This window comes from Sphingobacterium haloxyli (assembly GCF_002980525.1).
GTDB classification, from domain to species: Bacteria; Bacteroidota; Bacteroidia; order Sphingobacteriales; family Sphingobacteriaceae; genus Sphingobacterium; species Sphingobacterium haloxyli.
In genome coordinates this window covers 173015-229732 of record NZ_PVBQ01000003.1, presented here as the reverse complement: position 1 = coordinate 229732, position 56718 = coordinate 173015, and the positions used below count along the sequence as shown (strand labels likewise).

The 56718-nt window shown below is 41.2% G+C and carries 66 protein-coding genes (2 of these 66 only partly in view); 30 read left to right on the top strand and 36 right to left on the bottom strand.

Features of this window, described 5'->3' with window-relative positions:
- Nucleotides 1-487, bottom strand: the 5' portion of a protein-coding gene (locus C5745_RS04775; RefSeq protein WP_105715838.1) for an alpha/beta fold hydrolase. It extends 464 nt beyond the left edge of the window; only the first 487 of its 951 coding nucleotides appear in the window; the start codon lies at nt 485-487; its stop codon lies beyond the left edge, outside the window.
- A gap of 46 nt (nt 488-533) precedes the next feature.
- The gene (locus tag C5745_RS04770; RefSeq protein ID WP_105715837.1) at nt 534-1439 is read right to left on the bottom strand and encodes an alpha/beta hydrolase family protein; all 906 of its coding nucleotides are present in this window, start codon (nt 1437-1439) and stop codon (nt 534-536) included.
- Nucleotides 1440-1703: 264 nt separating this feature from the next.
- On the opposite strand from C5745_RS04770, the gene C5745_RS04765 reads away from it, so the two are divergent.
- Nucleotides 1704-2504, top strand: coding sequence for a class I SAM-dependent methyltransferase (locus C5745_RS04765; RefSeq protein WP_105715836.1), 801 nt, complete (start codon nt 1704-1706; stop codon nt 2502-2504).
- An 87-nt stretch (nt 2505-2591) separates the two neighbouring features.
- On the opposite strand, the gene C5745_RS04760 is transcribed toward C5745_RS04765, so the two are convergent.
- Nucleotides 2592-3188, bottom strand: coding sequence for a Crp/Fnr family transcriptional regulator (locus C5745_RS04760; protein WP_165793019.1), 597 nt, complete (start codon nt 3186-3188; stop codon nt 2592-2594).
- Nucleotides 3189-3352: 164 nt separating this feature from the next.
- Between C5745_RS04760 and C5745_RS04755 the strand changes: the two genes are divergently transcribed.
- From C5745_RS04755 to C5745_RS04720, 8 genes are all read left to right on the top strand, one after another.
- Nucleotides 3353-3751: an SgcJ/EcaC family oxidoreductase gene (locus C5745_RS04755; RefSeq protein ID WP_105715834.1), complete on the top strand. Its 399-nt coding sequence runs from the start codon at nt 3353-3355 to the stop codon at nt 3749-3751.
- A gap of 13 nt (nt 3752-3764) precedes the next feature.
- Nucleotides 3765-4412, top strand: coding sequence for an SDR family NAD(P)-dependent oxidoreductase (locus tag C5745_RS04750; RefSeq protein WP_105715833.1), 648 nt, complete (start codon nt 3765-3767; stop codon nt 4410-4412).
- A 352-nt stretch (nt 4413-4764) separates the two neighbouring features.
- On the top strand, nt 4765-5319 hold the full coding sequence (locus C5745_RS04740) for a dihydrofolate reductase family protein (protein ID WP_105715832.1): 555 nt from the start codon (nt 4765-4767) through the stop codon (nt 5317-5319).
- A gap of 16 nt (nt 5320-5335) precedes the next feature.
- The gene (locus C5745_RS20160; protein WP_165793018.1) at nt 5336-5503 is read left to right on the top strand and encodes a hypothetical protein; all 168 of its coding nucleotides are present in this window, start codon (nt 5336-5338) and stop codon (nt 5501-5503) included.
- 3 nt (nt 5504-5506) lie between these two features.
- A complete protein-coding gene (locus C5745_RS04735; protein WP_105715831.1) occupies nt 5507-6634 on the top strand; it encodes a TlpA disulfide reductase family protein in 1128 nt (375 codons plus the stop codon).
- 549 nt (nt 6635-7183) lie between these two features.
- Nucleotides 7184-7777, top strand: coding sequence for an ORF6N domain-containing protein (locus tag C5745_RS04730; protein ID WP_105715830.1), 594 nt, complete (start codon nt 7184-7186; stop codon nt 7775-7777).
- A 32-nt stretch (nt 7778-7809) separates the two neighbouring features.
- Entirely contained in the window at nt 7810-8559 is a 750-nt protein-coding gene (locus C5745_RS04725; protein WP_105715829.1) for a class I SAM-dependent methyltransferase, read from the top strand.
- Nucleotides 8560-8748: 189 nt separating this feature from the next.
- Nucleotides 8749-9294, top strand: a complete 546-nt coding sequence (locus tag C5745_RS04720; RefSeq protein WP_105715828.1) for a hypothetical protein — start codon at nt 8749-8751, stop codon at nt 9292-9294.
- Between the two features lie 271 nt (nt 9295-9565).
- Here the strand turns inward: C5745_RS04720 and C5745_RS04715 are convergent, their stop codons facing one another.
- Nucleotides 9566-9793 carry a hypothetical protein gene (locus C5745_RS04715; RefSeq protein WP_105715827.1) on the bottom strand — a complete coding sequence of 76 codons (228 nt, stop codon included), beginning with the start codon at nt 9791-9793 and terminating at the stop codon, nt 9566-9568.
- 166 nt (nt 9794-9959) lie between these two features.
- On the opposite strand from C5745_RS04715, the gene C5745_RS04710 reads away from it, so the two are divergent.
- The 3 genes from C5745_RS04710 to C5745_RS04700 all read left to right on the top strand — a co-directional run bounded on the left by C5745_RS04710 (nt 9960) and on the right by C5745_RS04700 (nt 11504).
- Nucleotides 9960-10202 carry a hypothetical protein gene (locus tag C5745_RS04710; RefSeq protein ID WP_105715826.1) on the top strand — a complete coding sequence of 81 codons (243 nt, stop codon included), beginning with the start codon at nt 9960-9962 and terminating at the stop codon, nt 10200-10202.
- A 234-nt stretch (nt 10203-10436) separates the two neighbouring features.
- Nucleotides 10437-11165 carry a DUF6088 family protein gene (locus C5745_RS04705; RefSeq protein WP_105715825.1) on the top strand — a complete coding sequence of 243 codons (729 nt, stop codon included), beginning with the start codon at nt 10437-10439 and terminating at the stop codon, nt 11163-11165.
- Nucleotides 11166-11195: 30 nt separating this feature from the next.
- On the top strand, nt 11196-11504 hold the full coding sequence (locus C5745_RS04700) for a hypothetical protein (protein WP_105715824.1): 309 nt from the start codon (nt 11196-11198) through the stop codon (nt 11502-11504).
- Nucleotides 11505-11657: 153 nt separating this feature from the next.
- Here C5745_RS04700 and C5745_RS04695 read toward each other — a convergent pair whose 3' ends face one another.
- The 4 genes from C5745_RS04695 to pxpB are packed head-to-tail and all read right to left on the bottom strand — an operon-like array spanning nt 11658 to nt 15224.
- Nucleotides 11658-12833: an NRAMP family divalent metal transporter gene (locus C5745_RS04695; protein WP_105715823.1), complete on the bottom strand. Its 1176-nt coding sequence runs from the start codon at nt 12831-12833 to the stop codon at nt 11658-11660.
- A gap of 1 nt (nt 12834) precedes the next feature.
- Nucleotides 12835-13587: a LamB/YcsF family protein gene (locus C5745_RS04690; RefSeq protein WP_105715822.1), complete on the bottom strand. Its 753-nt coding sequence runs from the start codon at nt 13585-13587 to the stop codon at nt 12835-12837.
- Complete coding sequence (locus C5745_RS04685) at nt 13577-14536, bottom strand: 5-oxoprolinase subunit C family protein (RefSeq protein ID WP_105715821.1); 960 nt, start codon at nt 14534-14536, stop codon at nt 13577-13579. Before C5745_RS04685 ends, C5745_RS04690 begins: the two co-directional genes overlap by 11 nt.
- Nucleotides 14526-15224 (bottom strand): 5-oxoprolinase subunit PxpB, encoded by a 699-nt coding sequence (pxpB, locus tag C5745_RS04680; protein WP_207795716.1) that lies wholly within the window; start codon nt 15222-15224, stop codon nt 14526-14528. The genes C5745_RS04685 and pxpB overlap by 11 nt, the downstream gene beginning before the upstream one ends.
- 101 nt (nt 15225-15325) lie before the next feature.
- Between pxpB and C5745_RS04675 the strand changes: the two genes are divergently transcribed.
- A complete protein-coding gene (locus tag C5745_RS04675) occupies nt 15326-16126 on the top strand; it encodes an SDR family NAD(P)-dependent oxidoreductase (protein WP_105715820.1) in 801 nt (266 codons plus the stop codon).
- A gap of 31 nt (nt 16127-16157) precedes the next feature.
- A complete protein-coding gene (locus C5745_RS04670; RefSeq protein ID WP_105716029.1) occupies nt 16158-17069 on the top strand; it encodes a helix-turn-helix domain-containing protein in 912 nt (303 codons plus the stop codon).
- An 81-nt stretch (nt 17070-17150) separates the two neighbouring features.
- Here C5745_RS04670 and C5745_RS04665 read toward each other — a convergent pair whose 3' ends face one another.
- From C5745_RS04665 to C5745_RS04620, 10 genes are all read right to left on the bottom strand, one after another.
- Complete coding sequence (locus tag C5745_RS04665) at nt 17151-18788, bottom strand: ABC-F family ATP-binding cassette domain-containing protein (protein WP_105715819.1); 1638 nt, start codon at nt 18786-18788, stop codon at nt 17151-17153.
- A gap of 118 nt (nt 18789-18906) precedes the next feature.
- The gene (gene idi, locus C5745_RS04660) at nt 18907-19425 is read right to left on the bottom strand and encodes an isopentenyl-diphosphate Delta-isomerase (protein ID WP_105715818.1); all 519 of its coding nucleotides are present in this window, start codon (nt 19423-19425) and stop codon (nt 18907-18909) included.
- A gap of 2 nt (nt 19426-19427) precedes the next feature.
- Nucleotides 19428-20732, bottom strand: a complete 1305-nt coding sequence (locus C5745_RS04655; protein ID WP_105715817.1) for a cryptochrome/photolyase family protein — start codon at nt 20730-20732, stop codon at nt 19428-19430.
- Between the two features lie 34 nt (nt 20733-20766).
- Nucleotides 20767-21489: a lycopene cyclase domain-containing protein gene (locus tag C5745_RS04650; RefSeq protein WP_105715816.1), complete on the bottom strand. Its 723-nt coding sequence runs from the start codon at nt 21487-21489 to the stop codon at nt 20767-20769.
- Nucleotides 21486-21944: a sterol desaturase family protein gene (locus C5745_RS04645; protein WP_105715815.1), complete on the bottom strand. Its 459-nt coding sequence runs from the start codon at nt 21942-21944 to the stop codon at nt 21486-21488. Before C5745_RS04645 ends, C5745_RS04650 begins: the two co-directional genes overlap by 4 nt.
- 33 nt (nt 21945-21977) lie before the next feature.
- The gene (locus C5745_RS04640; protein ID WP_105715814.1) at nt 21978-22814 is read right to left on the bottom strand and encodes a phytoene/squalene synthase family protein; all 837 of its coding nucleotides are present in this window, start codon (nt 22812-22814) and stop codon (nt 21978-21980) included.
- 5 nt (nt 22815-22819) lie between these two features.
- Nucleotides 22820-24292, bottom strand: coding sequence for a phytoene desaturase family protein (locus C5745_RS04635; protein ID WP_105715813.1), 1473 nt, complete (start codon nt 24290-24292; stop codon nt 22820-22822).
- Nucleotides 24289-24951 carry a MarR family winged helix-turn-helix transcriptional regulator gene (locus C5745_RS04630; protein ID WP_105715812.1) on the bottom strand — a complete coding sequence of 221 codons (663 nt, stop codon included), beginning with the start codon at nt 24949-24951 and terminating at the stop codon, nt 24289-24291. Before C5745_RS04630 ends, C5745_RS04635 begins: the two co-directional genes overlap by 4 nt.
- A gap of 154 nt (nt 24952-25105) precedes the next feature.
- Nucleotides 25106-26743, bottom strand: coding sequence for an ABC-F family ATP-binding cassette domain-containing protein (locus C5745_RS04625; protein ID WP_105715811.1), 1638 nt, complete (start codon nt 26741-26743; stop codon nt 25106-25108).
- Between the two features lie 88 nt (nt 26744-26831).
- Entirely contained in the window at nt 26832-27788 is a 957-nt protein-coding gene (locus C5745_RS04620) for a TolB family protein (protein WP_105715810.1), read from the bottom strand.
- 659 nt (nt 27789-28447) lie between these two features.
- Here C5745_RS04620 and C5745_RS04615 point away from each other — a divergent pair.
- Nucleotides 28448-30007, top strand: a complete 1560-nt coding sequence (locus C5745_RS04615; protein ID WP_105715809.1) for a protein adenylyltransferase SelO — start codon at nt 28448-28450, stop codon at nt 30005-30007.
- A 70-nt stretch (nt 30008-30077) separates the two neighbouring features.
- Here C5745_RS04615 and C5745_RS04610 read toward each other — a convergent pair whose 3' ends face one another.
- Nucleotides 30078-30611: a dihydrofolate reductase family protein gene (locus C5745_RS04610; protein ID WP_105715808.1), complete on the bottom strand. Its 534-nt coding sequence runs from the start codon at nt 30609-30611 to the stop codon at nt 30078-30080.
- A gap of 72 nt (nt 30612-30683) precedes the next feature.
- On the bottom strand, nt 30684-31418 hold the full coding sequence (locus tag C5745_RS04605; RefSeq protein WP_105715807.1) for a helix-turn-helix domain-containing protein: 735 nt from the start codon (nt 31416-31418) through the stop codon (nt 30684-30686).
- A gap of 311 nt (nt 31419-31729) precedes the next feature.
- Between C5745_RS04605 and C5745_RS04600 the strand changes: the two genes are divergently transcribed.
- The 3 genes from C5745_RS04600 (at nt 31730) to C5745_RS04590 (ending at nt 34551) form a co-directional block, all read left to right on the top strand.
- Complete coding sequence (locus C5745_RS04600) at nt 31730-32455, top strand: class I SAM-dependent methyltransferase (protein ID WP_243403250.1); 726 nt, start codon at nt 31730-31732, stop codon at nt 32453-32455.
- Nucleotides 32456-32554: 99 nt separating this feature from the next.
- Nucleotides 32555-33421 carry an NmrA family NAD(P)-binding protein gene (locus tag C5745_RS04595; protein ID WP_105715805.1) on the top strand — a complete coding sequence of 289 codons (867 nt, stop codon included), beginning with the start codon at nt 32555-32557 and terminating at the stop codon, nt 33419-33421.
- Nucleotides 33422-33561: 140 nt separating this feature from the next.
- Nucleotides 33562-34551, top strand: a complete 990-nt coding sequence (locus C5745_RS04590; RefSeq protein ID WP_105715804.1) for an aldo/keto reductase — start codon at nt 33562-33564, stop codon at nt 34549-34551.
- A gap of 98 nt (nt 34552-34649) precedes the next feature.
- On the opposite strand, the gene C5745_RS04585 is transcribed toward C5745_RS04590, so the two are convergent.
- The 11 genes from C5745_RS04585 to C5745_RS04535 all read right to left on the bottom strand — a co-directional run bounded on the left by C5745_RS04585 (nt 34650) and on the right by C5745_RS04535 (nt 43600).
- On the bottom strand, nt 34650-35273 hold the full coding sequence (locus C5745_RS04585) for an NAD(P)-dependent oxidoreductase (protein WP_105715803.1): 624 nt from the start codon (nt 35271-35273) through the stop codon (nt 34650-34652).
- Between the two features lie 76 nt (nt 35274-35349).
- Nucleotides 35350-36108, bottom strand: a complete 759-nt coding sequence (locus C5745_RS04580; RefSeq protein WP_317046838.1) for a helix-turn-helix domain-containing protein — start codon at nt 36106-36108, stop codon at nt 35350-35352.
- A 246-nt stretch (nt 36109-36354) separates the two neighbouring features.
- Nucleotides 36355-36705, bottom strand: a complete 351-nt coding sequence (locus C5745_RS04575) for a VOC family protein (RefSeq protein ID WP_105715801.1) — start codon at nt 36703-36705, stop codon at nt 36355-36357.
- A gap of 35 nt (nt 36706-36740) precedes the next feature.
- Nucleotides 36741-37514 carry an aminoglycoside 6-adenylyltransferase gene (locus tag C5745_RS04570; protein WP_105715800.1) on the bottom strand — a complete coding sequence of 258 codons (774 nt, stop codon included), beginning with the start codon at nt 37512-37514 and terminating at the stop codon, nt 36741-36743.
- Nucleotides 37515-37596: 82 nt separating this feature from the next.
- On the bottom strand, nt 37597-38943 hold the full coding sequence (locus tag C5745_RS04565; RefSeq protein ID WP_105715799.1) for an amidohydrolase: 1347 nt from the start codon (nt 38941-38943) through the stop codon (nt 37597-37599).
- 127 nt (nt 38944-39070) lie between these two features.
- Nucleotides 39071-39643, bottom strand: a complete 573-nt coding sequence (locus tag C5745_RS04560; RefSeq protein WP_105715798.1) for a YdeI/OmpD-associated family protein — start codon at nt 39641-39643, stop codon at nt 39071-39073.
- Nucleotides 39644-39741: 98 nt separating this feature from the next.
- Nucleotides 39742-40431: a helix-turn-helix transcriptional regulator gene (locus C5745_RS04555; RefSeq protein ID WP_105715797.1), complete on the bottom strand. Its 690-nt coding sequence runs from the start codon at nt 40429-40431 to the stop codon at nt 39742-39744.
- Between the two features lie 46 nt (nt 40432-40477).
- Nucleotides 40478-41362, bottom strand: a complete 885-nt coding sequence (gene mph / locus C5745_RS04550) for an Mph(E)/Mph(G) family macrolide 2'-phosphotransferase (RefSeq protein WP_105715796.1) — start codon at nt 41360-41362, stop codon at nt 40478-40480.
- A gap of 310 nt (nt 41363-41672) precedes the next feature.
- A complete protein-coding gene (locus tag C5745_RS04545; protein ID WP_105715795.1) occupies nt 41673-42065 on the bottom strand; it encodes a RidA family protein in 393 nt (130 codons plus the stop codon).
- A gap of 97 nt (nt 42066-42162) precedes the next feature.
- Nucleotides 42163-42726, bottom strand: a complete 564-nt coding sequence (locus tag C5745_RS04540; protein ID WP_105715794.1) for a Crp/Fnr family transcriptional regulator — start codon at nt 42724-42726, stop codon at nt 42163-42165.
- A gap of 16 nt (nt 42727-42742) precedes the next feature.
- Nucleotides 42743-43600, bottom strand: a complete 858-nt coding sequence (locus C5745_RS04535; RefSeq protein ID WP_243403248.1) for an AraC family transcriptional regulator — start codon at nt 43598-43600, stop codon at nt 42743-42745.
- A gap of 63 nt (nt 43601-43663) precedes the next feature.
- Between C5745_RS04535 and C5745_RS04530 the strand changes: the two genes are divergently transcribed.
- From C5745_RS04530 to C5745_RS04510, 5 genes are all read left to right on the top strand, one after another.
- Nucleotides 43664-44623 carry an NADP-dependent oxidoreductase gene (locus C5745_RS04530; protein ID WP_105716027.1) on the top strand — a complete coding sequence of 320 codons (960 nt, stop codon included), beginning with the start codon at nt 43664-43666 and terminating at the stop codon, nt 44621-44623.
- 227 nt (nt 44624-44850) lie between these two features.
- Nucleotides 44851-45300: a GNAT family N-acetyltransferase gene (locus C5745_RS04525; protein WP_105715793.1), complete on the top strand. Its 450-nt coding sequence runs from the start codon at nt 44851-44853 to the stop codon at nt 45298-45300.
- Between the two features lie 69 nt (nt 45301-45369).
- On the top strand, nt 45370-45831 hold the full coding sequence (locus C5745_RS04520) for a hypothetical protein (protein WP_105715792.1): 462 nt from the start codon (nt 45370-45372) through the stop codon (nt 45829-45831).
- Nucleotides 45832-45962: 131 nt separating this feature from the next.
- The gene (locus C5745_RS04515; RefSeq protein ID WP_105715791.1) at nt 45963-46526 is read left to right on the top strand and encodes a Crp/Fnr family transcriptional regulator; all 564 of its coding nucleotides are present in this window, start codon (nt 45963-45965) and stop codon (nt 46524-46526) included.
- A 55-nt stretch (nt 46527-46581) separates the two neighbouring features.
- A complete protein-coding gene (locus C5745_RS04510; protein ID WP_105715790.1) occupies nt 46582-47031 on the top strand; it encodes a DoxX family protein in 450 nt (149 codons plus the stop codon).
- Between the two features lie 4 nt (nt 47032-47035).
- Here the strand turns inward: C5745_RS04510 and C5745_RS04505 are convergent, their stop codons facing one another.
- Nucleotides 47036-47401, bottom strand: coding sequence for a winged helix-turn-helix transcriptional regulator (locus C5745_RS04505; RefSeq protein ID WP_207795715.1), 366 nt, complete (start codon nt 47399-47401; stop codon nt 47036-47038).
- 147 nt (nt 47402-47548) lie between these two features.
- Between C5745_RS04505 and C5745_RS04500 the strand changes: the two genes are divergently transcribed.
- From C5745_RS04500 to C5745_RS04475, 6 genes are all read left to right on the top strand, one after another.
- Nucleotides 47549-48229 (top strand): YceI family protein, encoded by a 681-nt coding sequence (locus tag C5745_RS04500; RefSeq protein WP_105715789.1) that lies wholly within the window; start codon nt 47549-47551, stop codon nt 48227-48229.
- Nucleotides 48230-48542: 313 nt separating this feature from the next.
- Nucleotides 48543-49391, top strand: coding sequence for a sigma-70 family RNA polymerase sigma factor (locus C5745_RS04495; protein WP_165793017.1), 849 nt, complete (start codon nt 48543-48545; stop codon nt 49389-49391).
- Between the two features lie 121 nt (nt 49392-49512).
- The gene (locus C5745_RS04490; protein ID WP_105715787.1) at nt 49513-49869 is read left to right on the top strand and encodes a nuclear transport factor 2 family protein; all 357 of its coding nucleotides are present in this window, start codon (nt 49513-49515) and stop codon (nt 49867-49869) included.
- A 120-nt stretch (nt 49870-49989) separates the two neighbouring features.
- Nucleotides 49990-51042, top strand: a complete 1053-nt coding sequence (locus C5745_RS04485; protein WP_105715786.1) for a CNNM domain-containing protein — start codon at nt 49990-49992, stop codon at nt 51040-51042.
- A 131-nt stretch (nt 51043-51173) separates the two neighbouring features.
- Entirely contained in the window at nt 51174-52784 is a 1611-nt protein-coding gene (locus tag C5745_RS04480) for a family 43 glycosylhydrolase (protein ID WP_105715785.1), read from the top strand.
- 135 nt (nt 52785-52919) lie between these two features.
- On the top strand, nt 52920-53249 hold the full coding sequence (locus C5745_RS04475) for a hypothetical protein (protein WP_105715784.1): 330 nt from the start codon (nt 52920-52922) through the stop codon (nt 53247-53249).
- Nucleotides 53250-53277: 28 nt separating this feature from the next.
- Here the strand turns inward: C5745_RS04475 and C5745_RS04470 are convergent, their stop codons facing one another.
- Nucleotides 53278-54108, bottom strand: a complete 831-nt coding sequence (locus C5745_RS04470; protein ID WP_105715783.1) for an SDR family oxidoreductase — start codon at nt 54106-54108, stop codon at nt 53278-53280.
- A gap of 116 nt (nt 54109-54224) precedes the next feature.
- On the opposite strand from C5745_RS04470, the gene C5745_RS04465 reads away from it, so the two are divergent.
- Entirely contained in the window at nt 54225-54785 is a 561-nt protein-coding gene (locus tag C5745_RS04465) for a TetR/AcrR family transcriptional regulator (RefSeq protein WP_105715782.1), read from the top strand.
- A 66-nt stretch (nt 54786-54851) separates the two neighbouring features.
- Here C5745_RS04465 and C5745_RS04460 read toward each other — a convergent pair whose 3' ends face one another.
- The 3 genes in view from C5745_RS04460 to C5745_RS04450 are tightly spaced (at most 43 nt apart) and all read right to left on the bottom strand, a layout consistent with a single transcriptional unit that may run on beyond the window.
- Nucleotides 54852-55136 (bottom strand): GNAT family N-acetyltransferase, encoded by a 285-nt coding sequence (locus C5745_RS04460; protein WP_105715781.1) that lies wholly within the window; start codon nt 55134-55136, stop codon nt 54852-54854.
- A gap of 11 nt (nt 55137-55147) precedes the next feature.
- Entirely contained in the window at nt 55148-56194 is a 1047-nt protein-coding gene (locus tag C5745_RS04455; RefSeq protein WP_105715780.1) for an Atu2307/SP_0267 family LLM class monooxygenase, read from the bottom strand.
- 43 nt (nt 56195-56237) lie between these two features.
- On the bottom strand, nt 56238-56718 hold the 3' portion of the coding sequence (locus C5745_RS04450; protein WP_105715779.1) for a pirin family protein. 434 nt of this gene lie beyond the right edge of the window; 481 of the gene's 915 nt are visible here — the last part of the coding sequence; the start codon falls outside the window, past its right edge; it ends in the stop codon at nt 56238-56240.

The following is a 56718-nucleotide window of genomic DNA, read 5'->3' as shown; positions in this document are numbered from 1 at the left end:
GGGTAGGTCGGTTTTGGCCGCCGATTCGTCCCAGCAGAGGATCGAGCATGATTACCGCACGGGCTATATCCGGATAATCCGCCCCGAGTCGCATTACCGTGGCCGCTCCCATAGAATGTCCCATTAAAATAGGGTTATGAAATTCCATGGCGCCCACAAACGCGACCACATCCTTTATCAATGTTTCTCCGTCATCACCAGCCATAAAGGGATCAGACAAGCCGTGCCCACGTGCATCGAGCATATAAATATCGTACATGCCCTGAAGGTTCAGTGCAAGCGTTGTCCAACATAATCCATTGTCGGTCACCCCATGAACCATTACCAGTACAGGTTTATCTGGCTGGGGAGCAGCACGGTAATAGTGAATCCGGATACCATTAGCATACGCGTAGCCGTCCGACCAGCCTTCAGGAATACGTGGCTGTTGGGCAAATAACCATGTTGGCAATAATAAGACGATACCGATAATCGGGAAAAAATTCATAGTGGATGAGGTTTATTATTAAAGATAGTTGTGTATACCGTTAAAATTATGGCATATTTTTCTTCTCTATACGCCAGTGGGCATTCTTCGAAAGCAAAGGCATATCACCAGAAAACATTTTACCAGCTTCCGAATCTCCCTTCAGTTGCCATTTGTACCAGGCCGTGGCCACTTTAGCAAATTTCCCACCATGCGGCTGGCTAAACGTCCCTCCGTGTCCCACATCCATATTTGCCATAAAAATAGGAACATGATTAATACGTCGGTAATCGTCCATTCCATTCGCGTAAGCAATATCCTTTTCGCCCCCTAACATATAAAGTGTTGGCGTATGGATTTCGTTAAGATTTTCCTTTTTTAGATCTGGCATTGCGCTCCGGCCGTTGCCGGGAATATCTAAAATACCGCTATTGCATATCACTACCGTGCTTACTCTTGGATCGGAAGCCACTTCAAGCGCCTGTAGACCACCGCACGACATCCCACTCACCGCTATTTTTGAAACATCAAGTCTATTGTGATACGGACTTTTTGGATCCTTATTCTGCGCGATCGCCCAATCGATACCGTCTGTTAACTGCTTGGATGTGGATTTTCCGTCTCCTTTCTTTCCCTCTTGCGGCATTAAACCGATCGCCACAATTAAAAACCCGTGGGATGACACTTCAGATAAAAAATTAACATGTTCCCAAGGTGAGTTTGCACAGGCTCCATTGCCCCAAACGATAATAGGAAGCTTACGGTTTTGATTAAAAGTTGTGAGATCCTGAGGCCGGAAAACAGTATGCGTAGCTAAAGAGGGCTCTGCTAGCATTATCGCACTATACGCACCCGATCCACCGTCCTCCACTATCCTCGACACAAGCTTGTCTGCGGATGTCTCTTGGGCAAAAAGGATACCGCCAGTCCATTGCATAACAGCCAATGCACACATAAAAAGAAAAATTTTCATCGTATCATACGTTTAAGATTATCATCGTTGTCTATGCAAATCAACCGTTTATAGGTCTGCCCATCGACGTTTAATTATTATAATCGAATATACAAAAAAAACAAAATTATTCGAATGCAAGGTCAAGAAAACTCCAATACACTCCTGTGGTGTAGGCTTCCCTCCTTGAGGTCACAGATTGTGACCTCAAAAACAGATGGCCGTGGAGGTAGACGAATTATGAAAAAACCGAAATTAATTCTAACTTTAGTATAAACATAGTTCATGAATTCCGAAAACAATTATATTGAAATAAACCGACGCTCGTGGAACAACAGAGTGGATACCCATGTAAAATCTGATTTTTATAATCTTGATGGGTTTTTAAAGGGAGAAACATCTTTAAATACAATCGAATTGGAGATATTGGGAGATATCAAAGGAAAAAGCATTTTGCATTTACAATGTCATTTCGGGCAAGATTCCATTTCACTGAGTAGACTTGGCGCAGAAGTGACCGGCGTCGATCTCTCTGACAAAGCCATCGAAACAGCAAAAGACCTAGCCAACGAAACCGATTCCAGCGCTGAATTTATTTGCTGTGATGTATATGATCTGGACAAACATCTTGACAAAAAATTCGACATCGTTTTTACGAGTTATGGAACTATTGGTTGGCTTCCCGATCTAGAGAAATGGGGGAAACTGATCGCCACTTTCCTGAAGCCAAACGGTCGATTCATTTTCGTAGAATTCCATCCTGTTGTATGGATGTTTGACGAGAATTTTGACAGCATTGGATATCATTATTTTAATGTAGCACCGATCTTTGAAACAGAAAAGGGAACTTATGCAGATAAAGATGCTGACATTTCTCAATCTTACGTAAGCTGGAACCACAGCATGAGTGAGGTTGTAACTAGCCTTTTAAACAATTCGATGGAACTCGTACATTTTCAAGAGTACGATTATTCACCGTATAATTGTTTTAACCAAGCAGTTGAATTTGAACCGAAAAAATATCGGATAAAACATTTGGACAACAAAATTCCAATGGTGTATGCTATAGTTGCAAAAAAACATTAATTTAAAGGAGGAAGACGCTAAATGTCCATTTTTCCGTTGAATACTTAAACTGCCCTCACGCTTCCGGTGTATGCATAGAGGACACTATCACTTTAAGGAGACCTGATTTCTCGCCCGGCTTAACGCCTCTCTACTCACATGCAGAAATTTGGCTAGATTGGTTAATGAAATTTCCTGTAACCAGTTCTTTTTGGACGCTAACAAATGAAGATATCGTTCTTCTGGAGATCGAAGGGTGAGTATCTCGTAATGCTCCTGTTTTTTTCTGATCATTTCTTGAGAAAGGTCTACACATAACTGAAGTAGATCTGGCTCTTTGCTGAATATCTTCACCATCTTTTCAAGTGGGTACAATATAATGGTGCTTGAAGCTATTGCGCTTACAGAATACGGCAATGCCTGCTGTTGATGGATCGAGTTCCAGTTGTCGATATATTCAAGACCGCCGCAAAAGGCAGATATCCGTTCGTCCCCTTTTTCATCCAGATAGTAAAGTTTTAGCCATCCGGTAACGACGAATACTCCAAACTGCAAGCGTTCTCCATGCCTGAGAAAGATATCGTCCTTTTCAAGATATTTTACGATAGATATCTCCCGCAGCTTTTCCCAGCTCCCGGAGGTAACATACGGAAACTTCTCGGACAACTTTTGATAAAAATCATCTAACACTTTAGAATCATCCATATCCGTCATTGCTTGATTAAGGTGCTATTAAATTCTAATCTGATAAAGATAAGCTTTTTGCAAACCTTTTTATCGAATTGCTCGCAAAAGGATTGTGATTATAATCACATGTTACAGCATATAGGTCGGATATCTTTGCAGGAGATGAATAACATGATATCGTTATGGGACAGGAAAAATTGATTAAGGAATTATTTAGCAAATATGTCACTTATTGGAATAACCATGACATGGAAAATTGGGGAAAGCTATTTACGAAAGACACGAAGTTCATTACGTGGTCTGGTGTAATGTACGCCACGAATGCAGAAAATATAAAGCAACATGATAAAGCTCATCAAATTTTGTCGAAGCAAAATCAGAACATGAAATATCATCTCGACGTTCTGGATATTAGTTTAATCCGCGATGACATTGCTATCGTTTACGCCGCATGGAAGTGGGAGGATTTCAAAATCGACAATCTGCATACCGAGCTACGTACCGGGATATTGACAATGTTGCTGTTAAAAGAAGATGGCGTATGGCTGATTCGATCGACACAGAATACACGCACATCGTAAAACCTGGGATGACATGCACAAAAAAGTAATATTGATCATTGGAGCCGGTGAACGCCTGGGAAGAGCTATTGCTTCGAGATTCTTAACGGAAGGGTTTGACCTTTTATTAATGAGCCGCAATGTTAGCAAATTGGATGAATTAAAAACGAAATTATCTAACGGGATCAACAAAATAGAAATATACCCCACCGATATTGCTGACAATGAAGATTTTACCCATCAGCTGGAGATAATAAAAAGTCGTTACAAAAAAATCGATGTTATGCTATACAACGTGGCTAGTATCAATAATGGGAACATCCTTAAGGTGTGTGAAAATGATATGCTTTACGACTTTAAAGTAAACGTGCTCGGACTGTTAACAGCAGTCCGGTGTCTTAAGAATTGTATACCGAAATCAACCGGCACTATACTGACCACGGGAGGAAGCATCGCCATCCATCCTAAACCTGATTATGCATCGTTATCGATTACCAGTGCAGGGCTATTGTCTATGGTGCGCTGCCTGTCTTTTACTTTAAGGGATCGGGGTATTTATGTCGCAACAATATTGATTAACGGAAAAATAGACGAAAATTGCAAGTTGCGGAATCCCCAAAATATCGCGGATCAATTTTGGAAATTAAATAAAGTAAGACACACTACAGAAGTCCTTTTATAGAATTGATAACGAACTGCTTATTTAAAAAAACGGATATGCTAAAAATTGCTATAATAACGGGCAGCACCCGCCCGATGCGGATAAATCAAAAGGTGGCAGAATGGGTTTATAGTGTTGCAAATTGAGTCGATCGCTCCAAGGCCGTTTCAGATACGGTCTCTTAATGTGACGTTGGAACTGGTGTTATTGTGGGCACAAGCACTTAAGAGTATTCGCACTAAGCATTAAACGATTTGTATATATAAAGTCCTGCTCAGTTTTCGGTCGATTTGTTATACTTTTCTTGTCTTAGGCGAAGCGCGATTAAAAGCGATTCTCGTACTATTGCACTGATAACAGTTATGCGTATACGATGAGAACAGTAAGATTTTGTATCAACATGAGCCTTGACGGTTACTGTGACCACACCGCCTTCAGTCCTGATGAAGCGGTTTTAGATTACTTTTCTGCCATGATGGACGATGTTGACCTGCTTTTCTTTGGTCGCATCATGTACCAGCTTATGTTTCCGTACTGGCGCGAAGTTGCCAGGGATCAGTCTGGCAGCCCCGCAGAAAATCGATTTGCTAAAAAGCTTAGCACTATTAGTAGTGTTGTCATTTCCCGATCGTTGGACGTTGTCGACCAAAACGTGCGTATCGTCCGTAGCGATCCTGCGGGAGAACTTCTAAAATTGAAGCAGCAAGTCGGAAAAACCATTCTGATGGACAGTATCAGCCTGCTTCCCGAAATGATTGCCGTAGGCCTTATCGATGAATTTTTTCTTGTTATCCATCCTGTTATTGTGGGTAATGGCAGACATTTGTTAGATACTGGAAGCCTGCATGGGAAAGTTAATCTCGAACTGGTCGATACCATCAAATTTAAATCTGGATCTATAGCTCTCCATTACGTGAAGTCCGGTTAATGGAAGATTCTATTGCTTGACAATAAAAGTTTATGATTACCTTTATTGGTATAATGAATATAAACGAGACCAAAATATAGAACTGCTCTTTGAATACATTGACCGACTCAAGGAGAAGCAAGACACCTCTCCTATCGCGGCAAAAGCAAAAAGAGCAATAGGTTTTAGAATAGGAGACAACTAAAGCATGAAGAACAGGTTATATTTAGTATTTTTTTTATTATCTATTGGGCACGCGTTCGGACAGACTACCTTTACGATCTCCGGTTACGGAAAGAAATTACAAGAAGGGGATACATTATACCTGTCGTACGTAGAAAAGGGCAACCATATTTTAGAAAGTACAACAGCCGTAAACCAGCGTTTTTCTTTTACCGGTGAGGTTAAACGCCCGACAAAGGCGAACATCTACAGGAATGAGGACCCAGGATTGGCAGGGTTTACTACGGAATCGGCAAGTATATATTTAGAACCGGGTAGTATAAAAATTATTAGTCCCGACACGTTAACAGGGGCGGAAATAAGCGGAACGCCCTTAAATGACACATTACAGCTATTACACAGTCAGCTGGCCACCGTGCGGGAAAGGATGAGATCCATAAAGGACCCCGATTTATTCGATGAAACAGAAAAAAAGGATACAGCATTACTACATCATAATAGAAGAGAACTTGATAAAGCTTTTTACGAAAGAGCAGATATCGAATTAGCTTTTGCAAACCAATACCCTAACACGTATGTGAGCTTAGACATATTGCATCAGCTCTCACGAATTAACACCTATATTTTCAAGGTAGAAAAGGTATACAATAAACTTGCAGAGTCTCTAAAAAATACAGAAAAAGGAAAAACTATTAGAGAAAGAATCAAAAAGAAAAGCCAAGTAATGGCCGGCATGAAAGCAATAGATTTCAGCATGGAGGATACAGACGGTAAGATAATAAGTCTATCCGAATTTGAAGGCAAGTATGTCCTTTTAGATTTTTGGGCTTCTTGGTGCGGTCCGTGTCGGGAGGAACACGCGAACCTCATTAATGCCTATCAGAACTATCGAGATAGAGGTTTCACTATTTTGAGTGTATCTATAGATACAGACAAAAACAAATGGATGGAAGCCATAGAAAAAGACGGCATCACATGGGCACAGGTATCAGATTTACAAGGACATAAAGGTGAAGTGTATCTTAAATATGGTATAACGTCTATTCCGGCTAACTTTCTAATTGATCCGGACGGAGTAGTCATCGCGAAAGATCTAAAAGGAGAGTTTTTAAATAGGGAATTAGAAAAGTTATTTTTGACGCCGCAACAATAACTGAAAAGAGTGATTGCATTGCTCATACGAGGTATGCACCAATGGTATTTACCGAACATGGTGTATTGATGTTGTCGGGAGTACCTAATAGCAATCGTGTTATAGTTCTTAGCACTTGAATCTTAGTATACACACCTTCTCCATACGTAGACTATATTAAAACCTTGTTCGCACGTTGTTCGTATCTTGTTCGCATCTTGTTCGGAAGATTACCGGCATTCTACCGGTAAATTACCGTGTATTTACCGTGTTGCGCACGTTAAATACACGGTAAACACACGGTAAATCATCGTTCATTGGGCGAACAGAGTCCGAACAGTGTATAAACAAAGGCCGAATAGCGTTCGAAGAGACGTTAGAAAATTCACAGCTTTTCGTTGAGCTCCCCATTAACCCGAACGGAAGTGCGAAGACGGCATATGGAAAAACAGCGATGGCGTGTTTCTTCCTGTTTATGTGCATGCACAAAATGAGAGATTCATTGCTTTACAATAAGAGTTTATTATTACCTTTATTGGTATAATGAATTATGAACGATACCATTAAGTTATGAGTAAAACCAAAACAGAACTAAAAGCAGTAGCCATAGCGGACGATGTCCTTGCAAACAAAATATACGAGTTCAGAGGACAAAAGATAATGTTGGATAGTGATCTAGCGGAGTTGTATGGGGTGGAAACACGGAGACTTAAGGAGCAAGTAAGGAGAAATATTATTCGCTTTCCTGAACATTTTATGTTTGAGTTAAATAAAGAAGAATATGACTCCGTTCTAAGATCGCAAAATGCGACCTTAGAACAAGGACGCTATTCCAAATACCTACCCTTCGCGTTTACCGAACACGGCGTATTAATGCTTTCAAATGTCTTGAAAACTGAACGAGCTATCAGGATGAGCATCCGTATAATAGATGTATTCGTAAAGCTTAGAGACTTGTTATATGTCAATACAAAAATGCAACTGGAAATAGCCGAAATCAAACACACGGTAGAGAAAATCTCAAAAAAACAGAAAGGCCATGACCAGAATATTGAACTGCTTTTTGAATACATCGACCGCTTGCAGGAAAATGCACCTCATGTCTCTTCCAAAGGAGTAACGGTGGTAAAGGGGTTTGATATTGGGAGCAAGAAGAACAATTAGCGCAATTAGAATGTAAATATATACAAACCTATATGAGCAAAGCTAATAAGATAGAAAAGGTCGTGTCGCACCACGATAATATTTACGAGCCCGCATTTGTCAAAAAAATGTTCAACCGGATGTCAAGTTCGTATGAACGAATGAACTATATAACATCCTTCGGCTTTTCCATTCGTTGGCGCAGACAATTCTTAGAAAAACTTGGAAAGTCAAACCAGCACCTACATGTAATTGACCTGCTTTCAGGGCTAGGCGAAAATTGGACATTCCTAAAACGAAATTTTCCGAATTCAACCTTTTATGCTTTAGATTTTTCTGACAAAATGGTTTCGCGCTCGAGTAATAAAAGCAAAAAACTGTTTGCTGGCGGCCTTAATTTACTGTGTGAAAATATTCTTCAAAATAAATTAGAGTCTAACCATTTTGATATTATTTCTTGCGCATACGGCCTCAAAACGTTCAATGAGCAACAGCTGGAAGTTTTAGCTAGCGAAATACATAGAATTCTAAAACCCGGTGGAAAATTCAGTTTTGTTGAGGTCTCAAAACCGAGTAAAAAACTTCTATGTACCCTCTACGGGTTCTATTTAGGAAAAGTTATACCATTGCTCGGAAAAATATTTTTAGGAAACCCGCACGATTACAAAATGCTTTGGATCTATACGGAAAAATATGGCAACAGCGATTTGGTGAAGCGAATATTTGAGCAGAATAACTTGACAGTCACGCAGGAGAAATATTTCTTTGGTTGTGCGACGGGCATTAGTGGCCGGAAGCGATAGGGAATGCAGCGGCGGTGCACCGAAACTACAGCTACCCAATCTTCTAAGGGAATATATAATAAAAATTGGAGATAAAGTGGAAACTATTATCTTCGCGCTAAAAATCATATTAACATGAAATTTCCATCACTCCAATTACAACTACGAACCACATCCGTTCTATTTTTGCTATTATTTTGCAAAAATTTAATGAGTCAGGAACTCTTTAAAAAATATACTCCTGGACATTATTATACGATCGATGGGGAGAAAATAACTGGCCTTCTTAAATTTAACTATACTCCTACTCCGTATCAACCAAAACCCTATGGTACCTCCTCGATCACATTCAAGGAAAACAAAAAAGCAAAAAAAGTAAAATTAACAACCAAGGAAATCGTAAGTTTTGTAATAGGACAAGATACCTTCACAACCGCAAAAGACCTTCACTTTCATCATGTTTTCAACTTTAAAGTAACGCAAGATTTTGTTCAGGTAATCTCTTCCGGAAAAATCAATTTATATCATTATTATGCATCTGTAGGCACTGGTTCGCCTAACGAATCAGCAAAAGCAACCTATCCTTTCCTTTTCAAAGAAAACATGCCGGTTCACGTACGCTACAAGGAAAGAAAAGAAATTATTTTGAAGCTTATAGCGGACTTCCCCCAACTGTATGAAGAGCTAAAAAATTCTGAAAATAAGTCAATTGATCTAAAAGACGTCATAGATCGTTATAACCAGAATTGGCTCTAAGAATGCTAAGGATCTCTAATGCTAATGCAAGAAAAGCTCCGTAGCGCAGAATTCGAAACGGGCATTAGTGGCCGGAAGTGATAGGGAATGCGAGGATACTTCTGCGCCACGTCAAATAAACACGAAAAATGGCGGAAGAATTTTATCTTATGTAGCGACTATGTAGCCTTGACACTATTACATTTGAAATAGGATTTTTAGAAAAGTGTCAGCTAAGCGAGGATGAATTCCAAAACTTGATACTCCAAAATGGAACATCAAGTTGGACGGTTTACTTTGCCTTTGGCATATTTGCAAGCAGGTCTTTGGCTGGAACTTCTTTCACCTCTCCGTCTATCTTGACCACTAGACTTTCGCCTTTTAGGGCACTTTCTTCCGCGAGCTTACGTAAAGCTTTTTGTACGCCTAACCGCACACGCTCGGCAAAGGGAAGTGTGGTAATATCGTCTTTATCCGTTACCATAATAGTCTGCATATATTCTTGACCAAATTTCGTCATTTACCACGACTTCTCCAATTTAGTTACCAACTTAAAGAGGGCTGGTCCAGTGTCCAGATTGGTAAAATATTGTTTAAAAATGAAGGACTTTATAATATCTTCCAATCGCAAGGCGGCTGAGGTTGCAGTTCGCTTAGATATTTCTATTTTTAGTTATATTTAAACCATGGACGAAACAAAAGAAAAAAATCTAAAACTGGTTAACGAGTACTTCGATAACCTACGCGCGGATTTGTTAGAACTGCTTGAAAAGCACGACGACGTGAACTTAGATATGGAGCCGCTAGGTGCTGACGAAGCATGTATAACAGGAGAATACACACCTTCCGGAACCAAAATAACCATCAAACAGGGCGACGTAGTGCAGTTTGAGCTTATTGATTATAGGGAGGGTTCTGAGGGGAAGTAAAAGGTAGTTTACACTGTACCTTTCTAAGAAAGCTTGACCCTTTGGCACCTTCGGCATAGTCCATCAACCCATCTTGTTGTAGAGTTTTGATTATAGTATTCAGTTGTCTGGAAATGCTACACACTGCTTTAAAGCAATAGAAATTCTTTTCTGGAACGGCTTGTTTTAGCAATTACACGTCAAGTTTTTAACACCAAAAACTTGACATTAACAAAAAATGCGTATCTTTGCACAATGAGCTTATCGGCACAAATACGTAATATAATTAAACGGTTACCAAATGGAAAGACATTTGGATATGACGATTTGCGCATTCCTAAAGAGAGATATACCTCAGCGGCCAAAGCGTTGGAACGCCTGCAAAAGGAACACTTAATAAAAAAAGTTTCTAAAGGGGTGTTTTACAAACCTGAAAAAACTGTTTTCGGTGAGTTAGAGCCAGATTATAATGAACTACTACGCCCCTATCTGTTTGAAAATGGTAAACGTGTAGCTTATGAAACTGGCATAACATTATACAATCGTTTAGGGTTGACCACGCAAATGGCTTTCCGTACCAAAATAGCCAGCCGGAGTAAGCGCATCAATATTGATAGAAAAGCCCTGAAGGCCGATGCTGTAAAAAGCTATGCCGAAGTGAGCGATAGTAATTATGCCATTCTGGGGTTACTGGATGCGTTTAAAGATATCAAACGTATTCCGGATAGTTCTGTGTCCCAAACAATCTGGAGATTGAGCATTGTTTTGAAGGAACTAACCCCAAACCAAATCGAATCATTGATTAGATATGCTCTTCTGTATCCCTCAAGAGTGAGAGCATTGGTAGGGGCTGTGTTGCAAAACAACCGTTATCAAGGAAAAGGATTGGAGAAGTTAAAAGACAGCCTAAATCCACTTACTATCATAAAACTGGACTTGGAACAATCCGAGCTACCCACAAAAAACAACTGGTATATCGAATGAAGCTACATCAAAACATAAACCTTTACAGGGATGCTATTAGGTTTACTGCGCAACTCCGAGTTTCTCAAATCCCCTGCGTTTGATGAAATGCTACTGAAAGTTGCCAATGATGATATCCTAAGTTTCAAAAACAACAACAAATGGTTGTCTCATCACCCTAATAACGCAATAATTTTTAAGGACTTAGAGATCGTTTGGAAGGATCTTATTCCAACTTACTTAAGTGATTTTAGACCATTAGTCTATGGTGAATTTCCAAAAGAAGAAGATATATTAAAAACCTTAAAAATGGTGCAAAAACGATTGAAATCCGTTCCTTGGTCAATTAAACAATTCTGAAATCTTGAAATCTAGGGGAAGACATTTCAGCGACGACGAGGTTAAAAGTATCGAGTGGTTAACAGTCAACTTACAATATTATTTGAAACTTTGGTAACACAAGTTGTTTTAAAAATGATTGTTATTTCAAACAAAAGTATAACTTAAGCCGCATCATCCCCCCAATAGGATCCGTACGCTCATCCACGTCATGGCAACAACGATAACAACACCAATGCAAGTAAGTAAGAGGGGCTGCTTATAAGAACCGACAATCTCTTTCTTGTACGCAGCGATCAACATAACACTCAGTGATATCGGTAAAATGATGCCATTTACCGCGCCTGCCATGATCAAAAGATTGACAGGCTTGCCGACCACCGCGAAAACACATATGGAGATGATAATAAAAGCAATAATGACCCAATTCTCGTTCCGTTGAATGAATGGGCTGAACGATTTGACAAACGAAACAGACGTATAGGCGGAACCGATCACCGAGGTAACTGCTGCCGCAAACATGACCAAACCAAACAAGCGGTAACCAAACTCGCCGGCAGCTAATTGGAATATGGATCCCGTGGGATTACTATCGTCAATAGCCATACCCTGACTGATAATGCCCAGTGACGCCAAGAAAAGAAATATACGTATCACCGATGCAACCGATATCCCCATTACTGCACTTCTATTCACCTCGGGTAAGGACTCCTTCCCTACTACACCGGCATCGATAAGCCGGTGACCACCTGCAAAGGTGATGTAACCTCCCACAGTACCACCTACTAAGGTCACAATAGCCATAAAATCAATAGCAGATGGTGCTATCGTGCGGAGAGCAGCTTCAGCCATAGGTGGCTTACTGACAAAGGCAATGTAGATGATGGCGAGGATCATGATAAACCCCATTAATTGCGTGAAACGATCCATGACTTGCCCTGCTTGACGATTGGCAAAAACGGCAATAGCAATACCGGCTGCAAGCACCGAACCTGTGGTAACATCAACACCAACCAATGCCTCTAAACCGAGCCCCGCTCCAGCGACATTGCCAATGCTAAATGCTAAACCTCCAATAACAATGAGACAGGACAAAATCGTACCCAAGCCAGGAAGAACACGATTGGCTACATCTTGTGCGCGCTTGCCGGATACCGTTAATACTCGCCAGATATTGAGTTGAACGCCTATATCAACAAAGATAGATAGGAGGATAACGAATCCAAAGCTGGCTCCCAATGATTGGGTAAAGACGGTAGTCTGCGTCAAAAAACCTGGCCCGACGGCTGATATCGCCATGAGCATCGCTGCCGCGATCAAGGCAGAGGTGGTATATCTCTTTGTAGCCATGCTATGGTGTACGCGATAATATTAAGGCCCGATGCACTTTCCGGGCTATCGCAATAGCGGACGCATTGTCACCATGCATACAAATCGTATCTGCTTTAATGGGGATGTTTACGCCGTCCGCAGTGATCACTTTTCCTTCTGTGGCCATTAATAAGGCCTGTGCAAATGCCCGTTCATGATCCGTTATGACGGCATTAGCCATCGTTCGGGGTGTCAGCATACCATCGGCTTGATAGGTACGATCCGCGAATACCTCGCTATACACGGTTAGCCCACGCTGTTCGCCTTCCGTAATAAGTGCACTTCCTGATAGGCCGTACAGGATCAAATTCGGATCAAATGCATAGACCGCATCTGCAATCGCCTTGGCTAGTTTGTTATCTTGTGCCGCCATATTGTACAGTGCGCCATGTGGCTTGACATGGTGTAGCAATACGCCCTGTGCTTTGGTACAGGCGTAAAGCGCACCGATCTGGTAGAGCATCAGGTCATATACTTCCATGGGCGTCAGGGCCATTTGACGACGACCGAAACCTTCCATATCCTTAAATCCTGGATGTGCACCAATATGCACATCGTGGCTGGCCGCAAGTGCAACGGTTTTCATCATTGTAGACGGATCACCTGCATGAAAACCGCAGGCTATATTTGCCGAGGTTACAAAAGGTAATATCGTTTCATCATTGCCCATCCTCCATGGTCCAAAGCTCTCGCCAAGGTCACAATTGAGATCAATCATTTTACTACTCGTCATATTTTAATGCTAAAGATAATTTCAATTTATGAAGTTCATTTTCCTGGACTCTCCATAGGGATTGTGCCTCCTTGATCGTGATCAATGCAAACTGAATTTTTGCACCGGGGGGCAACTGTGCCATCAGCGGTAGGTCGACAGTCGCTACCTGAGCTATAATGGGATAACCGCCTGTTGTAGGATGATCAGCCATCAAGACTATAGGTCGCCCGTCAGGTGGCACCTGTATCGTCCCAAAGGTGGTGGCCGAAGAGAGAAGTTCTTTTTTTTCACGCAGGTACAAGTTCGCTGATTCCAGGCGATAGCCCATTCGATCGGAATTGCTGCTGATCGTAAACAGATCGGCAGTGAGTCGTCGCTGGCTATCGCTATCGAATAGCGGGTAGTGCGGTCCGGCTATAACACGAATCACGTTGTTGTCAAGATCTCGGTAACATGAAGATGCCATACGCCACTTGAATGATGAACTTTCCTGTGGCCGGGCTGCACAAAAGGATAGTTGGTCGCCTTTTTGCAAAGCACGCCCTTGCCACCCACCTATAGCGCCACGAAGATAGGTAGAAGCGCTGCCAAGTACTTTTGGCACATCAAGTCCACCGTAAAAACATAGGTATGATCGCCAACCTTTTTTGGGCTTACCAAAGGTGACTTGTGCACCTGCTGGCACGACGACAGGCTTCCACATAGGAATAGGTCGCTGATCGATTGCTGGGGAGAGATCTGCCCCGGTGACACAGATAAGCTGCTGCTCATGAAAAAGCAAGCTAGGTCCAATTGATGTGCACTCTATTGCAGGTGTATCCTCTTCATTGCCCAAAAGGAGATTACCCAGTCGAAGTGCCAGCTTATCCATCGCACCGCTCGTTATCATACCATATTTCTGGAATCCAAAGCGCCCTAGATCTTGTACCGTCGTCAACATCCCTGGCTTGATGACACTAATCCCCATAATCTGCTCCTTTCATGCGCAGGTATTCCGCTTCGCTAATCGGATCAAATCGCAGGCGATCTCCCGCGGCTAGAAATGACGGAATCTCTTTGCTGGCGTCAAATAAACGTACCGGTGTTTTTCCAATAATTTGCCAGCCGCCTGGGGTTTCTATCGGATAGATTCCGGTCTGTGCACCGGCAATCCCTACAGATCCCGGGTCGATTTTGAGGCGTGGCGTTGGTTTTCGAGGGGTGGATAGGCGACTGTTCATACCCCCAAGGTATGCGAAACCCGGCGCAAATCCAATCATATACACGATATATTCGTTTTCACTATGGAGCCGGATGACTTCCTGCTTACTCAGTCCTGTATAGTTCGCGACTTCGTCGAGATCTGGACCATCGTACCAGACAGGGATAACTTTGTCGGCGGAACTGAAATGTGTTTCTTCAGGTATGGCGGCTACAATGCGCTGCATTTGTTCGACAACTTCCGCAAAATCTATGGATAGCGGATTATAATACACTGTAATGGTTGTAAAGGCAGGCACGTACTCCAAAATAGCGGGGTTTTCCAGCTTGTCCAACCCTGCGCCGACTATTCGGATCCGATGATTGACCTTTTCCGAAATAGTTTCGCTAAAAACGGCAACGACTGCCGAATCGCCCAAAGGGTAGTAAGATACACTTTCCGGTTTATTCATCATGATGGACAAGTTAATATTTTGAACACAACTTTCCGACTTTTGGACACATTTAAGTTTACGCACTATCCCAACTTTGTACCGTTGATTTAAAATAACAAAAAATGAAAGTAATCTTAATAACAGGAGCTTCGGGCGGGATAGGAGAAGCGATAGCAAACCGTTTGGCAAAAAGAAAGCACAACCTTTTGTTGGTAGCCAGAAACGAATCTAAGCTAAAATTATTGGCTGCACAACTGGCCAGGGACTATCAAATCTCAGTGAAATTTATTTCGGCAGATTTGTCCAAAGTAGGTTCGGCACAAAGGCTTTTTGAGGAAACGCAAACACGCCATTTGGAAATCGAAATGCTTATCAATAATGCAGGGATAGGTTCCGGTGGCGAGTTTGCCAATTTATCCCTGCAGTCGGAATTGAATATGTTGCAGCTTAATGTTTCCTCATTGGTGGCCCTCAGCCATTTATTCCTGCAACCGATGAAAGCACGCAAAAACGGCACCATCGTCAACGTTGCTTCTATGGCTTCCTTTATTCCGATACCTTATATGACAACTTATGCTGCCAGCAAGGTGTTTGTCCGCCATTTTACCCAGGCATTAACCCAGGAGTGTAAGCCTTACAATGTACATGTCATGTTGCTCAGCCCTGGATTGACCAAAACCAATTTCAACAACGCCGCCGGCATAGAAAACGAAATAGCAAAAGGACTTGGTGCGGAATATAGCGGCTCAACCCAGACTCCCGATCAAGTGGCAGATGAACTATTGAAGGCATTGGATAAAAGAAAACACGATATCGTTTCGGGCAGAATGAACCGAATGGCTGCAAGATTAGTCGCTCTTTTGCCAAATGCTCTTGTAGCCAAAAGTTTTGCAAGATCGTATAGAAAAAAGCTTGGAAATTAATTTATACATTTGGCATAAGGATAAGAAAGCTATGAATTCCGATACATATACAATTCATTTCAAAACCATTTCTGAATTGCATCAGGTTGTTGGTATTTCCAAGCCAAAGCATCCACAGTTCAGCATTTACCGTTTTGAAGATTTACCCAAATTAGAAAACGTAAAACGCACCAAGCTGATCAGTGATTTTTATCAAATCACCCTAAAGACAGAATGCCCCTGCAAAATGCAGTACGGGCAAACCCAATTTGATTTTGATGAAGGTATTATTTCCTGTTTCGCTCCCAAGCAAGTAAGTATTATTGATAAAGATTTTGTCTTTGCAACAGCGGGTTGGCTAATCAATATCCACCCTGATTTTTTGAGAACCTATTCTATAAGTCAAAAAATCAAGACCTATGGATTTTTTGATTATAAAATAAATGAAGCGTTAATACTGTCCGAAGATGAGCAAAAATCCATAGAAACCATTTTTGAACAAATAGAAAGTGAATACCGGTCGCCCATCGATGATTTTAGTCAGGATGTAATGATTTCCGCCATAGATTTATTGTTAACACACTTTAACCGTTATTACAAGCGCCAGTTCATTACCCGTAAGACGCAGCACAGTGGCCTATTAAATGAAGTGGAAAAAATATTGAACAGCTATTTCCTCAGTGCAAACGAACAAAAATTACCAAGCCCGGCTTATTTAGCTTCACAATTAAATGTATCTCCCAAGTACCTGAGTGATTGTCTGAAACGACTCACAGGGCAAACCACGCAACAAATCATTCACGAAAAACTGATAGAAAAAGCAAAGGACATCTTGACAACCACAGAGCTATCTGTTGGCGAAATTGCCTATCTATTGGGTTTTGAGTATCCACAGTCATTCAGCAAACTTTTCAGAAACAAAATGAATGTTTCTCCTTTGGAATTCCGGAAGTCATTCAATTGACAGGCTAAGGCTTACCCAACAACTGCTATGACGAAGCCCGTGGCAACCGTAGTAAGGGTGCCTATCTGGGAATTTTTATTGCTATCCCACCCTTTCTATATCATTAAGGTTGCTCATTTTCTTATATTCCAAGAAGCCCTTGATATCTGTAAAGTGTTCTCTGACACGCTTGTTGCCAAACTCGAAAACTTTGGTTGCCAATCCATCGAGGAAGTCTCTATCGTGCGACACCAAAATCAGCGTGCCATCAAATTCTTGCAGGGCATCTTTAATGATATCTTTGGTTTTCATATCCAAGTGATTGGTAGGCTCATCGAGGATGAGCACATTTACGGGTTCTAACAATAGCTTGATCATAGCCAAACGTGTTTTTTCTCCTCCGGAGAGTACTTTCACCTTTTTGGTCGTATCGTCGCCGCTAAACATGAATGCACCCAGGAGATCTTTGATTTTGACACGTACGTCGCCTACGGCAATTTGGTCGATGGTTTCGAACACGGTAAGTTCTTGGTCCAGCAACGAGGCCTGATTTTGGGCAAAATATCCGATTTGGGCATTATGTCCCACTTTGAGAGAGCCTTCGTAATCAATCTCACCCATGATCGCTTTAATCATTGTTGATTTACCTTCTCCATTTCTACCGACGAAAGCTACTTTCTCTCCTCGTTCGATAACCATTGAGGCTTTTTCGAACACGACGTGCTCTCCATAGGCTTTGGTAAGTTCTTCAACGATAACAGGATATTGTCCCGAACGCGGAGACGGCGGGAATTTTAGACGTAGCGCAGAGGTATCTACCTCGTCTACTTCGATGATGTCCAGTTTTTCCAACATCTTAACGCGGGACTGCACCTGCAATGTTTTGGAATAAGTACCTTTAAAACGATCTATAAATTCTTGCGTATCGGCAATAAAACGTTGTTGTTCTTCGTAAGCCTTCAATTGGTGCTGGCGTCGTTCTTGACGCAACTGCAGGTAGTGAGAGTATTTTGCTTTATAGTCGTATATACGCCCCATCGTTACCTCGATTGTACGGTTGGTGATATTATCAACAAATGCGCGGTCATGGGAGATAACGATAACCGCTTTGGCCGAATTGACCAGAAAACCCTCTAGCCACTCAATACTTTCTATATCCATGTGGTTGGTAGGCTCATCAAGAAGTATTAAATCGGGTTTTTTTAACAGAATTTTGGCGAGTTCGATACGCATGCGCCATCCACCTGAAAACTCAGCTGTCTGGCGGCTAAAATCCCGCCGTTCGAAACCCAAGCCTTTTAATACTTTTTCAACTTCTGCATCATAGTTGGTCTCTTCGATAGAATAGAACTTTTCGCTCAGCTCGGAAACCTGCTCGATTAATTTCATGTACTCGTCCGAGTCATAATCGGTACGGATGTTCAGTTGTTCGTTGAGCGCTTCAAGTTCGTCACGCATCCGGTAGACTTCGTCAAAAGCTTTAGAGGTCTCCTCAAAAACCGTCATGTTATCCTCCGTCAACAGGTGCTGAGGAAGGTAAGCGATCACCGCTTCCTTCGGTCCGCTGATATGGCCGGTAGTGGGTTTCCCTACGCCGGCAATGATCTTTAATAAGGTGGATTTTCCTGCACCATTCTTTCCCATCAGGGCTATCTTGTCATTTTCATTGATGGAAAACGACACGTCACTGAAAAGGGTCGTTCCACCAAAGGATACAGAGATATTATTTACGTCTATCACGATATGTGTCTATTTAAAAAACAGCCGCAAAGATACAGCAATATAACGGAGCTTGGATATAAAAAACTCCAAAATTTCGCATACGCACGTTCGTTGATCCCAGCTATAAGTATCTTTTTCACGGTTCTATTTTTGAAAGTAATTCCGGAAAAGCCTGCCTGAACCACACGGTATAATGCGATGGATTCTCATTTATATCCGATAGAATTTCAGTGGTTTTCATCCATTTATAATCCGAAGCTTCATTTTTATTTAAAACCGGATTTTGGTTCGTTTGCCCTATAAAAACATAGTCCAGCTCGTGCTCGATTAAATTGTTTTCAACAGGCTCATTGTATATAAAAGAATAAACCAGTTTCAAGTCACACTTTATGCCCATTTCATAATCCAACCGCTCCATGGCACTCATCGTTATATCCTCACTCCATTGTGGATGGGAACAACAGGTATTGGTCCACAAACCACCACCGTGATACTTATGGGCCGCTCTTTTTTGCAAAAGCAACGCTCCCTCGTCATTAAAAATAAACACCGAAAATGCCCTGTGGAGCTCCCCTTGCTGATGAGCAAGCAGCTTTTCCATCTCGCCGATGGCATTATCTTCTATATCTACGAGGACGACTTTATTTCTTTCCATATTTACGTATTTTCTTTTACAGCATCTTTATATACTTTCAAAGCTCTTTCCCGCGCGACGCTATGTTCAACCATAGGTTTGGGATAATTTTCGGCACCAAATTCAGGAACCCATTTCTTGATGTATGCTAAATCTTTATCGAATTTTTCGGTCTGTGTAGTCGGATTAAAAACCCGGAAATACGGGGCGGCGTCACAGCCCGAACCTGCCGCCCATTGCCAGTTCCCATTATTGGCTGACAAATCGTAATCATTGAGTTTTTGAGCAAAATAAGCCTCCCCCCATCGCCAGTCTATCAATAAATGTTTGCACAAAAAGCTCGCTGTAATCATCCGAACACGATTGTGCATATAGCCTGTCTCGTTCAGTTGCCGCATTCCTGCATCGACGATCGGATAGCCCGTTTTTCCCGCACACCATTGTTCAAATTCCTGCTCATCATTTCGCCACTGGATTGCGTCATATTTAGTTTTGAAGGCTTGATTGACCACTTTGGGGAAATGATACAATATCTGCATAAAAAACTCACGCCATATTAGCTCGCTCAACCAAATTTGATTATGCTCCAAAGCAAAAGCAACACATTTCCGAATGCTAATTGTACCAAAACGCAAAGCAATACCTAGCTGGGTAGTTCGTTGCAATGCGGGATAATCACGATATTTTCCGTATTCATCAATTATCGAAGCGTCCAGTTTGGGCGTTTCAAAAGTCACATTCGTTTTTTCAAATCCAATTTCTTTTAAAGAGTGAATCTCTTTAAAATCTTGCTTTAGGAAATTTGTAAAATCCATCTGATATGGCTTACAATGGTCTTCTGTTAATCGTTCTTTCCATTTTTTGGCATATGGCGTATAAACCGTATAAGGCGTTCCATCATTTTTCAGCAAGTCGCTTTTATCAAAAATTGCTTGGTCTTTGAATGCGCTAAAAGGAATGCTCTGTTCTTTGAAAAAATGATAAATTTCAGTATCTCTTTTAATGGCTTGGGGTTCGTAATCCCGATTACAAAAAATGGATTGAACAGCATATTTTTCAGAAAGCATGTTGAAAATTTCTGCCGGATTTCCGTAGAATGTATTCAGCCTTGTATTTGACGATCTTAGTTCTGTATTTATTTTTGTGAGTGCCTGATGAATGTAATCCACTCTTCGATCTTTCTTATCCTCAACGTTTTTCAAAATACTCGTATCGAAAATAAAAATTGGCAAAACAGGATATTCCGAAGCTAACGCCTGTGATAAACCGGCATTGTCTTCTAAGCGCAAATCTCTGCGAAACCAAAAAACGGAAACTTTACTTTTCATTCAAACTGGATTATCCTTTCAATATTTGTCCACATCAAAGTTCATAGCTGCCTTTGTATTTTTTATTTTCATCGAAAGAATGGCTAAATCGTTTAAAAAAATACAGCACTAAAAGAAATTGTGTATAGCCGTATACGGCATCTTCTACGGGTATCGTGAGCATTCGTATCCCAAGAAAACAATCCGGATTGTAATTCACGATAGGCGTTTCCAATCCTGTTCCTGTCAAGACGCCATTTACAGGAAAGAAACCTAGCATCAACACCGTAAAAACGAGTGATGCCTTGCCAATCCAGTGTGCACGGACAATAAAATGCAGATAAATCAAGGTGACTATCGTGGCTATAGCTGTTACCAGTGTATAAATTTTATCGTGATGCAGTAGAGCCATCACCGAACACACAATTACGCTCACAAATACTATCAAGTTATTCATTCCCGAAAGCCAATCCAACTTGAAAAATTTATCAAAACAGAAATAAGTAAACACGCAGGAAAAGGGAATACAGATGAAAAACAGCCATTCTTCTAGCGGTAATCCGGCGATGACTATTCCGAGCGTATAATCGGTATTAAACCACCAAACTCCCCTTGCTGTAAACCAGATATCCCAAGCGATGAACGGAATGGCCACCAAAATTGCCGATTTCAGAAATGTTCCGAAATAGCGGTTAAACCGTATCCGCTTGTCAAAAGATGCGATGAGGCAAATGATGACTGTGAACAATAATATCAATGCGTACGTATATGCTTTCATCTTTTAGCGGTTTTAAAAAACATCCTGAAATATTTGAAAGGCACGTACAGAAATCCGAAACATTCGCCATCTTCTTTTCCTATATGCTTATGATGTTGCTTATGGGCCCTCCGAAGCGCCAAGAAATAAGGGTTTCTGCTGTTTGTGAAATATCTAAGTCGTTGATGAATAAAGATATCGTGTACAAAAAAATAGGCCATTCCGTACAGCATAATGCCCAAGCCGATATAGAATAAATAATTAAACTCTTTTAACGAGCCAAAATACATCAAGGCAATCGTTGGTAAGGCAAATATCACAAAGAAATAATCATTCTTTTCAAAAATGCCCTCATTACTATGATCGTGGTGGTCTTTGTGCAGAAACCACAGAAAGCCATGCATCACATATTTGTGGATAATCCAAGTTGCTCCTTCCATCGTTATAAATGTGAGCAATGTGATTAATACATTCATGCCGAAATTATTTAAAATTGTTGTTATAAAGCCTTACAAAAAAGCCGTTTTATACCTTACATAACTTTTGAACGCTACATATGCTTTTTCGGAATTGGGAATACGTACCCTACTATTCAGTATCTCCATTGATGATTTTCGTTTTATTTTTTGAAATAAAGCCCAATAATATTTATAAGCCAGATACACCCCAAAGGTGGAAGAACTTGGGAGCCTTTTAATACCGACTAGAGCTTCTTTAAATTCTTCTTCAATTTCTGTTTCAATTTCGCATTTCACGGCATTGTCAAATACGTCCATATCAATATTCGGAAAATAAGTGCGGCCCAAAATCTGATAATCATCTTTCAAATCTCTCAAAAAATTGATTTTCTGAAAAGCCGAACCCAGCTTCATGGCATAAGGTTTCAGCTCTTCGTATTTCTCTTTATTTCCATTGGTAAAAACCTGCAAACACATTAAGCCAACCACTTCTGCCGAACCGAAAATATACTCTTTGTACAATTCACAATTGTAATCTATCGGCTGTAAATCCATTTCCATACTGTGCAAAAACTGGTCAATCAGGCTTTTGGGAATAGCGTACTTATGCACCGTTCCCTGAAAGGACTGTAAAATAGGATTCAGTGAAATTTTTTCTGATAAAGCGTTTTCAGTTTCAATTTTCAAACGATTCAGCAGTTTGCTTTTATCATAATCGTGAAAGCTGTCCACGATTTCGTCTGCCAGCCGCACATAACCGTAAATTGCATAGATAGCCGTACGAATAGCGGGATTTAGCGCCAAAATACCCAAAGAAAAACTTGTGCTGTATTTTTGGGTGGTCATCTTACTTACCGAGTAAGAAAGTTCGTCAAATAGCTGTTTCATATTACTCAGTTTTTTATTTTGTTTACTTCGTTGGCTACAATTTTTCCCGATATGATTGACGGCGGAACGCCAGGTCCCGGAACCGTAAGCTGACCTGTGTAGAATAAGTTTTTCAATTTTTTATTGCTGATTTTAGGTTTCAAAACGGCAGTTTGATCAAGCGTGTTTGCCAGTCCGTAAGCATTTCCGCCATACGCATTGTAATCAGTCATAAAATCGCTGATGCAATAACTTCTTTTGTACTCAATTTTAGACTGTAAATCGCTTATGCCTGTGTACTTTTCGATTCTTGAAAGCATTTCTGTTAAGTACTTTTCTCTGATACATTCCTCATCGTTTATTCCGATAGCCAAAGGCATCAGCAAAAACAAATTTTCTTTTCCTTCGGGAGCAACGCTACCGTCAGTTTTTGAAGAACAACAAGCGTAAAACAAAGGTTTTTCCGGCCACTTCTTTTCTTTATAGATACAGTCAATATGTCCATCCAATTCATTCTCAAAGAAAAGCGTATGGTGTTTCAGATTGGGAATGACTTCATTGATACCCAAATAGAAAATGAGGCTCGATGGTGCAAATGTTTTTTTCTTCCAATAGGCCTCACTATAATTTCTATACGCTGCATCTAAAAGTGTTTCGGTATGGTGATAATCCGAAGAAGCAATAACGGCGTCAAATTCATAGTTTTCGCCATTGATAATTAAGCATTTCACCACGCCGTGTTGTGTAATAATGCGTTCGACGGTTTTATTAAAATGAAAATTTGCACCTTGCTTTTCGGCTACACTTTTCATGGCCAGCACCAGTTGATAAAAGCCACCCAAAGGATAATGCGTGCCCAAAGCATACCCTCCGTAGTTCATCAGGCTGTACATTGCCGGAATATTTTTGGGAGAGGCGCCCAAGAAAATCACGGGAAATTCCATCAGCGTTCTTAACTTTTGACTTTTAAAATATCGGGCAACATAAGTACTGAAGCTGGTCAGCAGATCCAACTTTAAGGCGCTTTTCGCTATTTTGGGAGAAATAAATTCCACCCAGTTATGGCAAGGTTTATTCACAAAATCTTTCATTCCGATTTCATATTTGAATTTTGCCGATTGCATAAATTTTTCCAGTTGCAATGCTGCACCGTTTTCGATTTTTTCAAAGACGGTTTTTAATTCTGCTAAATTTTCAGGCACATCAATTTTCTCATCAGAAAAAATCATCTCAAACTGTGGATTTAAAGAGACCAACTCAAAGAAATCAGCCGCGTTACAACCGAAATCGGCAAAGAAACGCTCTATAATATCAGGCATCCAATACCAACTGGGCCCCATATCAAACACGTAACCTTGTTCGGTAGTAAATTGCCTTGCTCGGCCGCCTGGCTGGTCGTGTTTTTCGAAAACGTGTACTTCATTTCCTGCTTTTGCCAGATAAGCAGCAGCCGATAGACCCGAAAACCCCGAACCGATAACAGCTATTTTCTTTTTCATAATTTTGTATTCTTTAAGGCTTTTTCCAACAAATACTCGGGTTCTATGTGTTTGTCGTAAATCGGCTTATGAAAGTCATTGAGCTTATTGAGCAAGCGGATTAGCTCCATTTTCTCATTTTTGGTTAAATCTCCTGTGACAATTTTAGTTGCTTTTCTGATTTTATCCATTTGCTTGTCCAAAACCTGAATACCTTTGTCAGTAATTTTCAAAACCTTACTTCTTTTATCTATCTCCGAAGCTGCTTGGTTTACCCATCCTTTTGAAATTAAGCGATTGATAATCTGTATTCCGACAGGTTTTTCGTGGACGTTCCTTTTTATCAGATCCATTTTTGTCATCTCGCCAAAGGCTTTTAGATTGATGAGATAAATAAAATCTTCCTGCGAAGAAAAATCGGAGCCGAAAATTGCCGATCTTGAATAGCTTTTAGCGTAGCGGTTCATATGCACGATTAGCGTATTTATAACACTTTCTGGGCTTCGACCGCTCTCTTTCCCTTCCCAATTGGGCTCGGTAGTTAAGTTCTGGGCATCATAATTTATAATAATCCACTTTTTGAAATCATCGATAGTAACTGCCGACTTATTCAAACCGGTATTTTGATCTTCAAATTCCGCAACCAAATCGACTATATCTTTAATCAAAGTATAATTCATAACACAATCAACTAAGTATACAAACATACTAATTATAATTGATATAGTATATTTTTATACCTTGTAATAATGAATGAATTTATCTTTTAGATCGCCAACACCCATAAGGGGTCGTTGAAAATGGTCGTCGAGCTCTTTGACTTGCGCCAGCTTGCTATCCCACCCTTTCTATATCATTAAGGTTGTTCATTTTCTTATATTCCAAGAAGCCCTTGATATCTGTGAAGTGTTCTCTCACACGCTTGTTGCCAAACTCAAAGACTTTCGTTGCCAATCCATCGAGGAAGTCTCTATCGTGCGACACCAAAATCAGCGTACCATCAAATTCTTGTAGGGCATCTTTAATAATATCTTTGGTTTTCATATCCAGGTGGTTGGTAGGTTCATCGAGGATGAGTACATTCACGGGCTCTAACAATAGCTTGATCATGGCCAGACGTGTTTTTTCTCCTCCGGAGAGTACTTTCACCTTTTTGGTCGTATCGTCGCCGCTAAACATGAATGCCCCCAAGAGATCTTTGATTTTGACACGTACGTCGCCTACGGCAATTTGGTCGATGGTTTCGAACACAGTAAGTTCTTCGTCCAGCAATGAGGCCTGATTTTGGGCAAAATATCCAATTTGGGCATTATGCCCCACTTTGAGAGATCCTTCGTAATCAATCTCACCCATGATCGCTTTAATCATGGTTGATTTCCCTTCTCCATTTCTACCGACGAAAGCTACTTTCTCGCCTCGTTCGATAACCATCGAGGCTTTTTCGAACACGACGTGCTCTCCATAGGCTTTGGTAAGTTCTTCAACGATAACAGGATATTGTCCCGAACGCGGAGATGGCGGGAATTTTAGACGTAGAGCAGAGGTATCTACCTCGTCTACTTCGATGATGTCCAGCTTTTCCAACATCTTAACGCGGGATTGCACCTGCAATGTTTTGGAATAAGTACCTTTAAAACGGTCTATAAATTCTTGCGTATCGGCAATAAAACGTTGTTGTTCTTCGTAAGCCTTCAATTGGTGCTGGCGTCGTTCTTGACGCAACTGCAGGTAGTGCGAGTATTTTGCTTTATAGTCGTATATACGCCCCATCGTTACCTCGATTGTACGGTTGGTGATATTATCGACAAACGCGCGGTCATGGGAGATAACGATAACCGCTTTGGCCGAATTGACCAGAAAACCCTCTAGCCACTCAATACTTTCTATATCCATGTGGTTGGTAGGCTCATCAAGAAGTATTAAATCGGGTTTTTTTAACAGAATTTTGGCGAGTTCGATACGCATGCGCCATCCACCTGAAAACTCAGCTGTCTGGCGGCTAAAATCCCGCCGTTCGAAACCCAAGCCTTTTAATACTTTTTCAACTTCTGCATCATAGTTGGTCTCTTCGATGGAATAGAACTTTTCGCTCAGCTCGGAAACCTGCTCGATTAATTTCATGTACTCGTCCGAGTCATAATCGGTACGGATGTTCAGTTGTTCGTTGAGCGCTTCAAGTTCATCACGCATCCGGTAGACTTCGTCAAAAGCTTTAGAGGTCTCCTCAAAAACCGTCATGTTATCCTCCGTCAACAGGTGCTGAGGAAGGTAAGCGATCACCGCTTCCTTCGGTCCGCTGATATGGCCGGTAGTGGGTTTCCCTACGCCGGCAATGATCTTTAATAAGGTGGATTTTCCTGCACCATTCTTTCCCATCAGGGCGATCTTGTCATTTTCATTGATGGAAAACGATACATCACTGAAAAGGGTTGTTCCACCGAAGGATACGGAGATATTATTTACGTCTATCACGATATGAGTCTATTTAAAAAAACAGCCGCAAAGATACAGCAATATAATGGACGTTGGATATAAAGATCGTGAAAATGCAAAGAATGGATTATCGCCATAACATCTGATTCGATGCTGTTTCCACATTTTTGGAATCGCTTCGACGAATCTCAAGAACACCGTTCCCACGGCTTTTCCCTACTTTGTACTTGCTGCCATCCGCAGGTATAATATTGAGATCCCATCTTCCGGGATGAAAAGTGCTTGGATAATAATCGGCTGCCACCAAGAGGTAGCGCCCATCTGGCGAAAAAACTGCTTCTCGTTCTTCACGGTCGCTTTCCGTCACCTGTACCAGATCTGTTCCGTCGGCATTCATTAAGTAAATGTGCTTATCGATACGGAGCGATATTTTGCTTCCATCGGCACTTGTATGGATATTGCCCCAGTCCGAATAGTTTAATTCCTTAACAGTCGTTATCGATGTATATGGAGGATCACTTCTAAGTATAAACTCTTCAAACGTAAATAGGATGCTATTATTTGACGACCATATCACCTCGTCTCCAAGTGTAAGTTTGGTGTTATTTACCTTAGGCAAGTGATGCTTTACTTGACCTTCAGTGTCAATAATAACGATACCATGCTCAAAATCGGGCTGTATTAGGATTAGGGACTTATCCGGAGATAGCAAACCGCTGATTTGGCGGTCTTCGCCGTTTGGGCTATCATAAACAAACTCTTTAACTACACTGTTGTCGGCTGTATTGATGAGTTTAAACTTAATGTCGTCGAATTCTCCGGCAACAATTTCCGACTCAAGCCTGATACTTGCATCCCAACTGACATCCCAACCGTTTAGGGAATACGTGTTTCGGTCGAAATATATACTTCGAACCTTGGAGCTCAGATCTAGTTTGTAGGTATGTTCTCCTGAATCATATAACAATATGCCGCTGAATTCTTCATCTACCGGGAGCGCTGCGGAGCCATCATTCTTCGAACATCCCGTCATATTAAAAAAAAGTGCAACTGATAATAGAAACGACATATTGACATTTTTCATAACAAATATAGCTTACGTTTAAAATTCTCTACCTTCCATCTCTTACCAATGTATTAATAATACAAAGTAATATAGATAAAAGGCTTATGACAATAACGGAAAACCAGTATTTCTATCTACTCGGCATTTCTGTGCAGGTGCATGCAAAAAACGGGAGATTCGTTGCTTTACAAATAAAAATCTACCGGCAGATGTTCAAGGGGTATTAAAAATAGGCTAACGGAAGAATTAAGGGCGCTTCAAGACTCTTTTGCGCCATATGCCTTACAGGGACAGATCGTCGGTAAGCTAGGGTCCTATCCTACCAACACAGAAGTAAACCCTGAGCTGAAATCTTTTTGGGATGGGCAGGCGGCACCGCTTTTAAAATACCATAATGCGCAAGATCTGATTGAAAGCCTTATAGACGGAATGAATACTGCGAATTAGTGTGATTCAATATTTAAGCGCAAGATAACTGGTTTTCTGTTGCTTTTTTGATTTTCGACTAGTTTCATGTTGCGTTGTTAGCGCAATTTAGCTAAGTTTGATTTCTATGATAGCTGCTTACTTTCAGTCTTTGGGCTTCTTCGATCGGGAAGAAATTACCCAGATTGCTGAACTTTTTGAATATAGAAGGCTGAACAAGAATGCTTTCTAGACATTTAACGTAGTACGATATGGAAAATTTAAGTTCTAAGCGGTTCAAAAGGGATTTTGTGGACACGTTCCCAGGGGATGACAGTGGTGATCTGCACCCTCGTCAAACGCCAGGAGTTTTATACAGCAAGGCAAGACCTACACCTGTACGAAAACCCGAACTTGTCGCGTGGTCCGCCGAGCTAGCAGATAGCTTGGGAATTGCGAAACCTAATCCGGACGACATACAAATTCTAGGCGGCAACCTTGTCACCCCGACGATGTACCCCTATGCAGCCTGCTATGCGGGCCATCAATTTGGCAACTGGGCAGGGCAGCTTGGTGACGGTCGGGCGATCACGCTAGGCGAATGGGAGAGCCACCATGGAAATACTTCGGAGCTACAGTTGAAGGGCGCGGGCCCCACCGCGTATTCGCGGAGAGCCGATGGCAGGGCAGTTTTACGCTCATCGGTACGCGAATACCTGATGAGTGAAGCGATGCATTACTTGAATATCCCTACTACGCGGGCATTAGCGCTCGTTACCACGGGTGACATGGTGACGCGCGACATGTTTTATGATGGGCGTCCTGCGGATGAGCCTGGCGCCATTGTGATGCGTACAGCACCAAGCTTTTTACGTTTCGGAAACTTTGAAATGCTTGCCGCTAGGAACGAGATCGATAACCTCACGCAGCTGGTGAACTGGACGATCGAGCGCTTCTATCCGCATATTGAAGGTGACGAAAAGGTACTCCACTGGTTTGGAGAAGTAGTGGAACGTACAGCAACCATGATTGTTGAGTGGCTGAGGGTAGGTTTTGTCCATGGGGTGATGAACACCGATAATATGTCTGTGCTTGGTCTGACGATTGACTATGGGCCTTACTCTTTTCTAGACAACTACGACCCGGATTTTACGCCGAATACCACCGACTTGCCAGGCAAACGGTATGCTTTCGGTAAGCAAGCGAATATAGCTTACTGGAATCTGAGCCGGCTGGCGAATGCTTTAGTACCAATGATTTCTGACACGGGGCAATTAGAAAGCCAACTGAGAAGATATGAAGACTTTTATTGGAGTAAGTACTACGCGATGATGGCAAATAAGCTGGGTATGGACGGTATAAACAACGAGGATGACGTAAAGCTCGTGGGCGAACTAACGAAAGTATTGACAGCTATCCAGCCGGATATGACGATATTTTATCAGCTACTGATTGATCTGCCGACAGATCTAGCCACAGAGGAGGACATGCTTAACTTCTTTCGAAGCAGTCTGTATGGCGATCCTGAACCAACGGATGTCACCCAACTTTACGCGTTCGTCACAAACTACCAAGCGCGTTTAAGAGCGAACAGCTGCACAAGGGAGGACAGCCTACTGCGGATGCGAAAAGCCAATCCTAGGTTTATTTTAAGGAATTACCTGCTTCATACGGCCATAGAAGAATTACAAAGAGGCGAAAACAACCTCTTTTTAAAATTACAGCATGCTCTTAAAGATCCGTATTCAAAAAATCATGATGAATTCTTTAAGATACGCCCGGGTTGGGCCACACAGCAGGCTGGCTGCTCGATGTTGTCATGCAGCTCATAAGGCTCGCTTCCGATACCACAGCAGACCTCTCCTATGGGTTGCACTGTTTTTCCGCCAGTTGGTTCGCTGTTTACTTTTTTCGTTTGTACTGTAGCTGCATCAATCCGGTTTCAAATGTTTTTGCTTTAACGAATTCTAGTGTTTGCTCAGGTCTTCCGTCTTTAAAAAGTCTTGTTCCACTACCTAACAAAACGGGGATAACCGAGATTATCAACTCGTCTATTAAGTCGTGCTTCAATAGCTCATTGATTACTTCTGCACCGCCATCACAATAGATATGCTTACCGCTTTCAGATTTCAGACGATCAACCAGTTCGGTTAAATTTCCTGAATAGAAAATCGTTCTACCTACCTGCGGTCTTTCGGTTTTTGTTATGACATAGATATCTCTTTGTCCGTTGTCGTAATGAGATGCTCCTATTTCTTTTACTACGTAATCGTAGGTTCTTCTTCCAATAATTATGGTATCGATTTGGGATGTAAATTCTCTATAACCATAGTCTTCCCCTTCTTTTTCTACAACTTTCAAAAAGCTTAAATCGTCATTTGGTTTCGCAATATAGCCATCTAAGCTCATGGCTATGAAAAGTGATAGTTTTCGCATTTGTTTTGAATTTAATTACTTCTGCAAATCTACTTTTAAACTATTACTTGCGCTTTGTAAAAATGCGACAAATTAAAGCAATGATGGTGAAAGTCCTGTATTTCGCTTGATTTCGTTGCTAAGATGCGAATGGTCATAATAGCCACATTCAAATGCAATATCTGCTAAACTCCGATTTTGATTTGAATTTTTGATTAGACGCAGGGCATACTGAAAACGAATAATATTTGCGTATTCTTTCGGGGATAATCCGATGAGCTTTTTAAAATCCCGTTCCAGTTGTCTTACGGTCGTACAATTTCTTTTTGCCAACTCGCAAATGCTGACTGTTCCGTTTACTGAATGTATATCGCTGAGCACTGAGCGCAGTTGGTTGTTTTTGCTTTTTATCCTCTCTGAAAAGAAATAGTCAAAATAATTGAATGGACTATCAAATATTTTATCAATGTTAAATGAATTGGATTTTTCAAGTTGAACAGTGTCGTTGGTCAACTCATTTTGTGAAGCAAAACTATAGAAATTAGCGAAAGTCGCCGGTTTGAGGCATACCCCTATTAAATGTGTGCTCATATCAATGAAGCTATCTTTAAATGAGGTCATTGCACCAACTACATAGGTCTTCCCGAACTGCATTAAAACCGAGCCGTTATCCGTCACACAACTTTCTCCTATATTCATCACCACGCCAGCGCAACCATCTGGAAAAACCCTCTCCCACTGTGTTTCCATTTCGGTTCCTTTCAGTTCCCAATAGAAATGAATAAAGGGTTCTAGTTCTTTGTAAGGTTTTATTTTTTTATACCCCATTCGTTTCTTCGTGATAGTTCAATACAACGGCTTCTCGATACGGTTATTTTCATCAAATTTATAAAATATATTCCTTCTGAATATTGTTCAAATGACAATATTTTCTGTAAACGGTTGAATATTCTAAAGAGAACAACTTCACGACTATATCGCGTCAGACTTTAATTCATTGCCCGTGTATATTTTTAACACGGCCCACAACCATATATTAAGGATTTGCTCGCTTAAAGGACAAAGATCGCCGGTTTGAAATCTAGGATATTTGGCTTAAATTTATTAATCATTACTACTACTCGAAAAAAATTGAATTTATGAAATCTACGATAAAAGAAATTGAGGAACGCTTTGATAATGATGTGGAACGGTTTTCTAAACTGGAAACGGGTCAACAAACAACCTTGGATGCAACATTTAATATGGAGCTCATAACAGAAGGTATAGTCCGTCATCATCCCACACTTAAGTCTGTATTGGATATTGGTTGTGGTGCTGGTAATTATTCGGTAAAATTATCACAGAAAAAAACAGATATTGACGTCACGTTAGTCGATTTGAGCCAACCCATGTTAGATAAGGCATTAGAGAGAGTTGGAGCAGTGACACAGGGGAAGGTTGATGTCCGTAAAGGTGATTTTAGGTCGATTGATTTCGGCACGGAAAAGTTTGATGTTATTATTGCAACGGCTGTGCTACATCATTTGCGAGATGATAACGATTGGGAAACAGTGTTTAACAAATTCTTTGGATTGTTAAAAGAGGGCGGTAGCATTTGGATATTCGACTTGGTTCGCCAGTCTGATACAGCATTACAGCAATATATCTATCAAGAACTTTATGGGGAGTATTTGACAGGTTTGAGGGATGAGGACTATAGAGATCACGTTTTTGCCTATATCGATCGGGAGGATACACCGCGTAGTTTGATGTATCAGTTAAATTTATTGGAGAAAGTTGGTTTTAAGAAAACGGATGTTTTGCATAAAAACCTCTGCTTCGCTTCCTTTGTAGCTTTTAAAACAGAGGAGTACCACCCCTGACATACTGCTGTCACTAGCCGCTTTTATCTTTGTTTCATATATTTAAAATAAAATGGATAACGTAATAACAGACTTTCTTACTCGCAAAACTAAAAATATATGAACATCATTGTAGGAGCCACAGGACAGGTAGGCTCATATCTCATCCAAGAATTAAAACAGCAGAACGTCCCAGTTATGGCGCTGGTCAGAAATCTCCAAAAACTTTCTGATAAAACCGTTGAATCCCGGGAAGTCGACCTATTCGATGTTGAAAAACTGATGAAAGCGTTTCAAGGCGGAACTACTGCATTTGTTTTGACACCCGAAAATCCGATGTCCAACGACGTCATCGGGGATACCAAACGTATTGTCGAAAATTATAAGGCCGCTATCCAAGCGACCGGAATTAAAAAAGTCGTCGCTCTGTCCTGTGTAGGAGCACATATCAACGGCGAAACCGGCAACATTCTGATGTCGCGGATTTTAGAACAGGGACTGGACGAGCTGGATATAGAGCGGGTTTATATCAGGCCTTCTTATTATTTCAGTAATTGGTTGGCCTATATGGAAACCGTTGATCAACACGGTGTCTTACCAACTTTTTTTCCTGAGGAGTTACGAATAGAGATGCATTCACCGATCGACTTAGCTAAATTCGCAGCTAAAGTAATAACAGACACATCATCTTCGGAAAAGCGAAAAATCTATGAACTTACCGGAGAAGAAAAATACAGTTCAAGGGACGTGGCCGATACCTTTTCGAAGGTGCTTAACAAGGATGTAACTGTGCAATCCATCAAAAGAGACAAATGGCAGGAAACTCTGTTGTCGGTTGGTTTTACAGTTAACGCGGCACGTAATCTAGCGGACATGACACAAGCTGTTATTGACAATCTAGCCGTTCCAGAATATCCGAACAATATCATTAAACTCCCTACGACGCTGACCGATTATTTGAAAGCATGTACGGAGGCGAACTCTTAACACGTCTTTCAAAACTGTAAAGTTAGTTCGGGGTTACTTAACTGGCAAGAACTTTTATCGAATTTTTAAACAGTTCCTGATATTTATTGTTAATCTGATAAACAAAAACCCAAGTCAGCAGTAAATTAAAAATATAAAAAATGAGCCATATAGTTTTAAAAAAAGAACACGAACTAGGTCTTGGTGGGGTACCGATCGGCACGGCGTTCGAAGATATTACCGACGATCAGTCACAGAAAATTTTGCAGGAAGCTTGGGATCTGGGTATCCGCCATTACGATACTTCACCTTGGTATGGGCTCACGAAAAGTGAAAGAAGGTTTGGCGAATTTCTGAAGAACAAAAACCGTGAAGATTTTGTTTTCTCTACCAAAGTCGGGCGTTTGTTTACGCCGGTTCCCGAATCGGAAGTGCCGCCAACGATGTGGAGAAATCCGCTGAGTTTTGATTTCAAACATATGTACACAGCCGATGCGGTAAAAAAATCCATTGAAGACAGTCTAGAACGCACTCAGCTCGATTATATTGATATTGTTTACATCCACGATTTATCGGAGGATCAGGTGGGCGATCGCTATGATTATTACATGAAACAAGCCAAAGAAGGTGCTTTTAAAGTGTTATCAAAACTCCGTGATGAAGGAGTGATTAAAGCTTGGGGAATGGGCGTGAATAAGATCGAACCGATCTTAGATTGTATAGAAGCTGCCGATCCTGACATCTGTCTGTCGGCTACGCAATACTCCATATTAGAACATGAAGACGCGGTGGACCGCCTGCTTCCTGCCGTTAAAAAAGCAGGCGTAAAATTGGTTTCTGGGGCAGGTTATAATTCCGGATTTATTGCTGGGAGAGACCGCTACAATTACAAAGACGTAATCCCGAAAGGAATGACCGAAAAACGGAATAAAATCGAGGAAATTGCTAAGAAATATGATACCGACATCATTACCGCAGCAATACATTTTGTACTGGCAAGTGAGGAGTTTGTAGCTATTATTCCCGGCGTAAGTTCAACCGATCAGGTTAAAAGCAATGTGAAATCCTGGAAATCTGAAATACCGGTTGGTTTTTGGCAAGAGCTGAAATCGGAAGGTCTTATATACGAAAACGCCCAGACTCCAAGATGACCTTGAAGTGGCAATTTGCGACTTCAAGGTCAAGTTTCGTCTCTGTACAATGACTCCAAACACCTACAGTTCGTATGTTTGATGACTAGGAAGAAATATTAATTCGATATACTTACGGCTTTCCGTATATTGTTTTCACTATGCAACTGACGCAACATAAAGTCTGCGACATCTGCTCGTGATATTTTAAGGTTAAGTTTTTTATATTTTCCGTCAAAACCTATTTTATAACCGTTGGTTATTGCTCCATTTGTCAATGCGCTTGGTCGTACTATCGTAAAATCCAATTTGCTGTTGCGTATATACTCTTCCTGCAATTTGTGGTCGTTGAACGCTCTTTTGAGTAACATGCCAAACATGATGTGCTTCCAGACAAAATTTAGATTTCCATAGCTTTCGCCTATGCCAAGGGTCGATAAACATATCAACTTCCTTACCGCAGCGCTGTTCATGGCATCGATGATATTTAATGTTCCCATCGCCCGTATTTTACCAACTCGTCCATCCCCTAACGCACAAAAAATCGCATCGTGATCTTTCACCGCGCGCATCACATCGTCTGCATTGGAGACATCTCCGGTATACACATGAAGATTGGGGTTTGTCGCTATTATTTTTGCAGAGTTACGCACGAAGACTGTAACCCTATATCCTTTTTCCAATGCTTGCTTTACAATTTCTGTACCTACGGTGCCCGTTGCACCAAAAACAATTATTTTCATTTTTTTTCTTTTAGTCTACTTGGCAAAATTGCAGCATATAATGCCTAGAAAATAGAATAAAAACGACAACGCTTGCTTATTTTTTGAATGCTTTAGGTGTCTTACCTGTAAACGCTTTGAAAACACGTATGAAATGGGACTGGTCGGCGAAACCATTTTGATAAACAATATCCGATAGCTTGCTATAGTCTTTTACCGTAAGTTGCTCCATAGAAGCCTGGAATTGGATAATTTGGGAGAATTGTTTGGGCGAAAGCCCGGTTTCATTGCGGAAACGCCTTTCAAAAGTACGCATGGTTAAATTACAGATTGCAGCAATGGCAAGAATGCTTTCCTGTCCTTTTGTCCTGATAATCCGTATAACGGCTTCCCGTATTTTATCGTCAAGATCTTGCTTTTTCCTTTCTAAGAATGACAGCAGCAGACTAGTGATGACTTCAATCTTATCCTCAATAGAATCGGAAGCTTGTAGTTCGTTGGCAAGCGCCATTACGCCGTCGTCCGCCATCATGTCGTCCAAATAGTAACAGTTATCGTTTATGCTTTGCGGAACGAGATTAAAAAACGTCCTCAAAACAAAGGGGTATAATTGAAAAATGATGAGCAGGTATGCTCCCGAAATTTCCAGTTCGATCGGTTTAATAGTCTGTCCATAAAGAAAGACGTCGGGCATCTTTTTATCGTGCGGGCGTACTATCAGGCTATTATCGGTCTGCTGGAACATTACCCCGGGATAGCCGTCTGCGAAAAAAGGCAAACTTGTCTTCAAATTTCTGTCCTTGCTTTCAAATACCCATATGTTCTTCACGAACAATGAAATGGATTTGTCTGGCATTATGCTTTGAAAATTCATTGCTTCATTACTGAGCTTCGTATGTCCTTATATTGCACTTCTCAAATACGAAGGCCCATGGCAATATACGATTTTAAAACTCGATCAAAGTAAGCCAAAGCGTCAAACTTTTGCTATAGTTTAATAATCCCGCTTTGGCTGCGGCATAAGGCAAAGTGGAATCGTACAATGGCAGTCTTGCCTGAATAGAAGCAATATGAATAATAGCGCCACTTTATTTGCATTTTATTATAAATGCATCAGGATATTGACCAACTTTCCAAAAGGATCTCTTACATAAAACCGGCGCACACCCCACGGTTCATCGGTCGGCCCATATTCCACCTGGTATCCATGCTCTTTCACGCGGCCATATGCAACCTCGATATCGTCTACTTCGATAGACAGGTCAGGAACATCGGTCCCGCCCCCTCCTTCCGTAGCAAAAGCGATCTGGACGCGCATGTTTTCCGTATTGCCATAACTGGTTATCCAACCATGATCCATCAAGATATCTAGGCCTAATACCTCGCCATAAAACCGATTCGCGGCGTCAATTTGCTGTGTACTTACATTAGCGACTATTCTTTTGACTTTCATAGACTTCATTAATGTGTATGGTAAAAATGCAGCGACTAATATCCGATTTGATTTAACAATCGTTTTAAATCAGCTGGAATGCTTAATGCATCAAACAGCTTTTTTGATAAGTCCGACGCATGTTGAAAAGCGGCTCTTAAATTGTCGGCGTCCAAATCAGATGTTGTCAATCTGAATGCTGAATACCAATCTTGATCAATGTCTTTCTCTAAGCGTTTTGTGGGGCTTTCCCAATGATTGGTTTGATTTGTCGCTATCCGGATTAACCAAAGCAAATACTTTTGCACGTTGAAAAGGCTTTGGTAAGCGTGCGCGTGTTCTTGCCTTTTTATCAAATTGCTTGTTATCAATAAGACATTTAGTAATGATCTACTTAGAAAAAGGATGTTTTCATTTGTTGTTCGGTCGGGCGATATTGTTTTGATCTGATGAAGTGTTTTCGTCAAAAGACCGTCTTTGTCAATGATATTCATTTCGCTAAAATCACTGAAAGACACAAAACCCTCCCACGATTTTATAATTTCAATATCATTCACGGTTAAAAAATGGAATTCTCCTCTGATGAGGTTTGCAAAAATCGCAACTTCACTTCCGTATTCATTCGTAAAATACAAAGCCGTTGGAGAAATCTGATTTACCCACTGTTCGGCGGAAAAATTTTCTTTGCTTTTCAGAAAGATATAAAATTCTATATCGGAATATTGGTCTCCCTCATTTTTTGTAAATGAACCGTACATCAAAACTGCGGAAACATTTTCATCTCTCCGCGCTATTGATTTGGTGGCATCAATCATCTGTAATTGTGTCATTATACTAGATTTAACGTTTGTAATACATTCTTCACTTATGTAAAGTGGTGAATGGGCTTTTCCTTGTTTGAACGGTTACTTATCAATATACGATATTGCCTTCGTGAATAAGGGACTTCACTGGAGAAATACGGGATACAGCCTCAGCCGAGCAGCTTGCATCGATAAGGACTACGTTTGCAGCATCACCTACCTTTGGCCATTGTTGGTTCCCTTTATCATCTAGCGGCAATATATTTCCGGTCGCCAATTTCAAACTTCTGGACAACAGGAATTCTGTCCCATAACCGTAAAGTTGAGCCATTACATTTGCTTTTTGTAATACACTACCACTTCCCCAGGTATTCCAATGGTCAATGATGCTGTCGTTACCTGTCATTACCGTTACATTGTGTTTGTACAATGTAGGAATTGGCATAATCAATCTGCCGAATGGGATCGTTGATACGACTCCAATACCGGCGTCGCCTAATTTCTCGGCGATTTCTTCTTGTTTTGATGAATCCAATCTTCCCAACACAAAGGCGTGGCTCAAGTAGGTTTTGTTTTTTAAAACTGGATTTTCGTTTACTTTTTCGATGAGGTATTCTACTGTTTTAAGTCCGGATTCACCAGATTCATGCAGATGAATGTCGATTCCCTTATCGTTATCTAAAGCAAGCTGCACGGTAAAATCCATTGTTTTTTCGATAGCACCGTCTATCGAATAGGGATCAACACCTCCAATAAAATCAATATCCATTTTTGCAGCTTCTTTGAGATATGGAGCTGAGTCGGTGTAGAAAACACCGTGTTGTGGGAATGCAACCAGCTCTGCACCAAAACCTTTCTTCTTGTTCGCTAATGCTTTTTGAAGATTTTTAAGCGATTGCAGTTTTGATGTGGGATCGATATTGACATGGCTTCTGGCATAAGAAGTACCTTTCGATTGCAACAATTCAATCAATTTCTCCGCACGATCGGTAGAGGTCTTTAACATTTCCGGCAAGATCTTTTTCTCTAATTCAATCATTCCTTTGACTCCACCAGTTCTGCTTCGGACGGCTTGCCAGTCGCCACCATAAAAAGTTTTGTCTAGATGAATATGCATATCTTTAAATGCAGGCAACATTAGTAATCCTTTTGCATCAATAGCATTTGGATCGTTTGGCTTATTAGGTGTTACACTTTTGATGTTTCCTTCACGAATGACAACACAAAACAAACCTGTTTTAGTACGGACGATTTCGTCACCTTCATATTCAAACCCTGTTTCTAATAAAACGTTCTTTAAAATGCAATCACCCATTGTTGATATTTTTTTCTCATTAACCATTTCCTGCGCTAAAATACGCTCTGTTCCGATTAGCTCTGGAATAAAGATTGTTCCTATAAGCCCTAACCCTGATTTTTTAAAAAAATCTTTACGTGATATCGCCGACCTTTTCATGGCCCAAAATTACATAATACAAAATTATCGTACGTCTAACTTTATGGAGTGCCTTCTCCTTGGCGGTAGACCAGCCATTGGTTAACGAGAAACTTTACCGTTACGCAAGGTATTGTTATTTTTTTCCTCAAAACTGTTTAGGTTTCTTTTTCTGTCCTGCGAGTTCGGCAATTTCGTCTATGCGTTTTTGCCTAGTTTTGGGCTTTCTAGCAAGAACGAGTGAGGTCAGCATCATTTTCCGGACCGTTTTGCTCAAACTTAAAAAATAGTCTTTTGAACCTTTGTGTTTTTTGAACGCTTTCTCTAAATCGTTTGGGATGATTAATTCTTCTACTTCGTCCAAAATTGTCCACGAACCATTTTCTTTGGCGGCTTCAATAACGTCCAAACCCGCTTGTGTCATTAACCCTTCCTCAATGAGTTTCCGTACTTTTTCTTTGTTGATTTTACTCCAGGTACCTTGTGGTTTTCGTTTACTGAAAAACTGGTGTGCTGTATGATCGTCTATTTTAATTTTCTTGCTGTCTATCCAGCCGAAACAAAGCGCCACATCAACGGCCTCGCTCCAGCTAATAGATGGTCGCTCCGATGATTTGGAATAAAAAACAAGCCAAACAGATTGTTTCGACAAATGGTTTGTTTCCAACCATTGTCGCCACGCTGCTTGGCTTGCCGGATAAAATATTTCTATTTCGTTCATAGTTACATTACCACCGTATTTAATCTTGTTTTACTTGTTAAACATGACGCAAAACTAAAAGGGGGTTACGACAGCCTTATGTCAGGGGTTTAGAAAAGCTAATGATACTTGTCAAAATACTCTTGCAAGGTCATCCCGTGCGGTTCAAATTTGTCGGAAAGCACTTCCACCTTTGTAATTCTGTCCAAGCGAAAAAAGCGAAATTCTTTTCTTAAGCGACAATACGCAACCAGCAACCAGTTTTCCGTGCTTAGTAATGCAAACGGTTCAATGTGTCGGATTGTGGTTTCGTGTTGTTCGTTGGTGTATTCAATTTTGCTAAGACGGAAATTTGTCAGGGCAAACTGTAAATCCGACAAATTATTGCTATTTCTTTCTCTGTTTATGTTTTGGTAGAATCGAGTTCGTTCGGCAAGTAAGTTGGCTTTGTCCTGTACGCTGTATTTCAGAACTGCTTTTATTTTATCTACGGCCTCCGTGTAGTCTTTGATGAATGAAGCATCTTTGTTTTTTAGAACCAATTGCTCTGCGGTAATCAGAGCATTGGCTTGCGCCTCGGTGAACATTACAGGAGGAACTCGGTAGCCTTCCATAAGCGTGTAACCTTTGCCGTCTTCTGTAATAATGGGAACGCCCGCCTGTTCTAACGCCCTGATGTCTCTGTAAATTGTTCTGATACTAACCGAAAACTTATCCGCCAGTTGCGTGGCGGTCAAAAGCCGCTTCGTCTGCAATTGTGTAAGAATTGCGATCAGCCGCGAAAGCCGTTTTATGTCGTTCCCGTTCATTCGTCAAATTTACGACTTGTCAACCTAACCTTTGATTATTTATTATTCACCTAACGCCCAACATCGCTTTAGCACCTTTGATATGAAGATCACTTTTGGTTTCCACTGCAAAAAAACCATAGGCTAAGGCAGAGGCAGCCGCTCTTTCGACGGATTGTTCGAAAATCCTATCCCAAATCTGTCCTCCTCGCTTCTCATATTCATCAATCAATTGTTTCAGACTTTCTTCCCCGAATACATTGAGATGGCCAGCAAAGTCCATTGCTGGATCACCAATGTGCGCAGTCGTCCAATCAATAATTCCTGAAATTTCGTTATTGTTGTCGGCCAAAATATGACCAGCATAAAGATCAGCATGGATAAACTTTGTGAACTTAGGCCACAGGGAATCGTTATCCAACCAAGTTTTATACCTAGCTTCCAATTCTTCTGAAAGGCCAATTTCTGATTTAACCAATCGTAGTTGATTTTCTATTTCTTTTTTTAAATCTGTAGTGGTCTTTATTTTCAGATTGTTTACGCTAACCTCAGATGCTGGAATACTATGAAGTTCCACTAATACTTTTGCCAAGGACGGAACATAATTAGGACTATCCTTATCCATATTCCAAGTGACTTCATAAGTAATGCCGTCGTAGGTCAAGGCTGGTTTATCTTTAAGTAGCGGATAAGCTACTAAATCATGGCTTGCAATTTTCCAGTCTGGAACTTCGACCGAAAGATGTTTTTTGACCAAATTCAATATTTGTTTTTCTTCTTTGATTTGATCTGCCATATTATCCCGTCTGGGAATGCGAAGTACCCATTGATGTCCATTAATATCTGATACGATACAGACCCTAAAGTCTATGCCCATATCATTGAATTTTATATCGCCAGTTATCTTGAGCCCATGGGCTTCAGTCAGGTTTTGAATGTCTTTGGTAGTCATCTTAATAGATTTGAAATGTTCGTGAATAACCTCTTCAGGAAAAACCAATAGTACTCAATCGCTGAACACTTTCCTAAAAGATTGATGAAAACGTTTTTAAACGGCGGGTATACGATTGCATGGGATTAAATAACCCAAGGTTTTGCAATTGTATTGTCTTTTGTGTATAGCATGAGGCAAAAATAAAAATTCATTTTAATTTCAACAAAAAATAATGTCGTAAGTTGTATAACCTATCTGACGCACTCCCTCGGATTAAGCACGGCAAGAACCAGGCGGCCGCCCTGAACTTTTTGGTAAAATTATCCTTTTATTTGACGAGGGTCGCCTCGAACTCAATGTTAAGTGTTTCATAGAGGGCGTTTACTTCCATAACGGTAAGTGCAGTCTCCACATTATTCTTTCTAGCCCAGTTTACATAAACATCAAAACAGGTCGATAAAAGTTCATCTGTTGATGTTGAATAAATGTTTAAACGAACGATGTTTTTACACGCGTAACCTGCCTCGGAAATGACTTTTTCCAAATTTTGCAACGCTATATTCATTTGCGTTTTCATGTCTGCATCGCTAGATGTTCCATCAGCGAGCACTGCGGCCTGTCCCGCGCAATACAATGTGCTTTCTACTTGTTTCACTTCTACCGATTGTGCGTATCCGCGGTCTTCTGACCATGTCCAAGGATTAATGATTCGTTTTTGCATTTCTACTTTTATTTAAATTATTAATGATACTGCAAAGATGAAGAGATTTGGTGCGAAGATGCTGTGACATACATCACTATTTACATAAGCTAAATGTTTATAGGGTAAGTCTGCTAAGTGTTTCTCTTGAAACACCAAGATACGACGCAAGTAGCGTTTTAGATACGCGTTGAAATAAAGAAGGATAACGATGAAGCAATTGCTCATATCGATCCTGTGCGCTCGAGCTTAGGAGGGATAGTAAACGTTGTTGGGATGCAACGTGTCCGGATGTCGCTTTTTTAAGGAAGAATAAAACAATTTTTGGTAAAATAGCACACAAATGATGGTAGTCTTTCAACGTAATGCGTAGAACCGTGGTGTTTTCTAGGCACTGCAGAGACATAGTCGCATCGGATGTAGAATAAAAAGCTTGATAATCGGTTTCCCACCAATCTTCCATGGCAAAAGACAAAATATGTTCTTTTCCAGATTCATCATAGTAGACGAGTTTTAAAAGACCGGAAATAACGAAATAGGTATATTTTACGCTTTCTCCTTGCCGAATCAAAAAATCATTTTTCTTGAATTTTTGGAGGGTAAAATGTGATGTGATCAATGAATATTCATCATCTGTAAGTGAAACAATTTCTTCTATATGACGTCTTAGCTCGTTGTGCATAGGTGATTATGAAAAATTAAGCGGGAGACAGAATATGCCTATACCCCTTTAAACTCATTCCTTTATGTCTTTTGAAAAATTTATTGATATGGCTCTCGTCCGCAAACCCAAATTCGTCGGCTATTTCATAAATCCTTTTGTCACTGAAACGCAGTCGGTGTTCAATTAATCGAATCCTATAAGAGGATATATATTGTTGTATCGATTCATTGCATTGCTTGCGGAAATAACTACCGAGGTAGGTTGGAGCCAATCCAAAATTTTCGGCTATTACTGCAAGTCTTAAAAGTTCGGGTCGGCGGATATGTTCTTGTATATAATCCAATATTTGCAACAAACGAATGTCTGCATGGGGTATAATGTTTTGTGGTTTAATGATGGCTAAATTTCTAGCTGCAATAACAATTATGGCATTTACCAAATGACGAACGAGGTCTTCCGAATACACCGATTCATGTTCAATAGCCTGTCGTAAACTCGCCATCAATGATCCTACCATATGTTTGTCGTCGTTATTTACGAGCACAGAACCCGACAAATGGGAAGCATAATATAAGAGACACTCCATATGGTCTATGCTTTTCCATTGGTATTCCCGTACATATCCTTCACCGAAACGTATTACCATAAACTCACATATACCCTCCAAATCAAATTGGTGACAGTCTTTTGGCGTTATAAGGAACAAATCTCCGGCAAAATAAGCAAACTTATTTCCATTGACAACATGGTGACCAGTGCCGGAGATCACGTAAACCAATTCGAAAAAATTGAATTGTCTGTCACGTAAAGGACATTCGTTTACCTCTTCGTAGAACACTTCAAGTGATTGATAGATGTTTTCCCTTGCCATACGGCAAAGATACCTAAACATACTTTAAATGTACCTGTTTTTAATCTTGTTTCCGGTCTATTTTTGTCAAATTAAATGAACAAAATGAAAGCAATCGTATTGAAAAATTTTGGAGGTGTTGAAAATCTTCTTTACACAGAAATTGAAAAGCCTGCAATAAAGGCAAATGAGGCACTGGTCAAACTGAAAGCAATTAGTATTAATCCCGTCGATGTCAAAGTTCGCAATCGACAGGCTCCTTTGGCTGAAGATTTGGCGAAATACAGTCCGCTAGTTTTGGGATGGGATATTTCCGGCGAAGTAACGGAAATCGGTGATGAAGTTACCGAATTCAACATGGGAGATGAAGTGTTTGGAATGGTCAATTTCGCCGGGCATGGCAAGGCCTATGCTGAGTATGTAGCTGCCCCGGCTGAACAGCTCGCCCTGAAACCCAAAAACATCAGTCATGTGGAAGCTGCCGCTTGCACATTAGCAGCATTGACCGCATGGCAAGCGTTCGATAGTTATGGCAAACTGAGGCCTACAGACAAGGTGCTAGTCCACGCGGCTTCGGGCGGTGTAGGGCATTTTGCTGTACAGATAGCCAAAGACATAGGGGCATACGTTGTGGCTACCTCCTCAGCTTCTAACAGAGATTTCGTATTGGGATTGGGAGCAGACGAATTCATTGATTACAGAAGTGTCCATTTTGAGGATGTCGTACAACAGGTCGATTTTGTACTGGAAGCTGTCGGAGGCGCCAATTTTCAGAAATCGGTACAGACACTAAAACCTTTCGGAACCATCGTCGCACTGCCTTCTGGACATACGCTGGAAGATGAGCTCAAAGCGCAACAGAAACAACTTCATGCCTGTTATTTCATGTCTGTTTATTCTAGCGGACAGGATATGCGGCGTATTGCATCTCTATTGGAAAAGGAGGTGTTAAAGCCCCACGTATCCTATGTGTTCGGGTTTGACGAAATGGCAAAAGCTCATCTGCAAATCGAAACCGGACGTACAGTGGGGAAAATCGTGGTTAAAGTGGATGGAAGCTATTGAAAAGATACGGTATCACACGGACACCAAAATAACAGTAAAAACCAACGAGATTATTGTTTTTCGTCTAACTGTTTTTTACTTTTATAAGAAGATTTTATATTCCAACTTACGAAGGATGAGTGGCACGAGCTTATCACGGCTCTGATAAGCTACCCGATGGCGCTAAGTATACGCCTGTTTCATATCGTAAATGCGAAAAAATCTGAAAACGTCGCCAAATAGAAAAAATGCATTTTATAGAACGAACAAATTCCGACAATTCCGACTTTCAAAAATTAGTAGTTGAGCTTGACAAAGACCTCGCCATTAAGAATGGCGACGCTAATGACTTCTTTGTCCGGTACAATAAAATTGACCATATCCGAAATGTCGTTCTAGCTTATGAAGCTAACGAAGTTGTGGGTTGCGGCGCAATGAAGGAGTATGGGCATGGAATAATGGAGATTAAAAGAATGTATGTACCGGTGAATAAACGAGGTAATGGAATTGCTGGCAGTATTTTAACAGAATTACAAAAGTGGGCAAAAGAACTAGGATATACGAAATGTATATTGGAAACGGGAGACAAAATGGTTGAGGCGATCGGCCTCTATAAGAAAAATAACTTTGAAATCATACCAAATTATGGGCAGTATGCGGATGTTGACAGTAGCGTCTGTTTTGAAAAAGTATTATAAAGTTATAAGTTACTTTTGTAAAAATAGCGCGGGGCATAAAATCCAATCTGCATCTTTTATCAAAAATTTATGAAACATCAATTTACGTTACCCCACTTCCCGGGTTCAACTTTCGAAATCGAAACTTCTATATGGACAGGGCGCCCCACGCTTTTCAAAGATGGAACAGCGATTTCCCGTTCCAACGAAAAGGGCAAACCTTTTTTGATTCCTAACAATTCGGGGGAAATCGTAAGGGCGTATCCCAAGCCGAGATATATGGACATGGTCCCTGCTTTAGAAATTGATGGGATACTGTACGATATCGTAGATAAATTGGCCTGGTATCAATATGCACTATGCTTAATACCACTGGTACTGATATTTATCGGCGGGGGAATAGGTGGTGCCATTGGAGGAGCGGCATCAGTCTTCAACTTACAAGCGATGCGAACAGAAGGCTCCGTAACGACGAATTATCTTAAAGTGGTAGGTATAACGGCTCTGGCTTTTGCGCTGTACTTCTTGGTAGCTTACTTAATTTTGAGTTGACAATACACAACGATCACTTCCGCTAGCGAACGACTGAACCATCTGAAATTCCTTCTCGCCTGGGGCTTTTGGATGAAGCGGACTTCGTGTTTAAATGTACAGTTGGGAGTTTATGCGAAAAAGTTTATCCAATGGAAAAAATCAGAGAATTTTTCAGTGAGTTTGTTACGATAGATGATCCTGACTGGAATATCTTTGCTTCAAAGCTTGAACGGGCCGCCTTTCCTAAAAAATCTGTTATACTAGAGCAAGGCAAAAAAGAGCGGTTTCTATCCTTTCTGGAAAAGGGTATTATTCGTTTTAATATACCGAAGGTCGATTACGATTTCACATTTGCCTTTGCTTTTGAGAATACTTTTTTTAGCGCGTACGATTCCTTCCTCACCCAGACGGGTTCGCTTTACAACATCGAATGCATTACCGATTGTGTACTGTATCGGATTTCCTACGAAGATTTGGAATTTGTATATGCTAACACATCAATTGGTGACCGTATTGGAAGAAAAGTAGCCGAAGATCTATACATCAAAAAGATGAAACGAGAACGCTCCTTGCTAGAAGATACAGCCAAGAAAAGATATATGGATCTCTTATCGGATCAGCCCCGACTCATCAAGTATATACCCCAAAAATATCTGGCATCTTATATTGGAATACGACCACAGTCCCTGAGCAGGATTAGAAAGACTATTTAGTTAACATATGTTCATTGATTGCGCCGAGATCAGGGGTTACATTTGCAAGAAAAAAATGAAACCTTTATTTGTATTGATCGGCGTCTGGCTAATATCCCTCTTGATAATCAAGCTATGGAGATCAGCGTTCGATTATAAATTATCTGGAAAAATTGCGCTATCGGTTATGCTCTTGTTTACCGCTTTGGGACATTTTATGTATACGGAAGGCATGTCAAAAATGTTACCGCATTTCATACCGTTTAGCATGCAAATCATTTATGCTACGGCATTTATAGAGATTATAGCTGCCATCTGCATATTCATACCTGCGTTTAGGCACATCACCGGTGTGCTTCTCGTTTTCTTCTTTCTAGCCGTTCTTCCAGCCAATATCTTTGCAGCGGTTACACATCTGAATTATGAAACAGGAAGCTACGACGGCCCGGGCGTGGACTATTTGTGGTTTCGGATTCCGTTCCAGCTCGTATTGATATGCTGGACATATCTATTTGTAATCAAGTAGTGATTTAATCGGCCTTGCCATGCAACCTATTCCGATAGAAAACACCCCAATTTGCGATTTCGTCTATGATTGGCTCCATCGTTTTTCCATATTCCGTGACTTCGTATTCGACGGTTATCGGCTTTGTGTCGACGACTGTCCTCGTTATAAGCTGGTTCATTTCTAAATCTTGCAGTTCTTTAGAAAGCATTTTGGCCGCAATACCATCAATCTCTCGCAGAAGATCCATAAACCGCATTTTTCCACCTTGCAAAAGCGCTCCAAGGATATGAATTTTCCATTTACCGGACAGAACTTGCATGGTGTCTGTAATCGCCGTTATTCTAACCTTACACGCTAAAGATTTCGTAGCCGTTTTCCGAGTTCTCATACTGGAGTTTAATTTTCGCCAAAAATACGCAAACGGACATTAGTTACCAATTGGAAACTAGTTTCCAATTGGTAACTAATGCATTTTTTAAACTGAGCTTATATTACCTTTGCAGGTATTTAAAAATCAATAACAGTTAAATATAAAATGAGAAAATTATCAGCTTTAACGGTCGTTGCCGCGCTGGCATTAGCGGCTTGTGGAGGTAATTCCAACGCAGACAAAGTACAGACATCAACTGCTCAAGAAGTTGCAACGGAAAAAGGCACTGTATTTCAGCTTGATCCTGTGAACAGTTCCATAAAATGGAAAGCCTATCATAAAGGTGGTTTCGATCCAAGGTTTGGCACGCTCGAAAGCGAAGGGAACCTAACGCTGGAAGATGACGCGATTGCAAGCGGTAAATTCACCATCGATATGAATTCCTTGCGTACGGATGAAGAGGCTGTCGATATAGCAAAGACAGGTGGAAAGACGGCTGCGGATTTAGATGGACATTTGAAAAACGAAGATTTTTTTGATGTTGAAAAATACCCTACATCGAAATTGGAGATCACATCTGTAAGATCTTTTGACCCTGCAGAAGATAAAAGTGTGTTAGCAGATGCGACACACGTTATCAGTGGTAACCTAACGATCAAGGAAAAAACGGTGAATATAGCCTTCCCAGCTAAGGTATCCATCCAAGAAAACGAGGTGAATGTACAATCAAAATTCAGCATCAATAGACAGGATTGGGGCCTCACTTACGGAACGGACGGTGATCCAAAAGACTGGATGATTTCACAAGAGGTTGACTTGGAATTTGATATAACCGCTAAAAAATAACATCGCTCTCCACGTGGGGGCTGGAAGCAAAAATTCATACACGGAAAAGCAGAGAGGCGGGCATTTTTACAGTGCCTGCCTCTTTGTTCTTCTATACACTAGCCGACGGCAGCTGCCGAAAATCCTGATTACCGATATCCTGTGTGCTTATATTAACGACTGAAAAAAAGCCAGTACACCTGTCACATATTCAACGCGAAATGTGTCTTCTATTAAATCAAAGACAATAATGCAATTGATTTTTGTTTATTTTTATCTAAAATCTAATACTAAAACTCAATACCAGGTAATCACTAGCGAATCTTACAACAATATGCAGGAACATTATAAAAAACTCTTGACCTATGCCTACAATATCGTTGGTTCTTATGAAGACGCCAGAGATTTAGTACAGGATGTATTGGAAAAATATATCGTACTCGACAAGGCGAACATCCGTCACGAACCGAACTTTTTGATTAAAAGTACGATCAACCATGCCATCAATTTTAAAACTCGTCAAAGTAAAAAAGAAGTCTTTGGTGAGTGGCTGCCCGAGCCTGTCTCCTTTGAAAATGCAGACACCAAGCTCATTAAAGACGAAACTGCGAGTTATACGATGCTTGTACTGCTCGAGCATCTGAATCCAAAAGAAAGAGCAACTTTCATCTTAAAGGAAGGGTTTAATTATTCACATGCAGAAATAGCCGAATTGCTTGAAATAAGTACGGAAAACTCCCGACAGTTATTAAGCAGGGCGAGTAAGCAATTAAAGGGAGGTAAATTTTCAATAGAGAGACAACGTGCCAGCGTTCATGTGGAAACATTAGGGAAATATCAAGCGGCGTTAGCTCACGGCAACATTGAGGAGTTAGAACATTTATTGGTCAGTGATATAAAACTAAACGCGGATGGTGGGACCAAAGTGCAGGTAGTCAAGGGCGCAGAAATGGGAAAAACCGCTACCGCTACATTATTGGTTTACGTGCAGCAGCAATTTTTACTCGATAAAGAATTTACTTTCCAATTCTTTAATCATCAGCCCGCAATTTGTTTCTGGGAAAACAGCAAGCTACATAATTGTCATATCCTTCAATTAAATAACGACGGCTTAATCCAAGAGATTTATTCTGTTGTAGATCCTGAAAAGCTAAAAAATATCACCAAGCTGTCACGTCTGTAGGACGGAATGTGTCTTCTATAAAAAACGGTTAGAAAACTCCTATTCTCGAACAGGAGGAGACAGTTTTGTGCAGGGATCAACAGTCAAAACATGTCGTTTAGTAGCATTTTAAATAAATAATATGGAACAAGTAGAAACAGCCATCGAGGCATTCGTAAAAGCCGGTGACAAACAGGACATAGTAGTATTGGAGGACATTCTTCATCCCGATTTTCAGAACATTCAGGATGGATTTTTTGGTGAGAATGGAATTTTTGTAATCTCAAAACTAGATTATATCGAACTAATCAGAACGAAGAAATTTGGAGGAAGCTCCAGAAGTATTACTTATCATTCGATCGAACAAACCGGCAATATGGCTAACGCACGGGTAAAATTGGAAAGCCAATATTTAATCTTTCACTCACTGATCGTCTGTGTTCAGGATCATGGGCATTGGAAGATAATAAACAACCTTCCGACGATAGAAGTGAAGTAACTGAACGTGTCATCTATAAAGATAATCTTTGGTTTTCGGTCATTTGCATTGGTTTTATTCGTATTTTTACGAGAAGTCTGCAACATTAGTTGTTGGACAAAATCGATCATCTGAAAAAACATGACATTACTATTATTGTACCTCGGCACTGCATTAATTATTTCATTTATATGCTCAATAATGGAAGCGGTGCTGCTTTCGACTCCAATATCATATTTAAGATCGAGAGTAGAAAATGAGGATAAAAGTGCAGAATCAATGCTTAAGCTAAAAAAAGATATTGATAAGCCCTTGTCTGCTATTTTATCTTTAAACACAGTTGCCCACACCGTGGGGGCGGCCGGAGTAGGCGCACAAGCTACCGTGGTCTTTGGTGAAGCCTATTTCGGTATTGTATCGGCCGTTTTGACTATTTTAATCTTGGTTCTAACCGAGATTATACCGAAGACTTTGGGTGCCAATTATAGTAAAGAACTAGTAGGTATTTCGACCAAGGTAATTCAGACAATGATCGTTTTAACCTATCCCCTGGTGTGGATGTCTTCTATTCTGACTAAGATGCTGTCCAGAGAAAAATCCGAACTCACTACCAGCAGAGAAGAGATTTCAGCTTTAGCGAGCATCGGTATGCAAGAAGGAATATTTGTCGATAAGGAGAATAAAATTATACAAAATCTGATTAAGCTTAAAGGCCTCAAGATAAAAGAAGTAATGACGCCCCGCATAGTAGTGGTGACGGCCAATGAAGAAATGACGCTGGAGGAATTCTTGAAAAATAAAGAATTCTTACATTTTTCAAGAATTCCTATTTATAGAGAAAACAGCGATAATATTACGGGTTACGTATTTAGGGAACTTGTATTTGAAAAACTTGCCGAAGACCAATTTAACTTGAAACTGAAAGATATCAAAAGAGAGATCATCCACTTTCCCGAAAATATGACCTTATTTGCAGCTTGGGAGAAAATGCTGCTGGAGAAGGAACATATTTCATTAATCATAGATGAATATGGGGGTATGGATGGCGTAGCAACACTTGAAGATATCATAGAATCGCTGCTCGGATTTGAGATTGTAGATGAGAAAGACAAGGTGGAAGATATGCAGCAATATGCCCTAAAACGATGGCAGGAAAAACAAAAAAAATACGAGCTTTTAAATAAATTGAAATAGCTTTTGGCACGATTGCTACAGCATGCTCGTTTGCATGAACCTCTAGCAAAAGATACAGGATGGTGCATGTTGCCCGCTGAAATTTAATGTGCTATTTTAGACACCAGTAAACCTTCAGTAAATCTAATTTCATGCGTACACTGGTCAAAACGTTATTTATCTCGGTCCTGTTATCACTTATACTCAAAACTGGTAAAAGCCAGACCGACACTGCTTCCAAAGGATTCCTGCCTATTACAAACGATGTATTTTGGGATACCAAAGATGGACATCCTATCTACAGTCAGGGCGGCGGTATATTTAGGTTTAAAGATCCTGAAAGCGGGATCGAGAAATATTACTGGTACGGTGCGCAATACAAAGAATCAGCATCGTACCGTAATGACCCATCTGTTACCCCGCCTCGCGATAATTTTGTTTCGGTAACCTGTTATACCTCCACTGACCTAGTAAATTGGGAATCAAAAGGAGACGTCCTCACGCGCGATGAAATGGACAAGCACCAACATACCCGATGGGCAGGTCGCTTAGGTGTCGCTTACATTAAAGACATCAATAAATATGCGCTGTTTATACAGCACAATGCCGAGGTATTAGTAGCGGTTTCTGACAGTCCGAATGGCCCTTTTACATGGCATCAACGCATAAACATGAAAGAAATGATCGGGACATCTAATACGGGAGATCAGACGGTGTTTACCGATGAAGACACCGGCATCTCTTATCTCGTTTATTCTTATGGGAAGGGACGCCATAAGATTTATATTTCGGAAATAGGTGTGAAAGACGGAAAAGTCGGCCTGTTAGACTGCACGCAAGTTTACAAGGGTGCTGGTCGCGAAGGGAACTGTATGTTTAAGTATAATGGTAAATATTATCTATTCGCGTCCAATCTTTACGGCTGGGATTCCTCCTATGCCTATTACCTCGTGGCGGATAATATTAGGGGGCCTTATACGCCAACCGATGAGATGCTGATCGTACGCGGATCGGAAGCGGATTACGCTCACGTGACGCAGACCGGCTTTTTTGTCAAGGTTAAAGGCAGCAAACAGGAGACGGTCATTTATTGCGGTGACCGATGGGCTAATTTTGCCGGCAATGGGCTCGGTTATAACCAATGGTGTCCCCTATCGTTCGATGGCGACACCCCGTATTTTAACTCGCTCAGCGCCTGGAACCTGAATCCAACCACCGGCGAGTGGACAGTGGGCAGAGGTAATAATTATGTGAAAAATGGGAGCTTCGAGGCCGACCGCCGCCGGATCCCGAGCCCGGTCAAACCCGTGCAGGAGCAGCTGCTGGGATGGGCGACTACGATAATCGAAGGCACGGCGCTATCTGTCAGCGACTCCACATCCCCCAGCCTAAATTATTTCAATACACAGCAGGACCGACAAAGTGTAATCGGCGAGAAAAGTCTGCAGATTAGCGACATTGTCAACTTTAAACGCAAAATTGTCCAGACCATTGAATCCAGTCCATACGTCGACGTAGAAGACGGATCCTACACCTTAACGGCAAAAATCAGAAACAGCGATGGATTTCCCCGGCTTGAAATGTATGCCGAAAGTAATGGTAAGATCATGAAGAAATCAATATCTCGATCGAACGGGGCGTGGACCACGATTACAATCGACAAGATACCCGTTAAAAACGGGCGTGTTGACATTGGTTTTGTGGCCGAAGGAAATGCAGGCGCATTCTGCTATGTCGATGATATATCGTTGGTCAAAAATTGAAGTCGCGCTATTGAAAGAAATCGTATATATACCCTCACACTGTACTTTTTTTTGCAGTGAAGAGCAAAAATCCTATATACGATTAGACAAAACAACAGTACCGGTCTGCTTGTTATACGTTAAAAGATAATTAGAATGAAAGATAACGAAATAACAGCAGGCCAGCCCAGACGATTTTCAAATCGGAACATCATGATGCCCCTTATTTGGAGCAATATCGTCGTTTCGGCGTTAATGTTGTTCTACCATCTCATCCATATTTTTTTTCCGGAGAGCATATTGGCTAAAGTATTGGGCGGTATAGGGGAAGTTTTCTCTTTTTTCGTTTTCATCTTTGTTGCGGTATCGTTGTTAATCCTTGTTTCCAAGTTACTAACTAGGAGTCGAGAGTATCTGTATCCATATATGTTCTCGGTGCTAGTGACCGTAGTTATGGTTTTTGTGCTGCCGTATTTGGTTGATTAACATCATTGGTCTTTTGGTACGGCATATCTTACTTGAATAACTGTATATTATCCTTGACCCAATCGTGAAAAGTTTTTGGGGACCTGCCGAGAATAGAAGCTACGCCTTGATTAACGGTATATCCTTCGGCCGGTGGATTCTTGTACCAGGCATATAAATAGTCCATCGTCTCTTGTTCTAGCCCCCAAGTTGCCCAACGTTTTCGAGCTTCCGCTTCGCTAAGTTCTCGAATGGTAATATTTGCTTCGATAGCCTTGGAAATCGCGAGGGCCTGCTTTCGGGGACTAAGCACTTGCGGTCCTGTCAAGGTTAGGATCTTGCTGGCGTGTCCGCCATAGACCAGTATTTGCGCGATGACCGCTCCTAGATCGTTTTCATGAATTGCTGCTGTTGGCCGATCAACACACGGTTCCTCGATGACTCTCCGCTCGCGAATATTTTTAGCCCATCCCGCTGCGTTTGCCATGTATTCCTGTGGTTGTAGAATCGTCCATTCAAGCCGGCTGTCCATGACTGCTTTTTCCATGGTTCCGGTCTTTCCTTCGCCGTTCCAAAGTACGGTTACTCTTTCGACATTTTCCGCTACCATCATCTCGACGACTTTGTAGCCCGAGCTCAGGGGCGTATATGTCTCTCCGCTAAAAGCGATAAGATGTGCAGCGGACACATCTGTAAAAACCCCAACTATCGTTTCTGGTATGGATAGATCCCCCTCAACGATTTCTACCTGAGCGGGAAATGAGCGCTGTTCTTTGTTTCTTGTTAGTACGATGACATCTTGTCCCATTTTTAACAATTCAAAAACGACTTCACGCCCAATCGTACCGGAGGCACCTGCAACTAAGACCTTATTTTTCATTCGTTTATATCATTTTATCTGGATAAACTTAAAATAGGTCATTTGACCTACAAAGCAAATATAGGTCGAATGACCTATATTTGCAAATTTTGGTTTATTTCTGTATATTCCATGCCATGACGAATAAACAGCGCACTGAAGATCAACTTGTAGAACAGACGATACAGATACTATCAGAAGAAGGAATTGGCGGTCTGACAATGAGAAAAGTAGCTTCGAACTGTGGAGTTCGACTAAGTAATTTGCAATACTATTACCCTAACCGGACAGCTTTGGTGCAAGCTGCTGTAAAACGCTTTTTTCTTCGTTGCGAAGAAGTTCTGATCGCCGAGCGTAAAAGTATGGCTGATATAGGTAGCTCTTCGCCAAGAGATTTTTTAAGAATGCTGATCGACAAGATGATTGTCTGCGATCCTGAAGACCAGTACGGTATCGTATTTAGGGAAGCTTGGGCTTTAGCCGCTCATGACAAGGAATTGGCGGAGACCTTGCGGGAGTATTACCGCACCTACATCAACTGGATGATAGCCCTTGTTGCCGACGACGTTGTGGAAGCAGAAAAAGTAATGTGTATACTCATCCCATACGCAGAGGGCTATTCGCTGATGGGCGATACCTTACCTTTTCCGCGTGAAGTTATCGTTGAAATGCTGCTAAATATAATTGACGTAGCCTAGCTTGCACAATCGGTAGGATATACTCGCAAAGCAGGGTATTGATGGCGCCACCCGTTTATTGGGCAGTTATGATTTTAATACGTCCTTTATATCATCAAATTTTTCGAACATCTTTGCTGCAAACGGACATAGGGGAATAATCTTGATACTTTCCTTCCGAGCCATTTCTACAATTTTGTAGAGCATCTGCTTACCTACACCTCTACCATTATACGCCGGCTCAACCTCGGTGTGGTCTATGATAATCAAATTCGGTCCTGCGATGGAATAGGACATCATCCCGGCGCGTCTATCATTTTCCTGCGCGACGGCAGACCCTTTAGCGCCGCTAACTTTTAATAATACCTCCATAATCTTTTTCTTTAAAATTTCACTATTTCTCCGTGAGCCATTGCGTTATTGATCCTTGGAATAACCTTTGTACCAATTATTTCTATGGAACGCAACAACTGTTCATGACTCAGGCCAGCATTATCCATTTGGAAAGTAAAGCGGTCAACGCCTCCCAATGCTTCGCTGTGTCGCAGTAATTTTGCTGCTACCTGCGCGGGACCTCCAACGACCAACACGCCCTTAGGATCCGCCGCCGCATCGAAACTAGCTCTGGTTACTGGTGGCCATCCTCGTTCCCTCCCCGCCTTGGTCCACAATTCGGCATAGCCGGGGTAGTAGTCTGCAAAGGCTTCTTCATCAGTAGCAGCGACGTAGCCGGGTGAATGGAGTCCTACGGAAAGCTGCTCCGGGGAGAAACCAGCCTGCTGTCCTGCCTCTCTGTATAAATCAACCAGTGGTCGAAAGCGAGCAGTTTCTCCGCCGATAACCGCAACCATTAGCGGTAGCCCCAGTGTTCCGGCTCTCACGAAAGACGCTGGCGTACCGCCCACACCCAGCCAAACTGGAAGTTTCTCCTGACTCGATCTCGGATAAATAGGCTGATTTTGTAATGCCGGACGAAACTTTCCGGACCACGTAATAAATTCCTGTTCGCGAATTTTTAAAAGGAGTTCCAATTTCTCTTTGAATAACTCGTCATAGTGATGCAGGTTATATCCAAACAACGGAAAGGCTTCTGTCGCGGAGCCTCGTCCGACGACCAGCTCCGCTCGCCCTTTGGATATCAAATCCAAAGTCGCGAAGCTCTGGTAAACCCTGACTGGATCCGATGTACTCAGCACGGTAACAGCACTGGTCAAGCGTATATTTTTCGTTCTTGCCGCGGCTGCAGCTAGGATTACCGCTGGTGCGGAGTCCAGAAATTCTTTCTTATGGTGTTCACCGATACCGTAGATAGCAAGTCCTGCTTGATCTGCTTGAACAATCCTGTCAAGTAACTGTTCCATCGCATCGACACTACTAAGGGTTTTACTCCCGTACATGGCGGACGCGAAACTATCAATTCCTATTTCCATTATTATGCTGACTAATAAATATGTTTTCTGTACTTTTTATGCCTCAAGAAAGAGCGTTGGGCGGAGGACCGCCGGCGGGCTTGGTTTTGTCGTCCGGCAAGGGTACATACTCTTTATTATCCATTGGAGGTAAGTTAATTCGGCCTTGTTTCCAATCTTCTTTCGCTTGTTCAATCCTGTCTTTTCGGCTAGAAACGAAATTCCACCAAATGTACCGTTCTCCGAGGTGTTCTCCACCTAGCATCATTAGGGTAGTCTGTTCTTTTGCAATAATCAGCGGATCTACTCCTTTGGTAAACACCAATAACTGTCCTTCGTTGTAGGTAATGCCATTAACTTCAACGCGACCTCTGACAATGTAGGCGCCTCTTTCGCTATGTCCACTCGGTAAACCAAATCGAGCATCTTGCTGCAATACGACATGCACATAGAATAAGGGCGAATGTGTTTTGACATTACTTTTCAAACCATAAGCATCTCCCGCAATTAAGCGCATCCAGACACCTGTATCCGTAAAAGCGGGC

Coding starts and splice junctions, on each gene's coding strand:
- C5745_RS04770 (WP_105715837.1), bottom strand. CDS start 1,439: ATGAAAATTTTTCTTTTTATGTGTGCATTGGCTGTTATGCAATGGACT.
- C5745_RS04765 (WP_105715836.1), top strand. CDS start 1,704: ATGAATTCCGAAAACAATTATATTGAAATAAACCGACGCTCGTGGAAC.
- C5745_RS04760 (WP_165793019.1), bottom strand. CDS start 3,188: ATGGATGATTCTAAAGTGTTAGATGATTTTTATCAAAAGTTGTCCGAG.
- C5745_RS04755 (WP_105715834.1), top strand. CDS start 3,353: ATGGGACAGGAAAAATTGATTAAGGAATTATTTAGCAAATATGTCACT.
- C5745_RS04750 (WP_105715833.1), top strand. CDS start 3,765: ATGCACAAAAAAGTAATATTGATCATTGGAGCCGGTGAACGCCTGGGA.
- C5745_RS04740 (WP_105715832.1), top strand. CDS start 4,765: ATGAGAACAGTAAGATTTTGTATCAACATGAGCCTTGACGGTTACTGT.
- C5745_RS04735 (WP_105715831.1), top strand. CDS start 5,507: ATGAAGAACAGGTTATATTTAGTATTTTTTTTATTATCTATTGGGCAC.
- C5745_RS04730 (WP_105715830.1), top strand. CDS start 7,184: ATGAGTAAAACCAAAACAGAACTAAAAGCAGTAGCCATAGCGGACGAT.
- C5745_RS04725 (WP_105715829.1), top strand. CDS start 7,810: ATGAGCAAAGCTAATAAGATAGAAAAGGTCGTGTCGCACCACGATAAT.
- C5745_RS04720 (WP_105715828.1), top strand. CDS start 8,749: ATGAGTCAGGAACTCTTTAAAAAATATACTCCTGGACATTATTATACG.
- C5745_RS04715 (WP_105715827.1), bottom strand. CDS start 9,793: ATGACGAAATTTGGTCAAGAATATATGCAGACTATTATGGTAACGGAT.
- C5745_RS04710 (WP_105715826.1), top strand. CDS start 9,960: ATGGACGAAACAAAAGAAAAAAATCTAAAACTGGTTAACGAGTACTTC.
- C5745_RS04705 (WP_105715825.1), top strand. CDS start 10,437: ATGAGCTTATCGGCACAAATACGTAATATAATTAAACGGTTACCAAAT.
- C5745_RS04700 (WP_105715824.1), top strand. CDS start 11,196: ATGCTATTAGGTTTACTGCGCAACTCCGAGTTTCTCAAATCCCCTGCG.
- C5745_RS04695 (WP_105715823.1), bottom strand. CDS start 12,833: ATGGCTACAAAGAGATATACCACCTCTGCCTTGATCGCGGCAGCGATG.
- C5745_RS04690 (WP_105715822.1), bottom strand. CDS start 13,587: ATGACGAGTAGTAAAATGATTGATCTCAATTGTGACCTTGGCGAGAGC.
- C5745_RS04685 (WP_105715821.1), bottom strand. CDS start 14,536: ATGGGGATTAGTGTCATCAAGCCAGGGATGTTGACGACGGTACAAGAT.
- pxpB (WP_207795716.1), bottom strand. CDS start 15,224: ATGATGAATAAACCGGAAAGTGTATCTTACTACCCTTTGGGCGATTCG.
- C5745_RS04675 (WP_105715820.1), top strand. CDS start 15,326: ATGAAAGTAATCTTAATAACAGGAGCTTCGGGCGGGATAGGAGAAGCG.
- C5745_RS04670 (WP_105716029.1), top strand. CDS start 16,158: ATGAATTCCGATACATATACAATTCATTTCAAAACCATTTCTGAATTG.
- idi (WP_105715818.1), bottom strand. CDS start 19,425: ATGGAAAGAAATAAAGTCGTCCTCGTAGATATAGAAGATAATGCCATC.
- C5745_RS04655 (WP_105715817.1), bottom strand. CDS start 20,732: ATGAAAAGTAAAGTTTCCGTTTTTTGGTTTCGCAGAGATTTGCGCTTA.
- C5745_RS04650 (WP_105715816.1), bottom strand. CDS start 21,489: ATGAAAGCATATACGTACGCATTGATATTATTGTTCACAGTCATCATT.
- C5745_RS04645 (WP_105715815.1), bottom strand. CDS start 21,944: ATGAATGTATTAATCACATTGCTCACATTTATAACGATGGAAGGAGCA.
- C5745_RS04640 (WP_105715814.1), bottom strand. CDS start 22,814: ATGAAACAGCTATTTGACGAACTTTCTTACTCGGTAAGTAAGATGACC.
- C5745_RS04635 (WP_105715813.1), bottom strand. CDS start 24,292: ATGAAAAAGAAAATAGCTGTTATCGGTTCGGGGTTTTCGGGTCTATCG.
- C5745_RS04630 (WP_105715812.1), bottom strand. CDS start 24,951: ATGAATTATACTTTGATTAAAGATATAGTCGATTTGGTTGCGGAATTT.
- C5745_RS04620 (WP_105715810.1), bottom strand. CDS start 27,788: ATGAAAAATGTCAATATGTCGTTTCTATTATCAGTTGCACTTTTTTTT.
- C5745_RS04615 (WP_105715809.1), top strand. CDS start 28,448: ATGGAAAATTTAAGTTCTAAGCGGTTCAAAAGGGATTTTGTGGACACG.
- C5745_RS04610 (WP_105715808.1), bottom strand. CDS start 30,611: ATGCGAAAACTATCACTTTTCATAGCCATGAGCTTAGATGGCTATATT.
- C5745_RS04605 (WP_105715807.1), bottom strand. CDS start 31,418: ATGGGGTATAAAAAAATAAAACCTTACAAAGAACTAGAACCCTTTATT.
- C5745_RS04600 (WP_243403250.1), top strand. CDS start 31,730: ATGAAATCTACGATAAAAGAAATTGAGGAACGCTTTGATAATGATGTG.
- C5745_RS04595 (WP_105715805.1), top strand. CDS start 32,555: ATGAACATCATTGTAGGAGCCACAGGACAGGTAGGCTCATATCTCATC.
- C5745_RS04590 (WP_105715804.1), top strand. CDS start 33,562: ATGAGCCATATAGTTTTAAAAAAAGAACACGAACTAGGTCTTGGTGGG.
- C5745_RS04585 (WP_105715803.1), bottom strand. CDS start 35,273: ATGAAAATAATTGTTTTTGGTGCAACGGGCACCGTAGGTACAGAAATT.
- C5745_RS04580 (WP_317046838.1), bottom strand. CDS start 36,108: ATGCCAGACAAATCCATTTCATTGTTCGTGAAGAACATATGGGTATTT.
- C5745_RS04575 (WP_105715801.1), bottom strand. CDS start 36,705: ATGAAAGTCAAAAGAATAGTCGCTAATGTAAGTACACAGCAAATTGAC.
- C5745_RS04570 (WP_105715800.1), bottom strand. CDS start 37,514: ATGACACAATTACAGATGATTGATGCCACCAAATCAATAGCGCGGAGA.
- C5745_RS04565 (WP_105715799.1), bottom strand. CDS start 38,943: ATGAAAAGGTCGGCGATATCACGTAAAGATTTTTTTAAAAAATCAGGG.
- C5745_RS04560 (WP_105715798.1), bottom strand. CDS start 39,643: ATGAACGAAATAGAAATATTTTATCCGGCAAGCCAAGCAGCGTGGCGA.
- C5745_RS04555 (WP_105715797.1), bottom strand. CDS start 40,431: ATGAACGGGAACGACATAAAACGGCTTTCGCGGCTGATCGCAATTCTT.
- mph (WP_105715796.1), bottom strand. CDS start 41,362: ATGACTACCAAAGACATTCAAAACCTGACTGAAGCCCATGGGCTCAAG.
- C5745_RS04545 (WP_105715795.1), bottom strand. CDS start 42,065: ATGCAAAAACGAATCATTAATCCTTGGACATGGTCAGAAGACCGCGGA.
- C5745_RS04540 (WP_105715794.1), bottom strand. CDS start 42,726: ATGCACAACGAGCTAAGACGTCATATAGAAGAAATTGTTTCACTTACA.
- C5745_RS04535 (WP_243403248.1), bottom strand. CDS start 43,600: ATGTTTAGGTATCTTTGCCGTATGGCAAGGGAAAACATCTATCAATCA.
- C5745_RS04530 (WP_105716027.1), top strand. CDS start 43,664: ATGAAAGCAATCGTATTGAAAAATTTTGGAGGTGTTGAAAATCTTCTT.
- C5745_RS04525 (WP_105715793.1), top strand. CDS start 44,851: ATGCATTTTATAGAACGAACAAATTCCGACAATTCCGACTTTCAAAAA.
- C5745_RS04520 (WP_105715792.1), top strand. CDS start 45,370: ATGAAACATCAATTTACGTTACCCCACTTCCCGGGTTCAACTTTCGAA.
- C5745_RS04515 (WP_105715791.1), top strand. CDS start 45,963: ATGGAAAAAATCAGAGAATTTTTCAGTGAGTTTGTTACGATAGATGAT.
- C5745_RS04510 (WP_105715790.1), top strand. CDS start 46,582: ATGAAACCTTTATTTGTATTGATCGGCGTCTGGCTAATATCCCTCTTG.
- C5745_RS04505 (WP_207795715.1), bottom strand. CDS start 47,401: ATGAGAACTCGGAAAACGGCTACGAAATCTTTAGCGTGTAAGGTTAGA.
- C5745_RS04500 (WP_105715789.1), top strand. CDS start 47,549: ATGAGAAAATTATCAGCTTTAACGGTCGTTGCCGCGCTGGCATTAGCG.
- C5745_RS04495 (WP_165793017.1), top strand. CDS start 48,543: ATGCAGGAACATTATAAAAAACTCTTGACCTATGCCTACAATATCGTT.
- C5745_RS04490 (WP_105715787.1), top strand. CDS start 49,513: ATGGAACAAGTAGAAACAGCCATCGAGGCATTCGTAAAAGCCGGTGAC.
- C5745_RS04485 (WP_105715786.1), top strand. CDS start 49,990: ATGACATTACTATTATTGTACCTCGGCACTGCATTAATTATTTCATTT.
- C5745_RS04480 (WP_105715785.1), top strand. CDS start 51,174: ATGCGTACACTGGTCAAAACGTTATTTATCTCGGTCCTGTTATCACTT.
- C5745_RS04475 (WP_105715784.1), top strand. CDS start 52,920: ATGAAAGATAACGAAATAACAGCAGGCCAGCCCAGACGATTTTCAAAT.
- C5745_RS04470 (WP_105715783.1), bottom strand. CDS start 54,108: ATGAAAAATAAGGTCTTAGTTGCAGGTGCCTCCGGTACGATTGGGCGT.
- C5745_RS04465 (WP_105715782.1), top strand. CDS start 54,225: ATGACGAATAAACAGCGCACTGAAGATCAACTTGTAGAACAGACGATA.
- C5745_RS04460 (WP_105715781.1), bottom strand. CDS start 55,136: ATGGAGGTATTATTAAAAGTTAGCGGCGCTAAAGGGTCTGCCGTCGCG.
- C5745_RS04455 (WP_105715780.1), bottom strand. CDS start 56,194: ATGGAAATAGGAATTGATAGTTTCGCGTCCGCCATGTACGGGAGTAAA.